Source organism: Xanthobacter sp. (genome assembly GCF_041911315.1).
GTDB classification, from domain to species: Bacteria; Pseudomonadota; Alphaproteobacteria; order Rhizobiales; family Xanthobacteraceae; genus Xanthobacter; species Xanthobacter aminoxidans.
The window spans coordinates 56,831-111,989 of record NZ_JAYRPE010000012.1; the positions used below are offsets into that span (position 1 = coordinate 56,831).

Here is a 55,159-nt window from a genome sequence, read left to right on the forward strand (position 1 = left end):
GAGAGCCGGCGCATCGCCCGCCTCTCCCCCATCCCGCTCGCCGGCGGAGATGCCGCGAGCCGCGAGCCGTGGCGGGCGCTGCTCGCCCATCTGGATCGCGCGCTCGGCCGCGCCGCCGTGGATGGCGACGCCCGCCTCGCCGCGCTGTTCGCCGGCAAGCCGGTGCCCACCCTGCGGGCGATGATGGACAAAGGCCTCAACGCCCCCCTCGCCTCTTCCGCCGGCCGCCTGTTCGATGCCGTGGCCGCCCTCCTCGGCCTCGCGCCCGACCGGCTCTCCCACGAGGGCGAGGCGGCCATGGCGCTGGAGGCCGTCGCGGCGGGGGAGGCCGCGCCCTACCCGTTCGCCATCTCCCCGCAGGGCAACCTCATCGGGATCGATCCCGCCCCGCTCTGGCGTGCCCTCCGCGCCGACCTTGCCGCCGCCCGGCCGCTCCCGGAGATGGCCGCCGCCTTCCATGCCGGGCTTGCCGAGGCCTTCGTCTCCGTCGCGGCACAGGCGGCAGACGAGGCCGGTACCCATGCCGTCGCCCTCTCCGGCGGCGTGTTCCAGAATGCCCGGCTGCTGGAGGCGACCGCCGCGCGGCTCCGCGCGCGCGGCCTCACCCCTCTCATCCCCGCCGAAGTGCCGGCCAATGACGGCGGCCTCGCCTTTGGGCAGGCGGTGGTCGCTGCGGCGCGACATATGGCGTGATGCCATGCGGGCGGAGCCGTTCCCGTCCGGCGCGGGCGGGACTATGGTGGGGTCATGACCACGCCCCATCGTCCGCACCCGCACAGCCGCCCCGAAGGCCGCGCAGCAGGTGTCGTGAAAACCTTCCTCCTCGCCGGCTCCACCCTGCCCGCCCCCGGCCTTGCGCCGGGCCTGCACGTGGTCGCGACGCCCATCGGCAACCTCGCCGACGTGACGGTGCGCGCGCTGGAAACCCTGGCGGCGGCTGACGTGATCGCCTGCGAGGACACCCGCATCTCCCGCCGGCTGCTGGACCGCTACGGCATCCAGACCCACCTCATGGCCTATCACGACCACAACGGCGCCAGCGCCCGGCCGAAGCTGCTGGCCCGCCTCGCCGCCGGCGAGCGTGTGGCGCTGATCTCGGACGCGGGAACGCCGCTGGTGTCGGACCCCGGCTTCAAGCTGGTCGTGGAAGCGGCGGAGCTGGGCTTCCCCGTGCATCCCGTGCCCGGCGCCTCGGCGCTGCTGGCCGCGCTGGTGGCGGCGGGCCTGCCCACCGACTGCTTCCTGTTCGACGGCTTCCTGCCGCCCAAGGCCGGCCAGCGCCGCAATCGCATCTCCGCCCTCGCCGCCGTGCCGGGCACCCTCGTTTTCTATGAGACCGGCCCCCGCCTCGCCGAGAGCCTCGCCGACCTTGCCGACGTGCTCGGCCCGCGCCGTGCCGCCGTCTGCCGCGAGCTGACCAAGGCGTTCGAGGAGGTGCGGCGCGCCGATCTGCCCGCCCTCGCCGCCCACTATGCGGACGCCGACGACCCCAAGGGCGAGATCGTCCTCGTCATCGGCCCGCCCCTGGAAGAGGTGGCCGGCGATGCGGACGTGGACGCGGCGCTCCTGCGCGCCCTCAAGGATACGTCGCTGAAGGATGCCGTCGCGGTCGTCGCCGGCGCCACCGGCCGGCCGAAGCGCGAGGTCTACGCCCGCGCCCTCGCGCTCGCGCAGGCGCGTGGGGACGAAAAGCCCGGGGACGCCGACGCGGATGCCTGAGACGCCGGCCAGCCCTCCGCCCGACGCGGGCAAGCTGCGCCGCCGCGCCGCCCACGCTCGCGGGCTCGCGGGGGAGGAACGCGCCGCGACCCTGCTCGGCGCCCACGGTTTCCACGTGCTCGCCCGGCGGGTGCGCACCAAGGCGGGCGAGATCGACCTCATCGCCCGGCAGGGCGACCTCCTCGTCTTCTGCGAGGTGAAGCTGCGGGCGCGGCTCGATGATGCCGCCTTCTCCCTCCAGCCGCGCCAGCGCCGACGCATTGCGGCGGCGGCCGAGGCCTACCTCGCCGAGCACCCGGAGCTTTCAATGCTGAACATGCGCTTCGACGCGGTGCTCCTCGCCCGCACGGGCGAGGCCGAGCACCTGCCCGGTGCTTTTGAAATGGAGTTCTGAGCCGAGTGGCGGCGCGCGCCGCCCGCCTATAGATAAAGCCGAGACAGCGAGGCCCAATCGGGCCAGCGGGAGATTGCCATGGCCCTGAAGGTCGCGGTCCAGATGGACCACATTGCGAGCATCAATGTTCAAGGGGATTCCACTTTCGCCCTCCTTCTGGAGGCGCAGCGGCGGGGCCATGCGCTGTTCCACTACACGCCCGACCGCATGGCCATGCGTGACGGCCAAGTGTTCGCGGCCGTGGAGCCGCTGACCGTGAAGGATGAGGCCGGCGCCCACTTCACCCTCGGCGCGCGCGAGCGCATTCCCCTCACCGAGATGGACGTGGTGCTGATGCGCCAGGACCCGCCCTTCGACATGGCCTATGTGACGGCGACCCATCTGCTGGAGCGCATCCACCCGAAGACTTTGGTGGTGAACGACCCCAGCCATGTGCGCAACGCGCCGGAAAAGATCTTCGTCACCGAATTTCCGGACCTGATGCCGCCGACCCTGATCTCCCGCGACCTCGCCGAGATCAAGGCCTTCCGCGCCGAGTTCGGCGACGTGGTGATGAAGCCGCTCTACGGCAACGGCGGCGCCGCCGTGTTCCGCCTGACGGCAGACGACCTCAATTTCGGCTCGCTCTATGACCTCTTCTCCGCCACCTTCCGCGAGCCATGGGTGATCCAGCGCTTCCTGCCGGCGGTGAAGCACGGCGACAAGCGCATCATCCTGGTGGATGGCGAGGCGGCGGGCGCGGTGAACCGGGTGCCGAGCGAGGGCGACTTGCGCTCCAACATGGTGCGTGGCGGCGCGGCGCGGCCCACCGACCTCACCGACCGCGAGTTGGAAATCTGCGCCCGCATCGGCCCCTCGCTGCGCGAGAAGGGGCTCATCTTCGTCGGCATCGACGTGATCGACGGCAACCTCACCGAGATCAACGTGACCTCCCCCACCGGCCTGCGCGCCATCAAGCGTCTGGGCGGGCCGGACATCGCGGCGCAGATCTGGGACCGCATCGAGGCCCGCCGCGCCGCCTGAGGCCACCGTCTAATCGAGATCAACGCGGCGGCGCCCTCGGCCCGCCGCGCGAACTGCCGTGCGGCTACGGGCGTTATCCGTCAGGACGCACCGCCGGACATCACAGGACCGACCATGGGACAGCCCTTCACCGCCTCCATCCCCCACCGCCTCGGCAAGGCCGAAGCGACGCGGCGCCTCCAGGCGGGGCTGACCGGCGTGCGCGACCGCTTCTCGCGCCACATCTCCATCCTGGAGGAAACCTGGACCGGAGAGCAGCTGGACTTCCGCATCGCCGCGCTGGGGCAGACGGCGAGCGGCAAGCTTCAGGTGGCGGACGACGCGGTGCACCTCTCCATGGAGCTGCCCTTCATGCTGGATCTCGTCGCCCGCAAGGCGAAGGATCTTATCCAGAAGCAGGGCCGCCTGATGCTGGAGAAAAAGTAGGCCCGTTCAGGCCGTCTCCAGCTCCAGCGTCAGCGTGTCGATGGAGAAGGAGCCGTCCGCCTCGAACTCAAAGTGGGTCGCCACGTCCGCGCTGGCGCCCGCCATCAGCGAGCGGATGGCGGCGACATGCAGCTCCGGCGTGCGGATGCGCGCCACCCAGGAGGCGAACTCCAGCCTGAGGCGCCGGTGCGCCGTGCGCACCACCCTGAACCCCGCCTCCTCGGCGAGGCGGGTCCATTCAGAGGCACTGTAGTCCCGTCCGTGAGAGGGATCTCGCAGCAATTCCACCGTCTGCAGGAAGGTGTCGGCCACCGGCCATTCGGGCGCGATCACGTCCATCATGACCACCTGCCCGCCCGCCTTCACCACTCGCCGCACCTCGGCAAGGGCCTGCGGCACATTCCGCCAGTGGTGCGCGCTGTAACGCGAGGCGACCATGTCGAAGGTGCCATCGGCGAAGGGCAGGCGCTCGGCGACGCCCTGTTTCGTGACGATGTTGGCGAGGCCCCGGGCCTTCGCCTCCGCCGCGACGGCGCCCAGCATGTCCTCGGACAGATCGTAGGCCACCACCTCGCCCGCGAACGGCGCGGCGGTGAAGCTCACATGCCCGCCGCCGCAGCCGAGATCGAGCAACCGGGCGGGCCGCGCCTCTTCCACGAGGGCCTTGAGCGCATCGAGATCAGCGCCCCGCGCATGCACGGCGCTCGCCACATAGGCGGCGGCCTGCGGGCCGAACATCTCGACCACATGGGCCTCGTGACTGCGCACGCCTGCACCTTCGGCGGCCATGGCTGATCTCCCCGATCCTCTTGCTACCTCCAGCATAGCCGGGGCGGCGTTTGACGCAAGCACGATTGTTCCTCTTTCGTTCTTGCGAGCGGGCCCGCCCTCCGCTACCTTGAGATGCAGACGGGCAGCAGGCAGGGGGCGGCTGTGATCCAGCGGGTGGCGACAGTCGCGTTCGAGGGCGTCGAGGCGCGCCCGGTGGATGTTCAGGTGCATGTGGCGGCCGGCCTGCCGGCCTTCACCATCGTCGGCCTGCCCGACAAGGCGGTGACCGAGGCCAAGGAGCGGGTGCGCGCAGCGCTCATCGCGTCAGGGCTTGCCCTTCCGGCGCGGCGCATCACGGTAAACCTCGCCCCTGCCGACCTGCCCAAGGAAGGCTCCCATTACGATCTGCCCATCGCGCTGGGGCTGATGGCCGCCATCGGTGCCATCCCCGGCGATGCCCTCGCCGGCTTCACGGTCGTGGGCGAATTGGCCCTGGACGGCGCCATCGCGGCCGTGGCCGGCGTGCTTCCGGCAGCCATCGGCGCCAATGCGCGCGGGCACGGCCTCATCTGCCCCGCCCCGTGCGGTGCCGAGGCCGCCTGGGCCAGCCCCGACATGGACATCCTCGCCCCGCAGTCCCTCATCCAGCTCGCCAACCACATGACCGGACGCCAGGTGATGGGCCGGCCCGAGCCACGGATGAAACCGCCGGGAGACACCATGCTCGACCTCCGCGACGTGAAGGGCCAGGAGACCGCCAAGCGGGCGCTGGAGGTGGCCGCGGCCGGCGGCCACAATCTCCTGTTCGTCGGACCGCCGGGTGCCGGCAAATCCATGCTGGCGCAGCGCCTGCCGTCCATCCTGCCGCCGCTGTCGCCGGCCGAGATGCTGGATGTCTCCATGATCGCCTCGGTGGCCGGCACCATCGAGGACGGCGCGCTGATGGACCGCCGCCCGTTCCGCGCCCCGCACCATTCGGCCAGCATGGCGGCCATGGTCGGCGGCGGCGCCAAGGCGAAGCCGGGCGAGGTCTCGCTCGCCCACAATGGCGTTCTGTTCCTCGACGAACTGCCGGAATTCACGCCGCAGGTGCTCGATTCCCTGCGCCAGCCGCTGGAATCGGGCGAGGTCCTGATCGCCCGCGCCAACCATCGCGTCACCTATCCCGCGCGCTTCCAGCTCATCGCCGCCATGAACCCCTGCCGCTGCGGCCGCGCCGGGGAGCCCGGCTTCACCTGCAAGCGCGGGCCACGCTGTGCCGACGAATATCAGGCGCGGCTCTCCGGACCCTTCCTCGACCGCATCGATCTCCATCTCGAGGTGCCGTCGGTCTCGGCCTCGGACCTCGTGCTGCCGGCCCCGGCCGAAGGCTCGCGGGAGATTGCGGCCCGCGTCGCCATGGCGCGGGAGATCCAGCTGGAGCGCTATGCCGCCCTCGGCCGACCCGATGTGCGCACCAATGCCGAGGCTTCCGGACCCTTGCTGGAGGCGGTTGCGACGCCCGATTCGGCCGGAGCGATCCTGCTTCGCGATGCCGCCGACGCCATGCGGCTCAGCGCCCGCGGCTATCACCGGGTTCTGAAGGTGGCGCGCACCCTCGCCGATCTCGATGGCGCGGACGGGGTCGGCCGCCGCCATCTGGCGGAAGCCCTCGCCTATCGCGCCGCAGCGGAACGGCCAAGGGCGGCGGCCTAGAGTGGCGGCGGCGTAGACCGGCTGCCGCGCAGAAATTGTCCGGCACCACAGCGGTGCCGGACGGGAGCGGAACGACCGCCGCCTCAGCGCATGGCGTTGACGGCGAGGCCCTCGATATAGGTGATCTGGGCGAGGTCGCCCGGCTGCACCTTCTGCACGTCGGCGAGCACCTTGTCGTTGGCGGCGCGCACCACGCGGACGTTGCCGTCCGGCCCCTCGAAGGTCACGGTGCCGGCGGCCGGGTCGAGGCCCACGAAGATGGAGGTCAGCGTAACCTCGCGGATGCCGAAGCCCTCCGGCCAGCCCGGCAGGCCGTCCGTGATGACGACCTCCGCCATCACTTCGCCCGGCTTGCCCTGGTGCGCCTTGCCGAGCGCGGTGACGACGCCCGGCGCCACGCGGATGAGCAGGTTCTCGCCCACCCGGTAGAGCGAGAGGTCGCCCAGCAGCGGGGGCGCGATCACCGCCCAGCGGCGGCCGGCGGGATCTTCCAGCACCACACGACGGGTAGCGGGATCAGCCGACACGAACTTGGCCTTGTAGGCGAGCACGTTCACCTGCCCGATGCCCTGCACGAACACCTGGGTCACCTCGACCGGCATCGGACGCTGCTGCGCCTGAGCGCCCACCGGCGCCACAAGAGCGAGGCCGGCAAGGAGCGCGGCCGAAAGGTGCATGCGCGTGGAAATCATGTCGTCCCCCCAACGAATCACAGGCGCGGACGCGCCGGGAGCCTGCCGCTATCACCTGAGGCGCCGTAGCGGCAAGGCGGGATCGCGAGGCGCTGGCGCGGCGGGTCCACCCATTGTCACAATCGCGTCGGAAAACTATGGTGATGCTGGCGTTCAAGTCCTGGGCACCCGCCTGAAGCGGGGCAACTTCCAGGTCGCTCCTCGCAGCCAGTGCGGCGCGTCGGCCGGGCAGTTACGCTCTGGACGGCGCACGGGCGGAGGAGCGATACCAAGCGTTGGGTGAGGCACGCCCGCCGTCGGCGGCGGCCCGGAGTGGGGCTCGTTGCGATGAAAAGAATGGGACAGCCGGATCCCGGCTTCAACCTGCCAGCCCTGTTCGGCCGCGGCTTCGACGTCGCCCGCGACGCGGCGCGGGATTTCGCCCGCGATTTCGCCAAGGACCTGAAGAAGGATTTCGGTCGCGAGGGCGCCGCGCCCATGTTCGGGACCGAGCCCGGTGCCTTCCCTTTCCTGCGGCCGCAGCACGCCGCACCCGGTGCGCGCCCTGCCATGCCGGCGCCGCAGAAGCTGGTGACGGATTTCCGCGCCTATTCCGGCCTGCGCCACCGCGACGCCGTGCCGACCGCGCCGGAAAGCATCGTCCTCGGCCGGCTCGGCGCGCTGGAAGTGCGGCTCGCCCGCACCGCGCGCGACGTGCGCCGCGCCCAGCGCCTGCGCTACAAGGTGTTCTACGAGGAGATGTCGGCCACCCCCGACGCCACCACGCGCCTCGCCCGGCGCGACATGGACAGCTTCGACACCATCTGCGACCACATCCTCGTGCTGGACCACGACGCCGGGAAGATCGTGCTCGGCCGGCGCAAGCCCAAGGTGGTGGGCACCTATCGCCTGCTGCGGCAGGAGGTGGCGAACCGCCACGGCGGTTTCTACACCCAGGGCGAGTTCGATGTGGGCGGGGTCATCGCCGCCCATCCGACCCTGCGCTTCCTGGAACTCGGCCGCTCCTGCGTGCTCAAGCCCTACCGCAACAAGCGGACCGTCGAGCTGCTGTGGCACGGGGTGTGGACCTACATCCTGCGCAACAAGATCGACGCCATGTTCGGCTGCGCCAGCCTCGAGGGCACCGACCCGGCCGAACTCGACCTGCCGCTGTCCTTCCTGCACCACAACGCCATGGCCCCGGAAGAGTGGCGCGCGCGGGCCGTCGAGGGACGGCACGTCTCCATGAACCGGATCGCCAAGGCCGACATCGACATGAAGAAGGCGCTGCAGGCGCTGCCGCCCCTCATCAAGGGCTATCTGCGGCTCGGCGGCTTCGTCGGCGACGGCGCCGTGGTGGACCACCAGTTCGGCACCACGGATGTGCTCATCATCCTGCCGGTCTCGGTCATCAGCCCACGCTATGTGGAGCATTTCGGGCCCACCGCGAATCGCCACGCCATCTGAGCGTTGGCAGGCCGCGCCGGGCCGTGCATAAGCTGCGCCCTCAGGAGAGGGCGCCATGATCGAGATCACGCCCCGCATCGCCATCGCCGAGGACGAGATCGAGCTCGCCTTCGTGCGCGCGTCCGGGCCGGGCGGGCAGAACGTCAACAAGGTATCGAGCGCGGTTCAGCTGCGCTTCGATGCGGCGCGCTCGCCCAACCTGCCGGAGGGCGTGAAGATGCGCCTCGCCCGCCTCGCCGGCCGGCGCATGACGCAGGATGGCGTCATCGTCATCCAGGCCCAGCGCTTCCGCACCCAGGAACGCAACCGGGAAGATGCCATCGAGCGGCTGGTGGAGCTGATCCGCGCCGCCACCGTGGTCATGCCGGTGCGACGGCCCACGCGCCCCACCCTCGCCTCGAAGGAGCGGCGCCTTGCCGCCAAGGACCGGCGGGGTCAGGTGAAATCCATGCGGCAATCGAAGCCGGATTCGGACTGAGAGGCGGTCAAGGAAGAGATTAGCGCGCCGCCTTCAGCAGGCGATCGGCGGCGGCCCGGGCCTCCTGCGTCACGGTCGCGCCGGCGAGCATGCGGGCGATCTCCTCGCGCCGCGTGCTGGCGGTGAGGGCGTTGACGCGGGTGGTCACCGGCGCATCCGGGTCTACCACGTCCAGGGCGCTCGCCTTGGCGATGAGGAGGTGGTTGCGCGCCCGGGCGGCCACCTGCGGCGCGTGGGTCACGCACAGCACCTGAACCCGCTCGGCGAGACGGCCGAGGCGCTGGCCGATGGCGTCCGCCACCGCGCCGCCCACGCCGGTGTCGATCTCGTCGAAGATCAGCGTCGGGGCCGAGCCGCGATCCGCGAGCACCACCTTCAGCGCCAGGAGAAAGCGCGCCAGTTCGCCGCCGGAGGCCACCTTCATTAGCGCGCCGGGTCGCGTGCCGGGATTGGTGCGCACCCAGAACTCCACCTGGTCCTGTCCGCCCGGTCCCGCCGCGGCGGGGTCGGTGGTGACGCGGGTGATGAAGCTCGCCCGCTCCAGCTTGAGCGGCGGCAGCTCCGCCGCAACCGCCTTGTCGAGCACGGCGGCGGCGCTGTGGCGCGCGCGGGAAAGGTCCTCGGCGGCGGTCCGATAGGCGGCCTCAGCCTCGGTCACGCTCGCTTCCAGCCGCGCCAGCGTCGCGGCGCTGCGGTCGAGGCGCTCCAGATCGGACTGATAGCGGGCGGCGAGGGCCGGCAGATCGTCGGCGCTGACATGATACTTGCGGGCGGCCGCCCGGAGCGCGAACAGCCGCTCCTCGATGCGCTCCAGCTCGCGCGGATCGAAGTCGGCATCGGCGCGGGCGGCTTCCAGATGCTGGCGCGCCGTCTCCAGTGCATCAAGCGCCTGGTCGATGGCCTCGACGGCCGGACGCACCAGCGCCTGGGCGTCGCCCGCCCGGCGCTCCAGCCGGCGCACGGCGGCGGCCAGCGAAGGCACGGGCGAACTGCCGCCCGAGACCGCATCCAGCGCCTCGTCAAGATCACCGGCGATCTTCTCCGAGCGCATCATGGCGGTGCGCCGCTCGGAAAGGGCGAGTTCCTCGCCCGGCTCCGGGCCCAGCGCGGAGAGTTCTTCCACCGCGTGGCGAATGAAGTCGGCCTCGCGGGCGGCGATTTCCAGCCGCTCCCGTTCGTCCTTCGCTTCGGCGAGCGCAGCGCGCCATGCGCGCCACAGGTCGCCCACGGCTGTGACCTTGCCGGTGAGGGCGCCGAAGGCATCGAGCAGGAGCCGGTGGCTCGCGGCGTCCACCATGGCGCGGTCGTCATGCTGGCCGTGCAGCTCGATGAGGCTCGCGCCGATGAGGCGCAGCGTCTGCACGCTCACCGCCTCCTCGTTGACGCTGGCGCGGGTGCGCCCGTCGGCCATCTGGATGCGGCGAATCACCAGCGGCCCCTCGTCGGGCAGCTCGGCTGCGGCGAGGATGGCGTGGGCTGGATGGTCGGCGGAGAGATCGAAGGTGAGCGTCACCTGCCCCTTGGGCTGGCCGTGCCGCACCAAGGCGCCGTCGCCCCGCCCGCCAAGGGCGAGGGACACGGCATCGAGCAGTATCGATTTGCCGGCACCCGTCTCACCGGTCAGGACCGTGAGGCCCTCCGACAGGGTGAGATCGAGCTTCTCGATAAGGACGATGTCCCGGATCGAGAGCGTCGCCAGCATGGAATATCAGCCAAGCCCCATCTTCTTGAACGCCTGGCTGATCCAGGACGCCTTGTTCTCCTGCGGCTCGGCCCCTCCGGACTGAACCAGCTTGTAGGCGTCCTTATACCACGAGCTGTCGGGGAAGTTATAGCCAAGCACGGCCGCGGCCGTCTGCGCCTCGCCGACGATGCCCATGGCCATGTAGCACTCGGTGAGGCGATAGAGGGCTTCCTCCACCTGCCGGGTCGTCTGGTACTGGGTCACGACCACCTTGAAGCGGTTGATGGCGCCCGTGTAGTTGCGCTGCTCCAGATAGTAGCGGCCGATGGCCATCTCCTTGCCGGCGAGCTGGTCGCGGGCGACCTCGATCTTCCGCTTGGCGGTGGCGGCGTACTCGGTGTTGGGATACTTGCGCACCACGTTCTCGAGCGCGTCGAGGGCCTGGCGCGTCTTGCGCTGGTCGCGGGTGATGTCGGGAATGTTCTCGTAGAGCGCCGAAGCGACGAGATACTGGGCGTAGGCGGCGTCGGCCGAGCCCGGGTAGAGCGCAATGTAGCGCTTTCCGACGCCGATCGCCTCGTCGTACTTGCCCGCCTCGAAATAGGAATAGGTGGTCATGAGCAGCGCCTTGCGCGCCCATTCCGAATAGGGGTGGGTTCTGTCCACATCCTCGAAGCGCTTGGCCGCCTTTTCCGGCTCCTGCCGGCGCAGCAGGGTCAGGCCTTCATTGTAGATCTTCTCGGCCGGCTCGTCGGGGGGAATGGTGTCGTCCTTGTCGCTGGCGCAGCCGGAGACGAGGAGACCCATGGCCACGGCAAGCACCAGCATCCCGCCGCGCACGAGCGCAGCCGTCAGCGCGGCACCACGCAGGAGGGCGCGCATGGGCAGGACATCGTTCAAGAATCGCATCACGGTTCAGCTTCCGTCCCGCGCCTCAAGGCGCCGCTTGTAACCGAAGGATCGCGCCGGGGAAAACCGCACGGCCGGCACACCGCCAGCCGGGCACATCCGCCCCACTCCTCGACACGCTCCCTGCTCGTTTCCCCCCATTTCGGGCCACGGCAGGCACTGCCTGCGCGCGTCCGGAATACCTCGACCCCCGCGCCCATGGCCACGGCAGGAAAACAGCCCCTCCGCGCTATCGGTGCTTTCAGTCGGCAATGTGGCGGCGAGCGCTCGCGCGTGCCTTCGGCGGCGAGAGTGTGGCCGCCCCGCCACGCCGGCTCACGCTGCGCGAGGGCGAGCGGCATCTAAATCGGAACGGGGTTAAGACTTCGCAAGCGCGCGGCCGGCCTCGCCCTCCGGGCCGAGGCGACCGGCCCAGGCCAAAACAGAAGCGGCGCCCGAGGGGGCGCCGCAGCTTCAGGATGAAGAAGACCCGACTGGAAGATCAGATTTCCGGGGCGAACACCGGAACCGGGCTGGAGACGCCCATCTCGGCGCCCACGGTGTCGCGGACGGGCCGGACCGGAGCCTCGACGAGGGCATAGTTGGCGCGGTCGGCAAGCAGGGCGTCCACCACCTGGAAGTTCAGCTTGTGGCCGCCGCGGAAGGAGCGGTAGCGGGCCAGCAGGGGCATGCCGGCGAGGGCAAGGTCGCCCACCGCGTCGAGCGCCTTGTGGCGGACGAACTCGTCGGAGAAGCGCAGACCCTCGGGGTTCAGCACGCCGCTCTCGTCGAGGCAGACAGTGTTCTCAAGGGCGGCGCCGCGGGCGTAGCCGGCAGAGCGCAGGCGCTCCACATCCCTGAGGAAGCCGAAGGTACGGGCGGGCGCCAGTTCGCGGCGGAACACGGCCGGAGACATGGTGGCGGCGAAGCGCTGGCGGCCGATCAGATCGTGGCCGAACTCGATCTCCACCTCGAGGCGGAAACCGGCTTCGTAGGGCAGAAGCTCACCGAAGGACGCGCCGTTCTCGACGCGGACGGGCTTGAGCACCTTGAGGAACTTGCGGCGGCCGCGCACTTCGGTGACGCCGGCGGCGTCGATGGCGGCCACAAAATCGCCCGCGCTGCCGTCGAGGATCGGAACTTCGGGGCCGTCGATCTCGACCGTGGCATTGTCCACGCCGAGGCCGCTCAGGGCCGCGAGGACGTGTTCGACGGTGGAGACAAGGGCGCCGGAGCGATCGCCGAGAACGGTGGCGAGGTCGGTGGCCTGAACGGAACGGCGGCTGACGGTGGCCTTGCGGGGCGCCTGATCGGCGAAGGAGCGGATGAAGACGACACCAGTGTTCGCGGACGCGGGCTTCAGGGTGATGGTCGCTTCGACCCCGGCGTGAACGCCGACACCCTTGAGTGCGATTTCGCGAGCCAGAGTGGTCTGCATCTTTGGTGCGTCCCGTTTCGGGGAAGTTTCCGGCTAACGGGTGTGTCCCGCCTGCCGCACTCCTTCCCTCAAACCTTCACCTTGGGTCCCAACTTTCGCCCCGGTTGTACAAAGAAATTGTCAACACGGTCGGCGAGTCGGTCCCTCAGGATGGGTGCACCCTAGTCGTCACGGGGGGTGACGCCAAATCACGCTTGCTTACCCTCTGTTACGAACGCCCTTTCTCAATTTCTGATTAACTATCAAATAGTTAGTGGCAAGTTTCAGGGCACCGGACAGGCCTCTGTTACAGCCGTTCGGAGGGTCCCGGGCAATCGAATCGGGAGAGATGTGGCGCGAAAGCCACAGGGTCCGGGCGTCTCGAAGCCGCCCGTGGGCGAGCAGATCGGTTGCCGCGGATTGGCCGCGAAAAGGGCGGCAGGGGGCCGGCAGCCGGCACCGGGGAGACCAGTGCCGGCCGAACTTTCATCGAACGTCCGTTCGCCGGACCTCAGTTCGCCTGGCGGCGCAGGAAGGCCGGGATTTCCAGCTGGTCGTCGTCATGGTGCGGGCCGGGACGCGAGGGCACCTCGGCGGCCGGACGCATGGGCGGACGCTTGGCGAACTCGGACACCGGCGGCTCACCGCCGCGCGGGGGCATGGTCGGGCGGGCATCGCGCGGCTCGCCACGGCCTTCGGCGCGGGGATCGGGACGCTGCTGCTCGGGACGGCGCTCGGGAGCGCGCATGCTGGGCTGCTCGCGGCGCGCGGGCTCGGGTTCCGGCTCCTCGCGGCGACCGACGTGGGCGAGGCGCTGCAGCAGCGTCATGCGCTTCTTGTCCGGCTGGGCCTGCTCCACCGGCGGCTCGCCCCGCTGGGCGCGGATCTGGTTCTGCGCGGGCAGCGGCAGCTCGTCGACGCGGGGCATGCGCGGCGAACGCGGACGCTGGCCGGCCGGCGGGATGTAGGGGGCGAACTCGTCCTCCACCATCGGCGCGGGCTGGGGCGCGGGCTCCGGCTCGGCGAAATAGGTGGGCTTGGGCGGCGCGGTGCGGATGGTGACGTCGTCGATGGCGACGGCGCGGTCGGCCGGGGCCTGCTGGGACTGAGCCGGCGGGGCATAGGCCTGGGGCGCATAGGCCTGCGGCGCCTGGCCCTTCTGGGCGGCGTCTTCCATGGCGATCAGGTCTTCGGCCTGGATCGCGGCCACGGCGCTGCGGATCTGCGCCTCGCGGGTGGCCTCGACGGCAGCCCGGCCGGCGTTGGAGATCTTGCGACCACCCAGATCAGGGAAGCGGTCGGCGACCGGCTGCAGCTGCTCGGGGATCACCGCCGGGTCGATGCCGGTGGCCACCACGGAGACGCGGATGATGCCGTCGAGCATCTCGTCGAAGGTCGCGCCGAGGATGATGTTGGCGTCGGGGTCCACTTCCTCGCGGATGCGGGTCGCCGCCTCGTCCACCTCGAACAGGGTCATGTCCTTGCCGCCGGTGATGGAGATCAGCAGCCCGCCGGCGCCGCGCATGGAGGTCTCGTCCAGCAGCGGGTTGGCGATGGCGGCCTCGGCGGCCTGGATGGCGCGCTTGTCGCCGGAGGCTTCGCCCGTGCCCATCATGGCCTTGCCCATGTCGCGCATCACGGCGCGCACGTCGGCGAAGTCGAGGTTGATGAGACCTTCCTTCACCATCAGGTCGGTGATGCAGGCGACGCCCGAGTAGAGCACCTGGTCGGCCATGGCGAAGGCGTCGGCGAAGGTGGTCTTCTCGTTCGCCACCCGGAACAGGTTCTGGTTCGGGATGACGATGAGGGTGTCGACGCTCTTCTGCAGCTCGCTGATGCCGTGCTCGGCGACGCGCATGCGGCGCTGGCCCTCGAAGTGGAAGGGCTTGGTCACCACGCCGACGGTCAGGATGCCGAGCTCGCGGGCCGCGCGGGCCACCACGGGGGCGGCGCCGGTGCCGGTGCCACCGCCCATGCCGGCGGTGATGAACACCATGTGCGAGCCGGACAGGTGATCGCGGATCTCGTCGATGACTTCCTCGGCGGCGGCGCGGCCGACTTCCGGCTGGGAGCCGGCGCCGAGACCCTCGGTCACCGCCACGCCCATCTGCACCACGCGCTCGGCCTTGGTGAGGGCGAGGGCCTGGGCATCGGTGTTCGCCACCACGAACTCCACGCCGTGGAGCCCGGAGGTGATCATGTTGTTAACGGCGTTGCCGCCGGCGCCGCCCACACCGAACACCGTGATCCGGGGACGAAGCTCACGAATGTCGGGCATCTGAAGGTTGATCGTCATGCTATTGCTCCGTCCCGATCGGCCCTGTCCGCCGCTCGCGAATCCTTGATGACCTCTTTGTTACGGCAGCTTTCGTTAACCATGTCTAAAAGCTGTCCTTCAGCCAGCGGCCAACGCGACCGAAATAGCCCGGTCCCTCGCCCACTGCCGCCTGCCGCCGGCGCGGCTCGAAGTGTTCGAGCCCTGCCACCTGCGGATAGACGAGAAGACCTGCCGTCACCGCGAAGGCCGCACCGCGCGCCGCCTCGGGAAGACGGGAAACGCCAAGCGGGCGGCCGATTCTGACCTGCGGGCCGATGACCCGCGCCACGAGATCGGCAAGCCCCTGAAGCTGCGCCGCGCCGCCCGTGAGCACGATGCGCCGGCCGGCATCCCCGGCATGGCCGGAGGCCCTGAGGCGATCGCGCAACAGTTCGACGATTTCCTCCGCCCGCGGCTTCACGATGGTGACGAGCCGGGACTTCGGGACCATGTGCGGCTGGTCGCGCGAATCACCCGACAAGGGCGGCACGGTCAGCATGTCGTGGTCGTCGGAGGAGACCGCCACCACGGCCCCGTGCAGCGCCTTCAGGCGCTCGGCATCGGCGAGGCGCGCGGGCATCCCGCGGGCGACATCGTTGGTGATGTGCTGGCCGCCCAGCGCCACGCCGTCCACATAGAGACAATGGCCGCCGGCGACGATGGAGAAGGTGGTGGTGCCGGCCCCCATGTCGATGAGGGTGACGCCCAGCTCCATCTCGTCGTCGGTGAGCGAGGAGAGCGCCGCCGCATAGGGCGCCGCCACCATGGCCTCGATGGAGAGATGGCAGCGCTCGACGCACAGCACGAGATTCTTCAGCGCGGTGAGGTCGGCGGTGATGACATGCATGTCGGCGCCAAGCTCGCGGCCGAGCATGCCGCACGGCTCGCCGATGCCGCGCCGGCCATCCAGCGAATAGCCCACCGGCAGCGCGTGCATCACGGCCCGGCCGTCGCCCACCGCGTAGGTGGAGGCGGCTTCCAGCACGCGGCGGATGTCGAATTCCTCCACCGCCGGGGCGGAGAGGCGCACCGCGGCCTCGTAATGCTGGGAGGCAAGCCGGCCGCCGGAAACGCCGACCACCACCGAGGCGATCTGCACGCCCGAGGCGCGCTCGGCCATGTCCACCGCCTGGCGGATGGCGAGTTCCGCCTTGGCCATGTCCACCACCGCGCCACCCTTGATGCCGTGGGCACGGGTGTGGCCGATGCCGAGCACGTCGATGGCGTGGGTACGGCGCGTCAGCACGTCCGATGCGCCGCGCGGCTTCAGGCGGGCAATGGCGCAGACCACCTTGCTGGTGCCGATGTCCAGCACCCCGACGATGCCGCCCTTCTTCGGCGGCAGCGGGCGCATCTTGGGTGCGAAGCCCTGGGCGAGCCGTCCCCTCATGCGGGGCCTCCCTTCTTTGACTTGGCGCGGGCCTTGAGCATTTCGGCACGGGCGGCGGCGGCAGCGTCGGACTGGCGCACCACCACGCGATCCGGCAGGCGCAGGTCGACGATGGTGATGTCGCGGCTGAGCAGTTTCTTCTCGCGGTCGAGGTCCATGAGGGCGACGAGGGCCCCCTCCAGATTCTCTTCCGGCAGGCGCACGTCGATGCCGTTGCGCGTCTTCAGCGTCCAGCGTCGCTCCGCGACGAAGATGGCGGCGCGCACCTGCTCCTTGAGGGCGGGCAGGCGGGCGAGGACATCGACGATCTCGCCCACATGATTCTGCGCGCCTTCGCCCACCACGATGGGCAGCTGCACGTAGCGCGGATCGTCCGAATAGGGTGCGATGGGCGTGCCGTCGCGGGCGATCACCTTGAGCTCGCCGTTGATCTGCCAGAGCGCATAGGCCTGGCGCTCGGAGACCGCGATCTCGATCCGGTCGGGATAGAATTTGCGCACGCTGGCGCTGGCGATCCACGGCAGCGATTCGAGCCGGGCGCGCATCTCGTCCGCGTTCAGGAACAGGATGGAGGTGGAGGACTTGATGCCCGCCGTCTCCAGAATCTGCGCGGGCGTGACGTGATTGTGCCCGGAGATGTTGACTTCCTTCACCTTGAAGCCGGCGAGGTTGCCGGCGGCGTCCGCCACGTCGATGGCGATGCCCTTCGCCTCCTCCACATGGCCGCCGAGCACCGTGCCGTAGGCGGAGAAGCCGCCGATCACCGCGATGGCGAGGAGGCTGGCGCTGCGCCGGCCCAAGCGCGAGGTGGACATGCGCACCGACAGACGGCGCAGGAAAAGCGCGAGGCGGCTGGCGGGCCGGGGATCGATGGCGAGGCGCTTGTGCCGCCCAGGGGGCGGCGCCGGGGCGCGGGGCGCGGCATCGGGCCTTGCCCCATAGCCTGCACCGGGGCGCTGCGGGGGTCGCCTGCCCGCGCCGGGGCGGGGTCCTAGCGATCCAGCGACGCGTCCTCCACCATCCATGTCACAAGCTCGCCGAATGAGATGCCCGCGTGAGCGGCCAGTTCTGGCACCAGAGACGTCCGCGTCATGCCGGGCTGGGTGTTGACCTCGAGACAGACGAGGCCAGAGGCATCGCCCTTCGACGGGTCGAAGCGAAAATCGCTCCGCGACACCCCCCGGCACCCGAGAGCTCGATGCGCCGTGAGGCTTAACATCTGCACCCGTTGGTAAATTTCGGGTAAAATGCGCGCGGGAAGGATGTGACGAGAGCCGCCCGGTGCATACTTGCTTTCGTAATCGTAAAACGCCTGGGTCGATTCGATTTCAATGACATCGAAGACTTTGTCGCCCATCACGGCGCAGGTCAGCTCGAGCCCGGCAATAAATTCCTCCACAAGAAGATTTTCACCGAGGGTCCAGTCCTCGCGCGTCAATTCCTGCGGCGGGTGCTCCTGGTCCTCGCGCACGATGAAGACGCCGACGCTGGAGCCGCCGGTATTGGGCTTCAGCACGTAGGGCCGTTCCATGGCATGGGCCTTGGCGGCCGCGGCCCGGCTGACCAGCCCGCCCTTCGCCACCGGCACGCCGGCCGCGGCCAGCATGATGCGCGCCTGAGCCTTGTCCATGGCCAGCGCCGAGGCCAGCACGCCGGAATGGCTGTAGGGGATGCGCAGGATTTCGAGGATGCCCTGGATGGTGCCGTCCTCGCCCGGCGCGCCGTGCAGCACGTTGAACACCACGTCCGGCTTGAGACGCGCCAGCACCTCGGCGACATCGCGGCCCACGTCGACCTGCGTCACGCGGTAGCCGGCGCCTTCCAGGGCGGCGGCGCAGGCGGCGCCCGAATTGAGCGAGACCTCCCGCTCGGAGGACCATCCGCCCATCAGCACCGCCACGTGTTTGGCCATCGACGTCATTCCCGTTCCGTTACCGGCGCGCGCCGGCGCCTGCTCTGAAGAGAGCAGCTTTGCGCCAGCACCATGGCGCGGTCCGGTTTTAGGTTTTGCTAATGGCTCAGGCGGGGGAGAGCGGAAGCCCGATGCGCTTGATCTCCCATTCCAGCGTCACGCCGGAATTGTCCTTCACCCGCCGGCGCACCTCCTCGCCCAGCCCCTCGATCTCCGCCGCCGTGGCGCCGCCGAGATTGATGAGGAAGTTGGTGTGCAGCTCCGACACCTGCGCACGGCCGATGGTGAGCCCCCGGCAGCCGGCGGCGTCCACCAGCTTCCAGGCGCTGGTCCCCGGCGGGTTCTTGAAGGTGGAGCCGCCGGTGCGGCTCTTGATGGGCTGGGTCGCCTCCCGGCTCTCGGTGATCTTGGCCATCTCGGCCGCGATCTCCGCGGGATCCCCGGGGCGGCCCTCGAAGGTGGCGCGGGTGAAAATCACGTCATCAGGCACGCCGCAATGTCGGTAGGTGAATCCCATCTGCGCATTGGTGAACCGCACCTTCTGCCCGGCGCGGGTGACGCCCTCGGCCTCCACCAGCACGTCCTTGGTTTCGCCGCCGTAGGCGCCGCCGTTCATGCGCAACGCGCCGCCGATGGCGCCGGGGATGCCGCGCAGGAAGGAGAAGCCGGCAAGCCCCGCATCCGCCGCCGCGCGCGCCACCTTCACATCCGGCACGCCGGTGCCGGCAACGATGCGCGTGCCCTCGACGCTCACGTCGGTGAAGCCGCGGCCGAGGCGGATCACGATGCCGGGCACACCGCCATCGCGCACGATGAGGTTGGAGCCGAGGCCGATCACCGTGACCGGAAGGTCCGCCGGGATGTGGGACAGAAAATAGGCGAGGTCGTCGGCATCGGCCGGCAGGAACAGGAGCTGGGCCGGGCCGCCGACACGGAACCAGGTGAAATCGGCGAGCGGCGCATTGGCGTTCAGCGTGCCGCGCAGCTGCGGCAGGAGCGGCCGCAAGGCGGGCAGAAGATCAGGGAATGCGGCGGGGGCCGCCCCGCTGGTCTCGGCCATGCTCATGGTGTCACCGGTCCTTCGGGCGTGCCTCTCCCACACATGCGGCGGCAGGGCAAGCCGGGCGATTTCCCGATGGCCGGCGACGTGGCATCATGCGGCTCCGTTCGCCTGGAGCTGCCCACCATGAGCGAAGACGCGCTTCCCCCCGACACCAAGCTCACCACCACCAAGCAACGCTGGGCCGAGGAAGGCCGCTTCCTCACCGGCCGCATCGCCCGCCCGGATGCCGAGCGCCTGCCGCCCGGCCAGCATCTGGTGCGCGACTGGCCGGTGCTCGACCTCGGGCTCCAGCCTGTGGTGACGCGGGAATCCTTCCGCCTCGACATGACCGGCGCGGTGGAGACCGCCCTCTCGCTGGACTGGGCCGCCTTCTCGTCCCTGCCCCAGAGCCGCAGCCTCAGCGACATCCACTGCGTGACCACATGGTCGCGCTACGACAATAATTGGGAAGGGGTGCTGACCCGCGACCTGCTGGAAGCCGTGCGCCCCGCCCCGCACGCCACGGCGGTGATGCTGCACAGCTATGACGGCTACACCACCAATCTGCTGCTGGCCGATTTCGCCTCCGAGGACGCCCTCATCGCCCACAGCTGGGAAGGCCGCCCGCTGACGCAGGAACACGGCGCCCCGGCGCGCCTCGTGGTGCCGCATCTCTATTTCTGGAAGAGCGCCAAGTGGATCAAGGCCATCGAGTTCATCGCCCGCGACAAGGCCGGCTTCTGGGAAGAGCGCGGCTACCACATGCGCGGCGACCCGTGGGCCGAGCAGCGCTATTCGGACGATTGAGGAATTACCGTCCCGAACGATCCCCGCAGGACTGTCATCGCCCGGCTCGTCCGGGCCATCCACCCCGCCAGTCGTCCGGTGATGGGCGTCCAGCACCCGCCTCGCCCCACCGTGGATCGCCCGCACAAGGCGGGCGATGACGGCGAGAAAGGGAGCTGGAAAGAAGACACCGACCGCGCCACCCTCACGCCGCCCGACGGCGGGTGACCTCGGAGCGGGCGAAGAGTTCGGCCACCCAGTCCACGAACACGCGCAGCCGGCTGGTGAGGTGGCGGCTCGGCGGATAGACCACGTGGATGGGCATCTCTCCGGCCGCCCAGTCGGTGAGGATGGGCACCAGCGCCCCCGAGGCGAGGTGCTCCTCCACCTGGAACACCGGTGACATGACCGCGCCGAGCCCGGCCAGCGCGGCGGCGATATAGGCGTTGCCGTCATTGGTGGCGACGCTGTAGCGCCCGGTCAGCTCCACCACCTCGTCGCCGCGCGTGAAGTCGAAGGGGTGGTAGCGCCCGCTCTGCTGGCTGAAGTAGCGGATGAGCTTGTGCGTCTCCTCGAAATCGAGGGGATGCCGGGGCGTGCCGTAGCGCGCGAGATAGCCGGGCGACGCCGCCGTGACGAAGCGCAGGACGCCGATGCGCCGCGCCACGAGGTTCGGGTCCTGAATCTCGCCGACACGGATCACGCAGTCCACGTTTTCGCCCAGGAGGTCCACCGGCCGGTCGGTGCAACCCACGTCCAGCGCGATGTCGGGATAGCGCTCCAGGAAATCCGGCAAGGCGGGCATCAGCAGTCGCGTCGCCAGCGAAGGCGAGATGTCGATGCGCAGCTTGCCGCGCGGCACCGCCTGCGCGGAGGAGAGAGAGCCGTCCAGTTCGTCGATGTCGTGGAGAATGGCGAGCGCCCGCTCGTAATAGGCCGCCCCGTCCGGCGTTACCGTCACCCGGCGCGTGGTGCGGTTGAGGAGGCGGGTCTGCAGGTGCCCCTCAAGCGTCTGGATATGCTTGGTGAGCGTCGCCTTCGGCATCCTCAGGAGATCGGCGGAACGGGTGAAGCTGCCCGTTTCCACAACCCGGGTGAATGCGCGCATTGCAGCAAGCTGGTCCATGCGAGGCCCTTGAATGCGTCATTGTTCCCAGTCATGAACAATGAACTCACGAACTGGCGATTTATCCCCTTCTAGATCGCCAATATGGTTTCCGCATCGCACAAGGGCGTGAGAGCCGGGGAATGGCTTACCGCCCAAGAGGACGAGACAGATGACCCCGACCAGCCAGACCATCACCCTCGAGACCGGGACCGGCGCGCTGCCGGCGCGGCTCTATGGGTCGCGGCCGGAGAAAGGGTCGGCACCGCTCGTCTTCCACCTGCACGGCGGCGCCTTCACTGGCGGCACGCTGGAGTGCGGGGCCTATATCTCCGGCATCCTCGCGGCGGCCGGGGCGGTGGTGGTCTCGGCGGATTATCCGCTGGCCTGCGAGCACCCCTTCCCCTTCGCCCTGACCGCGCTGTTTGCCGCCGTCACCGATGTCTACCGCCGCCGGGCCGCCCTCGCGGGGCGCGGCGCGCCGCTCTATCTCGCCGGGGAGGAATCGGGTGGCAACCTCGCCGCCGGCCTCGCCATGATGGCGCGTGACCAGCGCTCCCCTCCCATCGCCGGGCAGATCCTCGTCTCGCCCATGCTCGACCCCAGCCTCGCCACCGCCTCCATCCGCCGCGCCGATGCCGGCAGCTGCGGCTGCAAGTGGGCGGACGGCTGGCAGACCTATCTCGGCTCGCCCGAGAAGGCGGCCCATCCCTATGCCGCGCCCCTCGCCTCCTCCCGGCTCGGCGCCCTGCCGCCGGCTCTGGTCGTGAGCGCGGAGGACTGTCCCATGTGCGACGAGAGCCGGCGCTACGCCGACGCGCTCGCCTCCGCCGGTGTGCCGACCTGCGTGCACATCCTGAAGGGGCCGACCGAATGGCCAGACAGCATTTCGTGTCCGGCGCCGAAACCGGCCGCCTGGACGGGCGCCATGCGCGACCTGTTCCGCGATTTCTTCGTTTCAACGCGTCCCGCTTCACGGTCCGGTCGGCTCAAGGCCGATCCGGCCGTCCTTTGACAGACCGACCGCCAAGGACTGCCCCCATGACCGCCCAGACTTCCGCCCAGACTTCCGCCCCGAACGACACGCCCCCCACCCCTGAGTCCGCCGCCACCAAGCCCGCCGCGAAGAAGTCCCGCCTCCGGGAAGCCCTGCTGCTCGGCACCGCCGCGCTCTTCGCGGTGTTCGGCGTGCTTTATGGCCTGCCCAAGGAGGGCGGCGCCCACGCCGACAAGCCCGCCGCTGCGGCGGCGGCGGCTCCGCCGGCCGTGCCGGTCTCGGTGGCCACCGTCGAGCAGCGCGACACCCGCCTGTTCGACACCTTCTCCGGCCGTCTGGAGGCGGTGGAGCGGGTTGAAGTGCGCTCCCGCGTCGCCGGTGCCATCAAGGCGGTGCATTTCCGCGAGGGTGCGTTGGTGCGGGAGGGCGAACTGCTCGTCTCCATCGATTCCGAACCCTATGAGGCCGACGTGGCCGAGGCCGAGGCGCAAGTCGCCTCCGTCCAGTCGCGGCTCGAACTCGCCCGCAACGAACTGGAACGCGGCGAGAAGCTGTTCACCACCAAGACGCTCTCCCAGAGCACCCTGGACGAGCGCCTCAACGGCCAGCGCGCCGCCGAGGCCGGGCTCAGGGCCGCGCAGGCGAAGCTCGCCGCGGCGAAGCTCAATCTCTCCTACACCAAGGTCCGCGCGCCGGTGGCGGGCCGCGTCGGCAAGTCGGAGATCACGGTGGGCAACCTCGTGGCCGCCGGCCCCGGTGCGCCGGTCCTCACAACCCTCGTCTCGGTGGATCCCATCTACGCCAGCTTCAGCGCCGACGAGGCAACCGTCGCCCGTGCCCTTGCCGGCCTCGGCGGCGGCGGTGACGTGGCCGACCGGCTCGACCAGATCCCGGTGCTGATGACCGTCGCCGCCGGCACGCCGCCGGTGGAAGGCGTCATGCAGCTGGTGGACAACCAGGTCGATCCGCGCACCGGCACGGTCCGCGTCCGCGCCCGCTTCGCCAATCCGGACGGGCGGCTCCTGCCCGGCCAGTTCGTGCGGCTGGAAATGGGCCAGCCCAAGGCCGCGCCCGCCGTGCTCGTGAGCGAGCGCGCCGTGGGCACCGACCAGGACAAGAAGTTCGTCTTCGTGGTGGATGCCTCCAACAAGGCGGTGTGGCGCGAGGTGACGCTCGGCGCCCCGGTGGACGGCCTGCGCGTCGTCACCAACGGCCTGTCGGCTGGCGAGCGCGTGGTCGTCAACGGCCTGCACCGGGTGCGCCCCGGCGCCGCGGTGACGCCCGAGCCCGTTCCCATGCGGGTGAGCGAGGCAGCGACGACCCGCACGAACTGACACGAGCCGCCTTCCCGGCGTCAACCGGGAAGGCCTCCAGCGAATTCGCCTCGCCCCCTCCCCGCACGGAGGGGGTCGGGAGAGGGCTGCGCCGGGCGTAAACGCCCCCTCGTCCGGTGCAGCCCCTCTCACCCCCATTGCCGGACCGATCCCGCGCGCAGACCGCTGCGGGGACGGCCGGTTGCGTCCCGCGTTCCGCCCCTTTCATCCAGCCGCCCCGAGGCGGGAGGGTTCCATGAACCTGTCCAGATTCTTCATCGACCGCCCGATCTTCGCCGGCGTGCTCTCCGTCCTAATCTTTCTCGCCGGCCTCATCGCCATGCGGGCCATGCCCATCTCGGAATATCCCGAGGTGGTGCCGCCGCAGGTGGTGGTGCGCGCCACCTATCCCGGCGCCAATCCCAAGGTGATCGCCGAGACCGTCTCGACCCCGCTGGAGGAATCCATCAACGGCGTCGAAGGCATGCTCTACATGTCGAGCCAGGCCACCACCGACGGCATCATGACGCTGACCGTCACCTTCAAGCTCGGCACCGACCCGGACAAGGCGCAGCAGCTGGTGCAGAACCGCATCTCCCAGGCCGAGCCGCGCCTGCCGGAAGAGGTGCGGCGTCTCGGCGTCACCACGGTGAAGTCCTCGCCCGACCTCACCATGGTGGTTCACCTCATCTCCCCCAACAACCGCTACGACACCACCTACCTGCGCAACTACGCGGTGCTGAACGTGAAGGACCGCCTCGCCCGCATTGACGGCGTGGGGCAGGTGCAATTGTTCGGTGCCGGCGACTATTCCATGCGCATCTGGCTCGACCCGCAGAAGGTGGCCGAGCATGGCCTTAGCGCCGCCGACGTGGTGCGCGAGATCCGCGCCCAGAACGTGCAGGCGGCGGCCGGCGTGGTCGGCGCCTCGCCCGGCGCGCCGGGGCTCGATCTTCAGCTCTCCATCAACGCCCAGGGCCGCCTCGCCAACGAGGAGGAGTTCGCCAACATCGTGGTGAAGAGCGGCACCAACGGCGAGATCGTGCTTCTGAAGGACGTGGCGCGCATCGAGCTTGGCGCGTCCGAATATGCCCTGCGCTCGCTCCTCAACAACACCCAGGCGGTGGCGGTGCCGATCTTCCAGGCGCCCGGCTCCAACGCCATCCGCATCGCCGACGACACGCGGCGGGTGATGGAGGAGATCAAGCAGAACATGCCCGAGGGCGTGGACTATTCCATCGTCTACGACACCACCCAGTTCGTGCGCGCCTCCATCGAGGCGGTGATCCACACGCTGCTGGAGGCCATCGCTCTGGTGGTGCTGGTGGTGATCGTGTTCCTCCAGACCTGGCGCGCCTCCATCATCCCGCTGCTGGCGGTGCCGGTCTCCATCGTCGGCACGTTCGCGGTGATGTACGTGTTCGGCTTCTCCATCAATGCGTTGACGCTGTTCGGCCTGGTGCTCGCCATCGGCATCGTGGTGGATGACGCCATCGTCGTGGTGGAGAATGTGGAGCGCAACATCGAGGGCGGGCTCTCCCCGCGCGAGGCCACCTACAAGGCCATGCGGGAGGTGTCCGGCCCCATCATCGCCATCGCCCTCGTGCTGATCGCGGTGTTCGTGCCGCTCGCCTTCATCACCGGGCTCACGGGCCAGTTCTACAAGCAGTTCGCCCTCACCATCGCCATCTCGACAGTGATCTCGGCCGTCAACTCGCTGACCCTCTCGCCGGCCCTCTCGGCGCTGCTGCTGAAGGGTCACGATGCGCCGAAGGACTGGCTCACCCGCGTCATGGACCGGCTGTTCGGCTGGTTCTTCCGCGGCTTCAACAAGGCCTTCGTGCGCGGCTCCGGCGCCTATGGCGGCGTGGTGCGCCGGGTGATCGGGCAGAAGGTGCTGATGCTCGGCCTCTACATCGTGCTGGTGGCGCTCACCGGCGTGCTGTTCAAGGCGGTGCCTCCGGGCTTCGTGCCGGGGCAGGACAAGCAGTATCTGGTGGGCTTCGCCCAGCTGCCCGACGGCGCCACCCTCGACCGCACCGAGGAGGTGATCCGCAAGATGAGCGACATCGCCCTGAAGGAGCCAGGCGTGAAGTCGGCCATCGCCTTCCCGGGCCTTTCCATCAACGGCTTCACCAACTCGTCCAACTCCGGCATCGTCTTCGTCGGCCTCGACGAATTCGAGGCGCGTCGCGACCCGTCGCTGAACGGCAATGCCATCGCCATGAAGCTGAACGGCAAGTTCGCCGGCATCCCGGATGCGATGATCGCCATGTTCCCGCCGCCGCCGGTGCAGGGGCTCGGCACCATCGGCGGCTTCAAGTTCCAGATCGAGGATCGCGCCGGCCTCGGCTATGCCGCCCTCGACGAGGCCACCAAGGCCTTCCTCGGTGCCGCCCGTCAGGCGCCGGAGCTGGCCGGCCTGTTCTCCTCCTTTCAGGTGAACGTGCCGCAGCTCTTCGCCGACATCGACCGGGTGAAGGCGCGCCAGCTGAACGTCGCCGTCACCGACGTGTTCGAGACCATGCAGATCTATCTCGGCTCGTCCTACGTGAACGACTTCAACAAGTTCGGCCGCACCTACACGGTGCGCGTCCAGGCCGACGCCCCCTTCCGCGCCCGTGCCGAGGACGTGGGCACGTTGAAGGTGCGCTCGCAGACCGGCGAGATGATCCCGCTCTCCGCGCTGCTCAAGGTGCGCTCATCGGCGGGGCCGGAGCGGGCCATGCGCTACAACGGCTTCCTCTCCGCCGACGTGAACGGCGGCGCCGCGCCCGGCTTCTCCTCGGGCGAGGCGCAGCAGGCGGTGGAGCGCATCGCGAAGGATACGCTGCCCAAGGGCTTCTCCTTCGAATGGACCGAGCTGACCTATCAGGACATCCTGGCCGGCAATTCGGCGGTGTTCGTGTTCCCGCTCGCCATCTTCCTCGTCTTCCTGGTGCTGGCGGCGCAGTACGAAAGCCTCGTCCTGCCGCTCGCCATCATCATGATCGTGCCGACCGGGCTCTTTGCCGCCATGACCGGCGTGTGGCTCGCGGGTGGGGACAACAACGTCTTCACCCAGATCGGCCTCGTGGTGCTGGTGGGGCTCTCGGCGAAGAACGCGATCCTGATCGTGGAATTCGCCCGCGAGCTGGAATTCGAGGGCCGCACGCCGGTCCAGGCCGCCATCGAGGCGAGCCGGCTCCGGCTCCGCCCCATCCTGATGACCTCCCTCGCCTTCATCATGGGCGTGGTGCCGCTCGTCACCTCCATCGGCGCGGGTGCGGAGATGCGGCAGGCCATGGGCACGGCGGTGTTCGCCGGCATGATCGGCGTGACGGTGTTCGGCATCTTCCTGACGCCGGTCTTCTACGTGATGCTGCGCGGGCTGGCCGGCAACCGGCCGCTGACCCAGCACGGCCACGGCGCCGTGGGGAGCACGCCGGCCGCTCCCGCGCCCCACGCGCTTCAGCCGGGGGAGTAGTCACCCCCCTCGCGCCCTGGACGCATGCAGCGTCAGCGGAATGCGAGCCGGGGCCCAGCGCAAGGGGGCGCCGAAGGCGGCTTTATCCAAGCCGCCCCACACGTTTGGTCGGCTACGCCGCACTCTCCCCTGGGCCCCGGATTGGCGCTCCAGCTCTGCTGTCGCTTGTCCGGGGCTCAGTGACCCACGCCCATCATGCCCAGCGCCTTCGCGAAGAAGTCGGGCCCGCCGAAATTCCCGGATTTCAGCGCCAGCACCATGGGTTCGCCCGGCTGGCCTTCGGTGCGCAGCAGCGGCACGCCGGGGGCGATTTCGGGGCCGACAAGGAAGGCGGGGATCTTCAGCCGGTCCACGCTCGCCCCCGATGTCTCCCCGCCGGCCAGCACGAGGCGGCGCACGCCGGCCGCCACCAGTCCTTCGGAAATGGCCGCCGTGCCGTGCTCGACGGCAACGCCCGCCGCATGGCGGCCGAAGCGGGCCTGCACCTCGGCCACCTGCTCGGGCGCTCCGCTCGCGGCGATGAGCACCGGCCCGGATGCGAGGCGCGCCTTCGCCCACTCCAGCGCGGCGGCGACCTCCGCCTCGGGATGGGTGACAAGCCGTTCGGCGGAGAGCCGCAGCACCGGCATCTGGCCTTCGGCGACGGCAATCTGCTCCAGCGTCGCCTTGGAGCAGCTGCCGGCAACGACCGCCGCATATCCGCCGATGCCGGCCGCCAGCGCCGCCCCATCGCTCTCCTGCCGGAGCACCCGCCCGTCCGCGATCAGCGCCCGCGCCAGGCCGAGGCCGAGGCCCGAGGCGCCGGTGGACAGCGGCAGGGCCGCCGCCGCGATGCCAACCGCTTCCAGATCCCGGTCGAACACGGCGTCGACAATAGCCGCCGTGCGCCCCTCCAGCGCCAGTTGCTCCAACCGGGCGGAGATCGCATCAGCCCCCGCCGCCACATCCTTCAGCGGCACCAGCCCGACCCGGCCGGCGCTCTGGCGGGCGAGCACGCGCTTCAGGTCCGAATCCGTCATGGGATTGAGGGGATGGTCCTTGAGCGGGCTCTCGTTCAGCGGCACGTCGCCCACGAAGAGGTGGCCCATGTAGACGGTGCGCCCGGTCTCCGGAAACGCCGGCGTCACCGGCACGATGGCGGCGCCGGTGGCGAGGCGCAGGGCATCGGTGACGGGGCCGATATTGCCCTCGTCGGTGGAATCGAAGGTGGAGCAGACCTTGAACAGGATGTGGGACGCACCCCGCCCCTTCAGCCACGCATAGGCCGCCAGCGACTGCGCCACCGCCTCGTCCGCCGGGATGGAGCGGCTTTTCAGCGAGACCACCACCGCGTCGGCATCGGGCAGCGCCAGCGCAGCGTCTGGCACGCCGATGGTCTGGACAGTGCGCACGCCCTCCTTTGACAGCGTGTTCGCGAGGTCGGAGGCGCCGGTATAGTCGTCGGCGATGACGCCGAGGGTGAGGGGCATACGAAATCCCTTGGGCTGCTTCTGTTGGGGCGTGGGCCTTTTCGTCGGGCCTGCCTTAATCGTTTCGATTAGAGCGCCAAGCGACGCCACAGGGAAGAGCCCGCCCGAGGGAAGTGCCATCGGTGAGAGAACGAACCCGGAAAATCCGTCCGCGGCCGATTCGGTCACGCCCCGTTCCCGCTGCGTCCCCGCCGCCCGCTCCGGCCTGTGCCGGAACGGAACAGGTCGCGGCCGTCCTCAGCCCGAGTTGCGCAGGCCGGCCGAGATGCCGTTGATGGAGAGCTGGATGCCGTGCAGCACCTTGTCGTCGCCGGGGCTGGCGCGGTGCTGGCGCAGAAGCTCGACCTGCAGGTGGTTCAGCGGATCGAGATAGGGGAAGCGGTTGCGGATGGAGCGGTCCAGCAGCGGATTGCCTTCCAGCAGCTTCTGCTGGTCCATGATGGCGAGGAGATGCTTCAGCGTCAGCTCGTATTCCGCGCGGATGCGGCCGAAGATGGCGGTGCGCAGCTCCACGTCCGGCACCAGCTCGGCATAGCGCGAGGCAATGGCAAGGGAACTCTTCGCCAGCACCATGTCCATGTTGGACAGCAGCGTGCGGAAGAAGGGCCATTCGTGCTGCATGGCCTTGAGGAAGGAGAGGCCATAGTCCGGCCGGCGCGCCACGAACGCTTCCACCGCGGTGCCGAAGCCATACCAGGCCGGCAGCATCAGCCGGCACTGCGCCCAGGAGAACACCCACGGAATGGCGCGCAGCTTCTCGATGGAGCGCGTTCTGGCCCGCGAGGCCGGACGCGAGCCGATGTTCAGCGTCGCGATCTCGTTGATGACGGTGGAAGACCAGAAATAGTCCTCGAAGCCCTCGGTCTCGTAGACGAGGTTGCGATAGGCGGCGAACGCCGTGTCCGAGATGTCCTCCATGGCGGTGAGGAATTCGGTGCGCGGCGCCTTGTATTGCGGCTGGAGCAGGGAGGCTTCCAGCGTCGCCGAGACGAGGATCTCGAGGTTGCGCCGCCCCACATCCGGGTTGGAATATTTGGAGGCGATGATCTCGCCCTGCTCGGTGATGCGGATCTGCCCGTTCACCGCGCCGCCCGGCTGGGCGAGGATGGCGTCGTAGCTCGGCCCGCCGCCGCGTCCCACCGAGCCGCCGCGACCGTGAAACAGGCGCAGGCGCACATTGTGCGCGCCGAACACCTCGATCAGCCCGATCTCCGCCTTGTACAATTCCCAGCCGGAGGTGACGAAGCCGCCGTCCTTGTTGGAATCCGAATAGCCGAGCATCACCTCCTGCTCGGCGCCACGGCTTGCCACCAGCTTGCGATAGGCGGGAAGCGAGAAGGCGCGGTCCATCACCTTGGCGCAGGCCTTCAGGTCCGAGATGGTCTCGAACAGCGGGATGATGTTCACCGCGCTGGCGAGGCCGCCCGTTCCGTCGCTGGAGACGAGGCCGACTTCCTTCAGCAGCAGCGCCACCTCCAGAAGATCGGAGACGCCTTCGGCCTTGGAGATGATGGCGTTGGGGATCACCTCCCGGCCCAGCGCCCGGTGCGCGGCGGCCGCCTCGCGCAGGATGTCGAGTTCGGAACAGGTCTCGTCCGAATAGGCGATGAAGGGCGAGGCGAGCGGCCGGGGCGTCGCCAGCTCCTTCAGCAGCAACGCGATGCGCGCCTCCTCGTCGAGGCCCGCATAATTGGTGCCGGGCGCCGCCTTCTCCAGCAGCTCGGCCACGACACGTTCGTGCACGTCCGAGTTCTGCCTGAGGTCGATGCAGGCGAGATGGAAGCCGAAGCAGTCCGCCGCCCGCCGCAACAGCCGCAGCCGCCCGCGGGCCAGCACCTTCGATCCGTTGGCCACGAGCGAGTCGTGGATCACGTCGAGGTCGGCGCGGAACGCCTGCGCCGTGGCATAGGGCGCGAGGCCCTCGGCCGTCGCCAGCGGCTCCCCGCGCAGCTTGCGGGCAGTCTGGCGCAGGCGCTCCAGAACGTAGGCGAGGGCGAGGCGATAGGGCTCCTCGCGGTGCTCCTGCGAGCGATCCGGAGAACGGGAGGCGAGCTCCGTCAGGGCATCGGATACGGTCACGAGGCGCTGGGCGAGGGACAGTTCCGCCCCGAGCGCCACCAGCTCCTGCTCGTAATGGGCGAGGATGCGGTCGCGGTGCAGACGCACGGTCTCCTTCAGCACCTCGGCGGTGACGAAGGGGTTGCCGTCGCGGTCGCCGCCGATCCAGCTGCCGATGCGCAGGAAGGAGGGCAACTGCACCTCGTCGCCTGCCTCGGCGAGACGGTCCTCGATGGCGCAATAGAGGCGCGGCACCTCGGTGAGGAAGGTGTAGTCGTAATAGGAGAGGCCGTTCGCCACCTCGTCCAGCACGGTCAGCTTGATGCGGCGGAGCAGGGCCGTCTGCCACAGGGTCAGCACCGCGCGGCGCAGGATTTCCTCGCCCTCGTCCCGCTCCCGCGGGGTGGGCACGACGCGCTCGCGGCGATCCAGCTCGGCGGCGATTTCCATCTCGCGGTTGAGCGTGCTCTTGCGCCGCACTTCGGTGGGGTGGGCGGTGAGCACCGGGCTCATGCGCGCGCCCGAGAAGAAATCCGCCAGCGCCTCGCGGCCGATCCCCATCTGCTCCGCACGGGAGAAGGCATAGGCGAGGCTACCCGCGCGCGGCGCCGAGCCGGCGATGGCGTGGGCGCGGTTGCGGCGGATGTGGTGCTGGTCCTCGGCGATGTTGGCGAGGTGGGAAAAGTAGCTGAAGGCGCGGATGGTATCGAGGGAGCGGTCGGCCGGCAGTGCCCCCAGAAGGGTACCCAGTTCATCGCGGGCCGCCTGGTCGTCGTCGCGGTGGAAGCGGATGGAAAGCTGGCGGATGCGCTCCACGAGGTCGAACACCTCGTCGCCTTCCTGGTCGCGGACGGTGTCACCGAGAATGCGACCGAGCAGCCGGATGTCGTCGCGCAGCGGCTGGTCCTTCACGTCCTCTGCGCGCGGCGCGATGCCGCTCGAAAGTGCCAAATTCGTCATCCGACTTCCCCCGGACTCGTCCGCTGCTGCGGCGCACGTCTCTTTCGACCTTAGTCTTAAGGAAATTGTGCAGGAGCGAAAGACCGTTCCGGGCGAAGGTGATTTCACGCGCCGTGAAGACGGGCCTCGGCGGCGCGGGCGGCACCGGACATCACGGCGAAGATGGAGGAGAAGAAGCGCTCGATCGCATCCCGCCCCAGCGGGGAAAGGCAGCCGGTGCCACGCATGCCGCGCTCCACCAGCCCGCGCTCCTCGCTGAGCCGCAGCAGATCGAGCACATGGGCCCGCGACAGGTGGAAGCGGCGCGAGAGATTGGCGATGGACGGCGGCTCCTCGCCGTTGGATTCGGCGGTGAAGAGGGCGAGGAGCACCATCAGGCCGCCGTCGCGGTCCACCAGATCGGTCAGTTCCGGGGCGGCGGAAACGGGCCGGAAGCCGGAGAGGAAGGCCTCGCCCAGCAACACAGCGAGAACCCGCGTGAAGGCTGCGTCCGCGAGGCGGGGGGCGAGCCGGGCGAGTTCCGGATCCAGTGCCTTGCCGGCCTCGAACACGAGGCGCCACCGCCGGTGCTGGAGCGCGACGAGCTTCTCCTGCGGCATCAGCGGCTTCACCCGGCGATCCTCGGCCGGCGCCGCAGACGCCAGATAGCCGCCCCAGCGCATGAGTGCGAGCATCGCCTTCGCGCGGCCCCGGCTGCACAGGCCGGTGGAGGTACACAGGGCGACGATCCGCGCCGCCGTGAGCCCTCCCCCCTCTTCCGGCGGCAGGGCATCCAGATAAAGCACCATCAGGCCGAACATGTTGCGGCCGCGATCACTGAGCACGCGGTTGAGCAGCCGGTTGCCGCTGTAGAGCGCGCTGATTTCGCCGACAAGTTGCGCCACCGCCCGCGGGAAGGCGGGATGGGCGATGATGGCGCCTCGCGCTTTGGCAATGCCTGCCGTGTCGAGCCAGTCCACGGCCGCTCCTGCCCGCACCGCCACCAGCCCCAGCACCCGCGCCTCCGACATATCGTCCCGCAACGTCTCGCCGCCAGTCGGGCCAAGAATCGCCATTGCGGTATTACAGGATGACGCCTAGCTGACCCGAAGTCACCTCGGCGCGATGTCAACCCGGGCGTCACGCACAGGTGTCTGTTAAGGATGCCGAGGCCGCCATGCGACTGCGCCTGCTGACACGTTCCGCTTTTCTCGCCGCCACCCTCGCCGCACTGCCGCCGGCCGCCGTCGTCACCCTCGCGACGACCGCCCCCGCCGGTGCCGTGGTCTATTGCAGGGCGGTCGGCGTTCCGAAGGGCTGCGTCGCCCGTCCCACCGCTCCTGCAGCGCGCGCTGCGGTTCATTGCACCCGACCCGGCTATCCCGCAGGCTGCGTGCCGGGTGCCGGAGCCCCCGGCGTGGGCGTCACCCCCGGCGTCGGCGTCGGTGCGCCCGGTGTCGGTGTCGCGCCCGGAGTCGGCGTGAATGCCGGCGGCCCGGTCAACCGCGTCGGCGTGCGCTGATCGCGTGCGTCCTGAAATTCACTGGAGGCAACATCCCATGAAGTCCCTGCTCTGCGCCGCTGCCCTGACCCTCGCCTGCGCCGCCCCCGCGCTCGCCGACAAGGCCGCGGCCGACCAGTGCGCCGCCGGCCTCGGCCCCGACGCCAAGGCCGTCTATGCCGCCGCCGCGCCCGGCTTTGCCGGCGCTGCCGATCCGCGTGCGCTCGTCACCGAGAAGACCAAGGCTCTGGTGCAGTCCGGTGCGCTCTCCATGAGCAACGCCCGTCCCGCCGCCGAGGCGGCCGGCGCCTGCCTCACCCAGCTGCGCTGAACCAGACCGGCCGTCGGCTCCAGGCGAGCCGGCGGCCTTTTTTTGCCTTCCAGGCCGGCGGCGTGTTGTTCCCGGAGCGCTTGCCCGAAGCGGCCGCGCGGGTCTAAGGCTGGCGTCTCCCCGCCAAGACCGACCGGCCCATGCCCCACACGCCCGACACCCTTCTCGCCTTTCTCGCGCAGAACGACATTTCCGGCACCACCTACGAGCATCCGCCCGTCCACACGGTGGCCGAATCCCAGGCGCTGCGCGGCGACATTCCCGGCGCCCACACCAAGAACCTGTTCCTGCGCGACGGGAAGAAGACCTATTTCCTGCTGACGCTCGCCGAGGATACCCCGGTGAACCTCAAGGCGCTGCGCGGCCCGCTGGGGGCCAAGGGCTCGCTCTCCTTCGCCTCGCCCGAGGCGCTCATGGAGCATCTCGGCATCCTTCCCGGCTCGGTGAGCCTGCTCGCCCTCGCCAACGATACCGAAGGCCGGGTCCGCTTCGCCATCGACGCCGCGCTCATGCGCGCCGACCTCGTGGGCTGCCACCCGCTCACCAACGCCCGCACCACCGTGCTCACGCCGGACGCCCTGCGCGCCTTCTTCCGCCTGACCGGCCACGAGGCGATGGAGGTGGAGATTCCGCCGGCCGGCGAGGCCTAAAGCCCCGCTCAACTGGCGCAGGACTTCAATTCGCGCAGGACTTCAATTGGCGCAGGGTTTCATGGCGCTCTCGTCGGAGCCGGCCTGCGCCAGCAGCGTTCGCAGATCGATGTCCTGGATCAACGTCACGAAATTGCCGCCCGGCTTCAGCCTGAGATAGGTGCTGAGCAGCAGCGGCCCGGCCGGCAGCGCGCTGCGCACGCATCCCTCCGCCGACACCGCGAGTGATCCGCTGGCGCGCCGTCCCTTCGCCAGCTCGTCCGATTTCAGCGCCAGCGCCTCGCTGCGCGCCGCCTCCAGCTTGCGCCGACCCTCTTCGGTGAGGCGGAACAGGGTGATGCGCATGCCCGCGCGCTCCTCCTCCTTGAGCGCCGCGAGGGCCTTCGGGTCCGTCTCCACCTCCAGCAGCGCCTGGACGGTCGTCTTGCGAGCCTCATCACCCTGGCGCCAGTAGGACATGACCACGAACGCCCCGCCGGGCACCGCCACGATCTCCTTGGGCGCGCGTACGGCCGCGCGCAGGACGGTCAGGTCCGCCGTTTCGAGATCGAGGGTGGCCAGCTGCGGCAGTGAGCTGATGGGCACATGGGAGCAGGCGCCAACCGACAGAACGAGCACCAGCAAGGCGAGCGCCCGCAAGGGCCAGGCATGGGCGAGAAAGAAACGCATCCGATCTCTCATTTTGGGTTGAATAATTACTGTTTTACGATAAAAAATGAATGCGTCAAGGAAAGGCTACTGATGTCCCCTCCGCCCCTCGACCCCAAACTCCATCGCGTGGTGCGCCTCGGGCGCGCCCTGTCGGTCGCAACCCTCGTGATCCTCCTGCTGCTGGTGGCATCCGGCCTCGGCATCTGGCTGTCGCCGGGGCTGGTGGAACGGGTGATCGTCCCGCGCATCGGCCTCGCCGGGCATCCCATCGCCCTCGATGGCGCGAGCCTCGCCGCCGGCCTCGCGATTTCCGCGATCCCGCTCGGCATCCTCGCCTACGGCCTGCTTCAGGTGCGCCAGATCTTCCGCGATTTCGGCCGCGGCGAACTCATCTCCGCCTTGCTCGCAGTGCGACTGGAACGCTTCGGCGCGGCGGTGGCGCTCCAGGGCCTGATCGCCCCCTTCGTCGGGGTCGCACTAAGCATCGCCCTCACCCTCAACAACCCGCCGGGCGCGCGCGCCATCGCCGTCTCGATTTCCAGCCATGACGTGGTGGCGGTGATCGTCGGCCTGCTCGTCATCGGGGTGGGGGCGGTCATGCGCGAGGCCGCGCGCATCGCCGAAGAAAACGCGAGCTTCGTCTGAGCGGGGAGGCTATGGGAGCACCATGCCCATCATCGTCAATCTCGACGTGATGCTGGCGCGCCGCAAGATGCGTTCGCGCGAGCTTGCCGAGCGCATCGGCATCACCGAGCAGAACGTCTCATTGCTCAAGTCCGGCAAGGTGCGCGGCGTGCGCTTCGACACGCTCGCCCGCATCTGCGAAACCCTCGGCTGCCAACCCGGCGACATTCTGGAATATGTGCCGGGGAAAGAGGACGCGGACGAGGCGGCGGACTAGCGCCCCGCCTCACCGGTCAGCCTGGGTCTCCTCCCGCCCGGGCGTCATAGGCGGCCTGCGCCGCCAGCACCGCCTCCATGTTGCGCTCGGCCCAGTGGGCGATAGCCGCCACCGCGTCGGTCAGCGTCCGGCCGAGGGGGGTGAGCGCATATTCCACAGTGACCGGCACCGTGGGGAAGACCGCCCGCGAGAGGAGCCCGTCGCGCTCCAGCTTCTTCAGCGTCTGCGACAGCACCTTCTGCGAGATGCCCTTGATGTCCCGTCTGAGGTGATTGAACCGCACGGGGCCGTCGCGCAGCCGGTCGAGGATCAGCACGGCCCATTTGTCGGCGATGCGGTCCAGCACCATGCGCGTCGGGCATTGCGCCTCATAGACATCGAAGGGCCAGGGGAGACGGCAGCTCTCGCCGGCCGGCTCAGGCGCGTTCTGCGGTTTCCCGGAAGTGACCATGTGAGTTCAAGGTGCTCTCTTTTGGGCTCGCTCGACCAGGAGTATGTATCCGATCGGAAGCTGGTTTCCAATGGAAACCTATCCTTGGATGCCCGCGCCACCGTGCGCCGGCGAGCAGGAGAGCGATCATGTCGGGTCAGATTCTGGTTTTCGCGGCCAACGGCAACGTGGGCCAGCCCCTGGTGCAGGCCCTTCTCGCGAAGGGCCTGCAGGTGAAGGCGGCATCCCGCACGGGCAAGGCCGTGGGCGGTGCGCAGGGCGTGGCGCTCGACATGGACGATCCATCTACCTTCGCCACAGCCTTCGCCGGCGTGGACCGGCTCTTCCTGCTGGCGCCCACCGGCTCCCTCGACATCACCGCCCGCCTCCTGCCCGTGATCGAGGCCGCGGCCGCCCGCAAGGTGAAGGTGGTGCTGATGACGGCCCTCGGCGTCGATGCGGACGACGCCATCCCCTACCGGCAGGTGGAACTGGCGCTGGAGCGCTCGGGCACGCCGTTCGTGATCCTGCGGCCGAACTGGTTCGCGGACAATTTCCACACCTTCTGGAAGGCCGGCATCGACCACGGCGTGATCGCCCTTCCCGCGGCCGAGGGCAAGACGAGCTTCATCGACGCCCGCGACATCGCCGAAAGCGCGGCGGCCGCCCTGACCACGGATCGCTTCGATGGGAAGGCCTTCAACCTCACCGGCCCCGAGGCGCTGACCTATGGCGAGGCGGCGGCCATCCTCGCGCGGGTGACGGGCAAGTCCATCGCCTACACGCCGGTGAGCGATGATGCCTTCGTCGGCATCCTCACCGGCGCGGGCGTGCCGGAGCCCTATGCGCGCTTCCTCGCCACGCTCTTCCACCCCGTCCGCGAGGGCTGGACGGCGCGCATCACCGCCGATGTGGAGACCCTGACGGGCCATGCGCCGCGTTCGCTCGCCACCTATGCGCAGATCAATGCGGCGCGGCTCGCCTGAGCCGCGTCACAGGTCCATGCGGTAGCGGACGAAATCGTCCGCCGCGACGAAGCTGTCGTAGAGCCGGCGGGCGGGGTTGTCCTGCCGTGTGTGCCAGTAGAGGCTGGACCAGCCCCTCTCCTTGCCCATGCGGACGAGGTCCGCGATCAGCGCCCGGCCGATCCCGCCGCCGCGGCAGGCGGGATCCACGAACAGGTCTTCCAGATAGCAGACGGGGTTGGCGACCCAGGTGCCCTCGTGCAGGACGCTGTTGGAGAAGCCGACCGGCTCCTCCCCGCGCCGTGCGATGCGGCCGATGATCGGCACCGAAGGATCGAGGATGCGTGCCCAGGTGCGGGCGGTGATGTCCGCCCCCACCTCGGTCTCGTAAAAGGTGTTGTAGCCCGCCCACAGGCGACGCCATGCGGCCTCGTCCTGCGGCTGGGCGTCGGCGATCAGCAGGGCCACATCCGTGCCCGGCTGCTCAGTTGCCGCCGTCCAGCAGGCGGCGGGCGATGACCTGCGCCTGGATCTCCGCCGCGCCCTCGAAGATGTTGAGGATACGCGCGTCGCACAGGATGCGCGACACCGGATATTCCAGCGCGAAGCCGTTGCCGCCGTGGATCTGCAGAGCGTTGTCCGCCGCCGCCCAGGCGACGCGCGCGCCGAGCAGCTTGGACATGCCGGCCTCGAGGTCCGTGCGGCGGCCTTCATCCTTGGCGCGGGCGGCGAAGTAGGTGATCTGGCGGGCGATCATGGTCTCCACCGCCATCATCACGATCTTGTCGGCGACGCGGGGGAAGTTGATGAGCGACTTGCCAAACTGGATGCGCTCCTCGGCATATTTCAGGCCCACCTCCAGGGCCGCCTGGGCCACGCCCACGGCGCGGGCGGCGGTCTGGATGCGGGCGCTCTCGAAAGTGGTCATGAGCTGCTTGAAGCCCTGCCCCTCCTCGCCGCCGAGCAGGTTCTTCGCCGGCACGGTGAAGCCGTCGAAGCCGATCTCGTATTCCTTCATGCCGCGATAGCCGAGCACCTCGATCTCGCCGCCGGTCATGCCCTCGGCGGGGAAGGGGTTCTCGTCGGAGCCGCGCGGCTTCTCGGCGAGCAGGATGGAGAGGCCCTTGTAGCCGGGCTCGGCCGGATTGGTGCGCACCAGCAAGGTCATGATGTCGGCGCGGACCGGATGGGTGATCCAGGTCTTGTTGCCGTTGACCTTGTAGACGTCTCCCTCCTTCACCGCGCGGGTGCGCAGCGAGGCGAGGTCCGAGCCGGTGTTGGGCTCGGTGAACACCGCCGTGGGCAGGATCTCGCCCGAGGCGATCTTGGGCAGGAAGTGGCCCTTCTGCTCATCCGTGCCGCCGGCGAGGATCAGCTCCGCCGCGATCTCCGAGCGGGTGCCCAGCGAGCCGACGCCGATATAGCCGCGCGACAGCTCCTCGGTGACGACGCACATGGCCTCCTTCGGCAGGCCGAGGCCGCCGAACTCCTCGGGGATGGTGAGGCCGAACACGCCCATTTCCGAGAGCTGGGAGATGATCTCCAGCGGGATGTACTCGTTCTTCAGGTGCCACTCGTGGGCGTGGGGGGCGACCTCCGCCTCCACGAAGCGATGCATCTCGGTGCGCATCGCCTCCGTGGTCTCGTCGAGGCCCGCCTCGCCGATGGTGCCGGCGAGGTGCGCGTCGCGGATGATGTCGGCGAGCGCGGCGCGGCTGGCCGCCGTGTTGCCGTTCTCCACCAGAGCCGCGATGGCCGGCTCTGCGGCCAGCGCCGCAATGGTCGCGCCGGAGACATAGAGATCGGGGAGCCGGACGATCTCGCCCTGGCTCATGGGAATGCCGCCGAGGATCTGCGCGACGTACTCGCCGAGGCCGATCTGCACGATCAGCTTCTCGGTGTCGCCGAACTTGCCCATCTCGGTCAGGCGGTCGGCATAGTGCACCAGCTCGCGCACGGAGAAGACATAAGTCGCGAGCCACGCGAGGCCGTGGGTGGCACGCTGCTCCTTCTCCAGCAGAGCGGAAGAGATGCGCCCGCCGTCCGTCACCTTGGCCTTCACCAGCGAGGTCGCCTCGGCCAGCAGCTTCTCCAGGCTGTCGGTCGCGACACGCCCGAGCGCCACGGCGTCGAATTCCCCGGTGGGCACGGACTGAACGGCGGCGCTGGCGGACATGAACTCTCCCCTTTGATTGTGCATTGCGCAATTGACCTATCCTTGCCCCGGAACCGGGCCAAGGCAACGCCTGATTACGAAAGCCGGGATCGGCCCGGATCAGACACCGCACCGCAAATGGTGCGGCGCATGCGCCTTGATACGGCATCCGCCGCCACGGTCGATCCGACTTTCGCCGTGAGGGGACCGAGCGGAAGCCGGCCGTCAGGGCGTCTCGCTTTGCACCTCGGCGAGGCGGGCGGCGAGCTCCTCGAGGTTCTCCCGCATGTGGACGCAGGCCGAGACCGCCGAGAACAGGGCCGTCAGCGTCTCCGAGCCCACCGCACCGAAGGCGCCCTGGGTATTCAGCTCCTCCACCCGCGCCTCCAGCGCCGCCACGGCCGCGCTGGCCGCATCGGCACGGGTGGCAAGGTCGGCAACGGGCAGGCCGTCCAGCCGGTCGGCGATGGCTGACATCTGGGCGGAGAGCGTCGTCGTCGCAGCCGTGAGGGCCGCAGAGACGAGGCCGGCGACGGGCTCGTCCAAGGGCCGGTCGGCGTTGCGCAGCAGGATGATGGCGGAATGCCACAGTCGCCGGGCGCCGCGCACGACAGGCGCGGGATCGGTCTGGGTGGTCAGGCGACCGGCCTGCTCCGCCCGCACCTCCACGAGGCGCAGGTCGGCCGCGCGCAAGGCGAGACGCGCCCCGGCGTTGAGCTGGTCGATGACCGATGGATCGATCCCCTGCCCCAGCAGGCCGCCGCGCCCGAGGTCCAGCAGCCGCGCGGTCAGTCGCAGCGCCTTGGCGCAGTGGGGAAACAGCTTCCCCAGCGCCCGCTCGGGCAGGATGAGGATGGCGCACAGGAGGCCCACCGCCCCGCCCAGCGTGATCTCCGCCACCCGCGTCAGCCCCGCCAGCCATGGCGCGACATCGCCCGGATGGGCCAGCATGACGATGATGACCGTCACCGGCGCCAGCTTGAAGCTCGGCGATCGGGCGGCCATGGCCGCAGCGATGAACAGCGCCAGCGACAGCACCACCAGCGTTTGGATCTGGGAGGGTCCGGCCACCATCGCCCCCGCGACGCCGACGACGCCGCCCGCCAGCGTTCCCAGCGCCCGGTCGATGGCCACCGACAGGCTGGCGCCCAATGTCGCCTGCACCACGAGCACGGCCGTGAGCACCGCCCAATAGCCGTTGGGCAGGGAGAACTGCTCCGCCAGAAGATAGGTGACGATGCCGGCGATGGTGGCCCGAAGCGCGAGCTTGAGGTGGGCGAGGGCAATGACCTTGCCCAGCCGATCCCGCAGCGTGGGAACGCCCGATGCGGCTTCCGGCGTTGCATCCTCGGGCGCGACCTCTGAACGCCCGGCGGCCGGGGATTCAGCCGGTGGCGGTTCAGCCGGGGAATTGGGCTGGCGCGGCATGGGAGATCTCGGCGGGTCCGGACGCCGGATCAGATGGCGCCGTGTCCTCGCTGTCTAGCCGAAGGGGCCGGCCGCCACCAGCCGGACGGTGGACGGGCACGGCCGGCGCTTGCCATTCCGGCCGGAAAGCCCGATTTGACTTGAAACGGGAGACCACATGCTGCGGCGCATCTACCATATCGTTCTGGATGCGTTCTGGACGTTCTCCGCCGACGACGGCTGGGCGATCGCCAGCCATATCGCCTTGTCCGCGCTCATGTCCCTGTTCCCGTTCCTCATCTTCGTCACCGCGCTCGCCGGCTTCCTCGACCTTCGGCCGCTGGCGCAGGAGACCATCCAGCTCATCCTGGAGACCTGGCCGGAGCAGGTGGCAGGGCCCATCTCCCGCGAAATCTACAACGTGGTGAACCAGGTGCGCACCGACGTGCTCACCTATGGCGTCGTCCTCGCCCTCTATTTCTCCTCCAATGGCATCGAGAGCCTGCGCATCGGCCTCAACCGCGCCTATGGTATGAAGGAGATGCGCGCCTGGTACTGGCTCCGGCTGGAATCCATCGGCTACGTGCTGATCGCCTCCGCCGCCATGCTGGCCCTCTCCTTCCTCGTGGTGCTGGGGCCGCTGCTGTGGCAGACGGCGGTGGCGCAGGTGCCTGCGCTGGCGCCCTTTTCCCGCGTCATCACCCTGCTGCGCTTCGGGGCCACCTCCATCATTCTGGTGGTGTCCCTGCTGGTGGCGCACCTGTGGCTGCCGGCGGGACGGCGCAAGCTCGCCGAGGTCGCCCCCGGCATTCTGGTGACGCTCGTCATGTGGCTGGTCGCCGCCACCGCCTTCGGCTTCTATCTGGCGGAATTCCCGGCCAACTATGTCACCACCTATGCCGGCCTCGCCTCGGTGATGATCGCGCTGGTCTTCCTCTACCTCACCGCTTCCATCTTCGTGTTCGGCGGCGAACTCAACGCCGCCATCAAGCGCGCCTTCTCGCCCCCCTCCTCCATCGAGGAGCCAGAGGCGATGAAGGCGCTGTCCTGAGGCGGCCATGCGCGCGCTCCTGCCCGAGCCGCGGCCGGACGGCCGCCAGTCGGAGACCGCAAGGGCGGTCCAGCGCGGGGTGCTGCGCCATCTGGCGCTGGCCGGCATGGCCGGGCTGCCGGAATTCTCGCTGGTGAGCGGACGGCGGGCCGACATCCTCGCCATGGGGCCGAAGGGCGAGATCACCATCATCGAGATCAAGTCGTCGGTGATCGACTTCCGCACCGATGCCAAATGGCACGAATACCGGGATTTCTGCGACCGGCTGATGTTCGCGGTGCCGATGGACTTTCCCGTCGAGATTCTGCCCGAGGAAACCGGCCTGTTCGTCGCCGACGCCTTCGGCGCCGAATGCCTCAGGCCTGCACCGCTCCATCCTTTGCCGGCCGCGACCCGCAAGGCGCTGACCCTGCGTTTCGCCCGCGCCGCCGCGACGCGGCTCGCTGTGCTCTACGACCCGGACCTGCTGCGCGCGGACGTGTAGGGATTGCAGTCACGCCGCCGGTGGGTCGCGCCAGCCGGGCGGGAGGCCGAAGGCGCTGGAGAAGCCGCGTTCCCCAGCCGGCGACAGGCGCAGCGCGCGGCTGTCCGTCGCGCGGTGCACCCATCCAAGATCCAGCGCCCGATCCAGCAGCGCCGCGCCCAGACGGCCGGCGAGGTGGGGCCGGCGCTCGCTCCAGTCGAGGCAGGTGCGGCAGAGCGGCCGCCGGCCCTTGGCCCCATCGTCGAGCGCGACGCCGAAATCGCAAAGGAGGCGGCGACCCGTGTCCGTCACCAGTCCGGCACCGTCGGTGAGGACCACGTGGCCGTTGGTGCAGAGGCTGTCGGCGAGGGCCACGGCAAGGCGGCCGGCCATGTGGTCGTAACAGGTGCGGGCGAGCCGCAGCGCGGCATCTCTGGGACCGATGGGACGATGGCGCTTCGGCCCACCCGCCGCGACGGTCATCAAAGCGTGAAGCGCCTGTGCCACATCCGCCGAGGCGAGGCGATAGTAGCGGTGGCGCCCCTGCTTCTCCACCTTGACCAGTTCCGCTTCGGCGAGCCGCGCCAGATGGCCGCTCGTGGTCTGCGGCGTCACGCCGGCGCGGTGCGCCAGTTCGCCCGCCGTCAGCGCCTGCCCGCCCATCAATGCCGAGAGGATGTTGGCGCGCGCCACGTCGCCGATCAGGCGGGCGACCTCGGCAACGGTATTTCCCGAAACCATGTTCGACATGCCGGAACGCTAGCCGCCCGCGCCGCCCGCGTCACCGCCGGATGCTTCGGCCCCGGCCGAAGCATGCCCGCGCTTTCCCCCGCTAGAGAGGCCGTGGAATGTTGAGTGAGGGACGCGATCACCATGGCCGGCAGGACACGATTCGGTATCGAGTTGCTTTTGCTTCTGGTGCTCTCGACGCTCTGGGGTGCGTCCTACACCTTCATCAAGGTCGGGGTGGAAACCATCCCGCCGCTGACCTTCATCGCCGCCCGGACCCTGATCGCCGGAGCCCTCCTCGCGGTCATCCTTCGGGCGCGCGGCATGCAGCTGCCGCAGGATCGGGCCACCTGGGCGCGCTTCCTGTTCCAGGCCGGGCTGAACAGCGTCGTGCCGTTCACCCTGATCGCCTGGGCCGAGCAGACCGTGGACGCGGGCGTCGCCACCATCCTCAACGCCACCTCCCCCATCTTCGCCTTCCTGCTGACGGCCCTCGTGACCCGGCATGAAGCCGTGACCGCCCGCAAGCTCGTCGGCGTTGCGGCAGGTCTTGCGGGGACGGGCTTCATCGTCGGCTTCGGGGCTCTGGGGGGATTTGGCCAGCAAGTGTGGGCCCAGCTCGCCATCGTCGCGGCGACGGTCTGCTATGCCGGCGCGGCCATCTTCGGCAGGTCGTTCAAGGGGCTCGACCCGATGATGCCGGCGGCGGGCTCCCTGCTCTGCGGCGCGGCGGTGCTCCTGCCGGTCAGCATCGCGGTGGACCGGCCCTGGACACTGGCGCCGAGCGCCGGCTCCCTCGTCGCGCTGGGGCTGCTGTCGGTCTTCTCGACCGCGCTCGCGTTCGTCATCTATTTCCGGCTGGTGCGGACGCTCGGCTCCATCGGCACCACGGCGCAGGCCTATCTCAGGGTGCCCATCGGCGTGGCGATCGGCGTCCTGTGCCTTGGCGAGACGCTGGCACCGGACGCCTGGATCGGCCTCGCCTGCGTCGTTGCGGGTGTCGTCGCCATGACGTGGCCGACGCGCAAGACTGCGTGACGGCAAAGACCGGCTCTTGCCGAGCGGGCTCCGCTAGCGCGGCGCCCTTTTGGCCAGAATCCGCTGCAGGGTGCGGCGGTGCATGGAGAGGCGGCGGGCGGTCTCTGAGACGTTGCGGCCGCACAATTCATACACCCGCTGGATGTGTTCCCAGCGCACCCGGTCCGCCGACATGGGGTTCTCGGGCGGAGTGGGCTTGTGATCGGCATTGGCGAGCAGCGCCGCCACCACGTCATCCGCATCGGCGGGCTTGGCGAGATAGTCCACGGCACCGAGCTTCACGGCCGTGACGGCGGTGGCGATGTTGCCGTAGCCGGTGAGGACGATGGCGCGGGCGCCGGGACGGTGCTTCTTGAGCGCGGAGATGACGTCGAGACCGGTGCCGTCGCCGAGCCGCATGTCCACCACCGCATAAGCGGGGGCCGAGGTTTCGACGCGGGCGAGGCCGTCCGCCACCGTCTCGGCGGTGGCCACCTCGAAGCCGCGGGCCTCCATGGCCCGTGCGAGGCGCTGGAGGAAGGACCGATCATCATCGACGATCAGAACCGACCGGTCGTCCCCCACCTCAGGCATCTCGTTCATCGCGTCTTCCTCAATCCCTCATCGGCAATGCCGGCAAACAAGCACGAGCTCCGGGGCTTTTACGCCGATACGCCCGTAGATTAATCCAATGCGCGTCCCTTTGTCGCGTCCCCATCCACCTCGATCGCCAGCGCCTTGCGCGGCCAGTGGATGCCGATGACCGCGCCGGTGGCCGGCGGGATGCGGTTTTCAAACGTCAGGTTGGCCCCGGTGCGCTCCAGCAGCGTCTTGGCGATGAAGAAGCCGAGACCGAGGCCACTCTCCGCCTCGAGGTCCGCATCCTGCCGCTCGCGGGCGCGGGAGGTGACGTAGGGCTGGCCGATGCGCCCGGAAATCTCCGGCGAGAACCCCGGCCCGTCGTCGGCGACGACGATGTCGAGGCCCGACGGGGTCCACTGGGCGCTGATGTCCACGCGTGTCGCGGCGAAATCGACCGCATTCTCCACGAGGTTGCCGAGGCCGTAGAGGAGGCCCGGATTGCGGGCGATGACCGGGGCGTCGGGATCATCCTTCACCGAGACCGCGATGGTGATGCCAAAATTGCGGTGCGGCTCCACCACCTCCTCCAGCAGCAAAGCCAGCGGCATGCGGTCGAACGGCGCGTCGCCGGACCTGAGCGAGGTCAGCGTCTGCAGGATGTCGCGACAGCGCGCCACCTGGTCGCGCAGCAGCGCCACGTCCTCGCTGTAGGGGCTGTTGTCGCCGATGGAGCGGTGCATCTCCTTCACCACCAGGGCGATGGTGGAGAGCGGCGTGCCCAATTCGTGGGCAGCAGCTGCGGCAAGGCCATCGATGGCCGTGAGGTGCTGCTCGCGGGCCAAGACCAGCTCTGTGGCGGCCAAAGCATCGGCCAGCTCCCGCGCCTCCTCCGCCACCCGCCACGCATGCATGCCGATGAACCCCACTGCCACCGACAGGGACACCCAAATACCAGCGAGATAGAGATCCGGCAGCACCGGCACATCGGGACCGGCCCACGGCAGCGGCCGGGTCCACAGGCCCACAGAGCCGGCGCAGGCCACCGCCAGGATGCCGAGCATCACCGTCGTGCTCCAGGCGAGCGCGGTGGCCGAGATCATCACCGGAGCGAGATAAAGCAACACGAACGGGTTCTTGAGCCCGCCGGTGAGGTACAGCAACGCCGTAAGCTGAAGCACGTCATAGGCGAGCAGAGGGCCTGCCGCTGCGTCGCCGAGCCGGCGGGCGACGGGATACTTGACCCGCAGGAGCACGTTCACCAGCGCCGAGAGGCCGACCACCGCGAGGCAGGACGTCAGCGGCAGCGGGAAGCCGAGGCCGAGATTGACCACGACCAGCGCCGCAATTTGGCCGGAAATCGCCAGCCAGCGCAGGCGAATCAGGGTGTCGAGGCGCAGGCCGAACGATCTGCCATGGGGCGGCGTTACAAAGGCGGTGGTCATGGAGTAACGATTCCGGTGTCCCGATGTGTGGAAGCGAGCCTCACGAAAGGGAATAGTGACCCTACTGCCATAGCAGCGGAACAATAGCGGCCTATGTCTTTTGTCGGCATTGACCAACCTTGGAAGTCGGCTCACGCTTGCGTCAACGTGCCGCCTTTCTAGGCAGCCAGTAACGGTGAGGACCACTCATGGCAATCGGCGAGTTCGCAAGTGCTACCCGGCTGCCGCGTCAAGGCGACGTTGGGCTCTCGACTCCGCTCTATTGGATGTACGAGATGGGCTATGCTGCGCTCAACCCATCCCGCGCCATGGCGGACGCCAGCCGGCTGTTCCTGAAAAATCCGATCAACCCGGTCTCGCATACCACCATCGGCAAGTCCATGGCGGCCGCATGCGAGTTGTTCGAGCGCACCACCCGCCGCTACGGCAAGCCGGACTGGGGCATCACCCACACCTCCGCGGCCGGCCAGACGGTGCCGGTGCACGTGAACACGGTGTGGGAGCGGCCGTTCTGCCGGCTGCTGCATTTCGAGCGCGCGTTCGAATATCCGCCGCGCCGTCCGCAGCCGCGCCTGCTCATCGTAGCCCCGGTGTCCGGCCATCACGCCACGCTGCTGCGCGGCACGGTCGAGGCCATGCTGCCCACCCACGACGTCTATGTTACCGACTGGATCGACGCGAAGCTGGTGCCCATGTCGGAAGGCCGCTTCAGCCTGTCCGACTATGTGGACTATCTGATCTCCATCTTCCACCGCATGGGCGGCAACTGCCACGTCATGGCGGTGTGCCAGCCGGCGGTGCCGGTGATGATGGCCATCGCCCGCATGGAAGCGGAGGAAGATCCCTTCGTGCCCAAGTCGATGGTGCTCATGGGCGGCCCCATCGACACCCGCGAGGCCCCCACCGCGGTGAACACGCTGGCCCAGGACCGCGGCATCGAATGGTTCCGCCGCAACGTCATCACCACCGTGCCGTGGCCGCATCCCGGCGCGCTGCGCGAGGTCTATCCGGGCTTCCTGCAGCTCAACGGCTTCATGTCCATGAACCTCGACCGGCACCTGCAGGCCCATTGGGACCTGTTCCGGCACCTGGTGCAGGGCGACGGCGACTCGGCCGAGAAGCACCGCGATTTCTACGACGAGTATCTCGCCGTCATGGACCTGACCGCGGATTTCTACCTGGAAACCGTGGAGAATGTCTTCATCACCCACGCCCTGCCCAAGGGCGAAATCATGCATCATTCGCAGGTGGTGAAGCCGGACCTCATCCGCCGCGTCGCGCTGATGACGGTGGAAGGCGAGAAGGACGACATCTCCGGCATCGGCCAGACCAAGGCCGCGCACAAGCTGTGCCCGCTGATCCCCGAGGACATGCGCGCCCATTGGGAGCAGCCGGGCGTCGGCCATTACGGCGTTTTCAACGGCTCGCGCTTCCGCTCGGAGATCGCGCCGCGCATTTCCGACTTCATCCTCTCTCAGGAATTCCGCAAAGATGGACGGGCCCGGCCCATGCCGGACCGCCCGGCGCCGGAGGCCGCGGGGGAGGAAGAGCCGGACGTGTTCGCCCTCAACAAGAATGTGACCGCGCTTTATCCCCGGATTGCGCCGACTTAGTACTGGCGGCGCGGCGAAATTCTTGGGAAGATACCGGAGGTAACTTCGCCCCGGCTGCCCAATGCTGTTTCGCCGCCAGACTCGCAATGAGGACCGCAAATCGTCGTTGACGCCCGGCGTCGAGACGATCGAGCTGTTGCTTGACGACGAGACGCTGCGGGTCGCGGTTCGCCGCCATCCGCAGGCGCGCCGGCTCACGCTCAGGGTGCGGGCGACCTCCCGGGACGTGACCCTTACCGCCCCGCCCCATGTGGCACTTTCCTTCGCCCGCGCCTTCGTGGAACGGCATCGCGAATGGGTGCGCGTGCGCCTCGTGCGCCTGCCGGAGGCGGTGCCGTTCGAGGATGGTGCCGTCATTCCCCTGCGCGGCGAGCCGCACCGCATCGTCCACCGCCCCGATGCGCGCGGAACGGTGTGGATCGAGCCGGCCGTCCGCGGCATGCCCACCCTCTGCGTCGCCGGCGAGGCGCCGCACATGGGGCGCCGCGTGCTGGACTTCCTGAAGAAGGAGGCCCGTCGCGACCTTGCCGCCGCGGTGAAGCATTATACGCAGGCGCTCGGCGTCGAGGTCGGCCGGCTCACGCTGCGCGACACGGCGAGCCGCTGGGGCTCCTGCTCGGCGCGGGGCGACCTCTCCTTCTCTTGGCGGCTGATCTTCGCGCCGGCCTTCGTGCTGGATTATCTCGCGGCCCACGAGGTGGCGCACCGCCTGGAGATGAACCACGGGGTGCGCTTCTGGCGGCTGGTGGAGCAGGTCTGCCCCAACCGCAAGGACGCGGAGGCGTGGCTGAGGCGCCACGGCTCCGAACTCCACCGCTATGGCGAAGGCTGAGCTTCGCGGCGTCCTCAGGCGACCTTCTTCCGGCCGAGGCTGATCGCGCCGGGGCCGGCGGCGAAATAGATCAGCAATCCGCCGATGATGCCCACGTTCTTGAGGAACTGGGTCTGCTGCGCCGCCTGGGCTGCCGCATCGGGGAAGGTCCAGAACATGTGCGAAATCATCGTCGCGACGACCGTGAAGCCCGCCATCCAGATGGCGGTCGCCCGCGGAAACAGACCGACGATGAGCAGCAGCGGCCCGACGACCTCGGTCGCGGCCGCGATCGGCGCCAGCACCTGCGGCAGGAGAACTCCCTTGCCGGCCAGAAAACCGGTGAAGCCGGAGAGATTGCTGAGCTTGCTGATGCCCGAGGGCAGGAACAGGGCCGCAAGGAAGATCCGTCCCACAAGCAGGGCGAGGTCATCAAGGGTACGCAAGGCGTCATCTCCAACACACACTTCCCCATGCGGAAGCCCGGCGAGTGTGTGATACCGCCGACGCTGCACTGCAACATCGGACAGGGAGGTTTCAGGACACTATTGCGTGTGGTCCCGCCCCGCCTCCTCGGCGGCGGCGAACATCAGCCGGGCCGCCACGGGAAGCGCAACCGAGAGCCCGGCAAAGCGGAAAAGATGGTGCGCGCTCATGAAGGCCGGGTCGTAGCCCATGGCGAAGCCAAGGGCCGTCATGGCCTCGAGCGCCCCCGGCGCGAAGGCCGTGACCAGCTTGCCGAGATCGTCGCCCGTCAGCCATGCGGCCAGCAAGGCGAACAGGGTGGAGATCGCCACCGCCACCAGAAAGGCCCCAAGCGAGGCGAGCACATAGGCCCGGATGGTGGCGAGCGACGTGCCGATGAAGCGCACGCCCACGCTGCCCCCCAGCACCACGAAGGCCGGGATGAGCAGTTCCGCCGGCAGCACGGCGGTGGACAGGCGGGTGGCATGAAGCACGGCGCTGCCGGCGAGCGCACCGAGGATCAAGCCGCCCGGTAGCTTCAACCGCGCCGCGAGCAGGGCCGCGCCGGTGCAGACGACGAAGAGGACGACAATCTCGCCGAGGGTCGAGACATGGGGCGGTGGCGGCACGCCGCCCGCCGTCATGCCCAGCGCGGCCAGCACGTTGGGCAGGGCCGCCACCAGCAGGAACAGCCGCAGCGTCTGGGCGAAGGCGACCTGCCGCAGGTCCGCGCTGGTGTCCGCGGCCATGGCGACCACGGTGCCGAAGGCGCCGGGCGCGGAGGCCCAGAAGGCGCTTTCCCGGCTCCAGCCAGCCACGCGGGTGAGGAAGAGGGTGCCGCCCGCCATGGTGCCGAGCACGCTGGCGCCGAGGCAGGCCATGCTCACCGGCCAGGTGGCGGCGCGGGCGAAGGTCTCCGGCGTCAGCATGGTGCCCATGGAGGTGCCGAGCACCACGAAGGCGAGGAAGCGCAGCCATTCCGGGACGTCGATGCGCACGCCCGCCAGCGCGAGGCCGATGCAGGCGACCAGCGAGCCCGAGATCCACGCCGCCGGCAGGCCCAGAAGCGCGAAGATCCCGCCGCCGAGAGCGCCGGCCCCCAGCGTTACAGCCGCCGAGGCGGCCGAGCGCATCCTGAAAGGCAATCCCCTCACGCGGCGTCCGATCCCGCAGGCCGGGTCCGTTCCAGCCGAGTCCCCTCCAGCCACGCCACAAGGCGCCGGCTCGCCTCGGCGAGCTGCGCGTCGCCCCGCGCGAAGCACAGGCGCATGAAGCCGTCGCCGCCAAGGCCGAAGGCGGTGCCGGGGGCGAGGCCCACATTGGCCTCGTCCACCAAAGTGAGGCCCAAGCTGCGCACGTCGCGCCGCCCCTCGATGCCGAAGAACAGATAGAAGGCGCCGGGGGGCTTCACGAGGTCCACGCGACCGGTGGCGAGCAGCGCATCGCCCACGAGGTCACGGCCGCGGCGGGCGCGGGCGATCTGCTCGGCGACGAACGGCTCGCCCTGTTCCAGCGCCGCGATGGCGCCGCGCTGCATGAAGGCGGCAACGCCGGAGGTGGAATACTGGATGAGGTTCTCGATGATCTGGCCAAGGCGCGGGTGCGCCTCCAGCCAGCCGATGCGCCAGCCGGTCATGGCCCAGTTCTTCGAGAAGGTCTGGACGAAGAGGATGTGGTCCTCCTCATCCATGATGTCGTGGAAGGACGGCGCCCGCCCCTCCTCGCCATAATAGAAGCGGCCGTAGATCTCGTCGGCGATGATCCACAGGCCGTGGCGGCGGGCCAGCGAAAGCACCGCCTTCAGGTCGTCCAGCGTCGCCACGAAGCCGGTGGGATTGGCCGGCGTGTTGAGGAAGATGGCGCGAGTCGCGGGCGTCACCGCCGCGGCGAGCCGGTCGTGATCGAGGGTGAAGCCCTCCGGCCCATAATTGAAGGGCACGTAGACGGGGCGCGCGCCCGCCTTCTGCGCCGCAGCCGCGGCGTTGGGCCAAGTGGGGGAGGGAATGAGCACCTCGTCCCCCGCCCCGGCCACCAGGGCCACGGCCACATGAATCGCCTGCATCCCCGAGCCGGTGACGAAATAGCGCTCCGGCGTTTCCGGCACGCCATAGAGGGCGCTCATGTAGCGGGCGATGGAGGCCCGCAGTTCCGGCAGGCCGCGCTGCCAGGTGTAGAAGGTCTCGCCGGCGTGGAGGGCGGCGGCCGCCGCCTCACAGATGAAAGGCGGGGTGGGCACATCGCCCTCGCCGGCCCACAGCGGGATCATGCCGGGCCGGTCGCGGCCGTAGTTCATCACCTCGACGATCCCGCTTTCGGGCAGCGCGCGGACATGCTCGCGCACGCGCTCCAGATAGGGATCTTCCACGGGCAAGGCGGAAACGGGCGCAGCAGGGGACATCATGGCTTGCTCGCGGGCACGAAGCGGGGTGGCGGCGCGGAGGGAAATCGGCGGGTGCGCCGGCGCGACTTATAGAGCCTCGGCGCGCCCGTGCGCCATCAAATGAAGTGGCGATCCGATCAGTCCCGGTGATGAATCGCGCCTTCCGTTACGGCATTGCACGGATGCAATGGCCTCTTGCGGAGCGGGGCCGTTGCCGGCGCGGGGGTGCGGTCCTACGTCCTGAGCACCACCCGCGCACCTCCGCGCCCTCGCCGGTTCAAACAGGATGCCCCCCATGTCGCAGACCGTCACCCCGGCCATCGATGCCGCCGCCATCGACCGCCTGTTCCTTTCCGCCCGCACTCAGAATGGCTGGACCGATGCCCCGGTCAGCGAGGCGGAAGTGCGCGCCCTCTATGATCTGGTGAAGTACGGCCCGACCTCCGCCAACACCCAGCCGGCCCGCTACGTGTTCCTCACCACCCCGGAAGCCAAGGAGCGCCTGCGCCCTGCCCTGCCGGAGAGCAACCACAAGATCCTGGCCGCGCCGGTGGTAGCCATCATCGGCTACGCCCTCGACTTCCACGACAAGATCCCCGAGCTGTTTCCGCACTACCCGCAGTTCCGCGACCTGTTCATCAACAATCCCGGGATGATCGAGCCCCACGCCTTCCGCAATTCCTCGCTGCAGGGCGCCTATCTCATCCTCGCCGCCCGCGCGCTCGGCCTCGATGTCGGCCCCGTCTCCGGCTTCGACGCGGCGAAGGTCGATGCGGAATTCTTCCCCGGTGGCACCACCAAGACCAATTTCATCGCGGCCATCGGCCATGGCGATGCCTCCAAGGTGATGCCCCGCCTGCCGCGCCTCGCCTTCGACGACGCCGCGCAGATCCTCTGATCTCCGCTCCAGAACGAAAAAAGGGCGCCCCACGGGGCGCCCTTTGCGTTTGGGCCCAAGGCCTCAGCTGAGAAGGCCTCAGTTGAGGCCGATGGTGGTGAGGTCCTGGAACCAGTGCTGGGCCTGCACGAAGCTCTTCACCTTGGGGGAGAGGGCGTGCGGGTTCACGTCGTGCACCACCCAGACCAGAACGGCGTCGTCCACCACCTGCTGGTGCACCTGGGCGAGCAGCTCGTCCTGCTTCTTGGTGTCGAAGGTGCGCTTCGCCTCGTCGATGAGGGCGTCTACCTTGGGGTTCGAGTAATAGCCCCAGTTCACGCCCACCGGCGCCACCTGCCGCGAATCGAAGAAGCGGATGAGGGCGTACAGCGGGTCGGAGGTGACATAGGCGATGTTGTTCGAGGTGATGCCCTCGTTCATCGGGTCCTTCGCCCCCTTGCGCCAGGCGGTGTAGAGCGCCTCCAGCTCCACCACCTTGAACTCCACATCGATGCCGATCTCCTTGAAGCTCGCCTGCAGGAACTCGTTCATGGGCAGGGACAGCATCTGTCCGGTGCCACCGGCGGCGATGATGAAGGTGGTCTTGAGCGGCTTTTCCTTGGAATAGCCCGCCTCCTGCACCAGCTTCTTGGCGGCCTCGGGATCATATTTGAGGTCGAAGGTGGGCTTGCCGAACCACGGGCTGGTCTTGTCCACCTGCCCCTTGGCGGGCTGGGCGAGACCGTTCATCAGCTCCACCACGCCCTCCCGGTCCACCGCGAGGTTCAGCGCCTTGCGCAGGCGGATGTCGGTCCAGGGCGAGCCGGGCAGCATGGAGAGGTGGTAGTTCCACACATGGGGCGTGACGTTGGTCACGATCTTCATGCCGGCAGCCTTGAGCTGCGGCACGGCGTCGGGCGCGGGGGTCTCGATGAGGTCCACCTGCCCGGCGAGCAGCGCGTTGGTGCGGGTCAGCGCCTCCGGCATGGGGATGAGGATCATCCGGTCGGTCTTGGGCAGGCGGGACTTGTCCCAGTAGTCGGGGTTCTTGACCAGCTCCAGCCGCTCGCGCGGCACCAGCTTGTCCTGTTTGAAGGGGCCCGTGCCCGAGGGGTTCTGGGCGAACTTGTCCCAGTCCTTGCCGAGCTTCTCGTACTGGGCCGGGCTCGACACCAGGAACCAGAGCATCTGGTAGGGGAAGAACGAATCCACGTCCTTGGTGGTGATCTCCACCGTCATGTCGTCCACCTTGCGCCAGGAGGCGATGGACGGCAGGCGGGTCTTCACCTGGGCGGACTGGCGCTTGTCGAACTGGGGTGCCTTCTCGTCCAGCACCTTGTCGAGGTTCCACACCACGGCATCGGCATTGAAGTCCGAGCCGTCGTGGAACTTCACGCCCTTGCGCAGGGTGAACAGCCACTTCTTGGGGTCGGCCGGGTCCACCTTCCACTCGGTGGCAAGGCCGGGCACCAGCTTGCCGGGCCGGTCGGCCACGTTCATCTCCCAGGCGACCAGCGGGTCGTACAGGGTGTAGCCGGTGAATTGATAGGCACCTGCCCCACGATCAGGCTGACCGGTGGTCTGCGGAATGTCCGCCATGGAGATGCCATAGCGGACCACGCTCTCCGCGCCCGCCGGCGCCGCCCCGGCAAGACCGAGGAAAAGCGCGGCGGCAAGAGAGGTTCGAAGCGTCCGGAAACGCAGCATCTATCGTCCTTCCGTGAGTAAGCCCCACGGAAGGAAGGCAAGAGATATGCCGTATGCTTCGCTTTGCGAAACGGGCGTCAGCGGTTGCGGCGGGGCGGCCGGTTCGAGGACTTGCCCGAGGACTTGCCCCAGTTGAACACGCGGTGCGGAAACACCTCGCCGTTCTCGCCGTCGCCGATGGCGATGAGCGCGCCCTGGCAGGACACCGCCACATGGCCCTCGACGATGGGGGCGTCGCGGCCCCGCAGGATGATGCTCTGGCCGCAGCGCAGGCGATGGGCCTCCTGCGGCGTGACGTTGAGCTGGGGGATCTCCTCCAGCGCCACGGCCACCGGATCGAGCGCATCCATCAGCGCCTCTTCGCTGGCCTCGGCGCGGTCGCGCAGCTCGTCGAGGGGCACGAGGCGCTCCTCCAGGAACGGCCCGACGCAAGCGCGACGCAGCTGGCAGATGTGGCCGCGCGAACCCAGCATGCGGCCGAGGTCGCGGGCGATGGCGCGCACATAGGTGCCCTTGCCGCACTCGGCCTCCAGCACCGCATGGTCGGCGTCCGGACGGTCCATCAGCTCGATGCGGAAGATGGTGACGGGGCGCGCCTCCAGCTTCACCTCCTCGCCCTCGCGGGCGAGGTCATAGGCGCGCTCGCCGCCGATCTTGAGCGCCGAATAGGCCGGCGGCACCTGCATGATCTCGCCGCGGAAAGTGGGCAGCGCCGCGATGATCTCGTCGTCCGAGGGGCGCAGATCGGAGGTCTCCACCGCCTTGCCCTCGGAATCGTCCGTGTCCGTCTCGGTGCCGAAGCGCACGGTGAAACGGTAGGTCTTGCGGCCGTCCATCACATAGGGAACGGTCTTGGTGGCCTCGCCGAAGGCGATGGGCAGGCAGCCGGAGGCCAGCGGGTCGAGGGTGCCGGCATGTCCGGCCTTCTTGGCCCCGAAGATGCGCTTCACCACCGCTACCGCCTGGGTGGAGGTCATGCCGGTGGGCTTGTCGAGCAGCACCCAGCCATCGAGGTCGCGCTTGGGCGCGCGGGGGCGGTTGTCCTGCTCGCGGCTGGCGCGGGGGGCGTCGCCGGCGGGAGGCGCTTCGGCCGCGTCAGGAGCGAGGGCGGTCTCGACAACGGATTCAACGATGGGCTCGGCGGCGGCTTCAGCCGCGGCTTCGGCAGTGGCTCGGACGGTCATTCGGCGTCGGTCTCTTTGTCGGTCGGAGTCTGGTCGGGCGCGTCCTCGGAATGGCTCTCAAGGGCATCGAGGTCGCGCTGCACCTGGGGGGAGCGCAGGAGGGCGTCCATGCGCGCGCCCTCGTCGAAGGACGTATCCTTGCGAAAGCGCAGCTCGGGCACGCTCTTCAGCTCCACGCGCCGCGCCACCTCGGTGCGCAGGCGGCGGGCATTGTCGGCCAGCGCCTTGATGACGGGCGTGATGTCCTTGCCGCCGAGGGGCATGACGTAGCAGGTGGCGATCTTGAGGTCCGGCGACATGCGCACCTCGGGCACCGTGATGATGTGCCCGGCGAGCACCGGATCGATATGGTCGCCGCGGGACAGCACGTCGGCCAGGGCGTGGCGGACAAGCTCGCCCACGCGCAGCATGCGCTGGGAG

Annotated in this window: 52 protein-coding genes (2 of these 52 cut by a window edge); 24 read left to right on the forward strand and 28 right to left on the reverse strand. The window is 69.2% G+C overall.

The genetic code is table 11. From position 1 onward, the window contains the following. From hypF to ACE3QW_RS05130, 5 genes are all read left to right on the forward strand, one after another. A protein-coding gene (gene hypF / locus ACE3QW_RS05110) for a carbamoyltransferase HypF (protein WP_374250705.1) crosses the window boundary here: on the forward strand, window positions 1-693 show its 3' portion. Its footprint begins 1,608 nt before the window's first position; 693 of the gene's 2,301 nt are visible here — the last part of the coding sequence; its start codon lies off the left edge, out of view; its stop codon occupies window positions 691-693. A 54-nt stretch (window positions 694-747) separates the two neighbouring features. Continuing rightward, window positions 748-1,719: a 16S rRNA (cytidine(1402)-2'-O)-methyltransferase gene (rsmI, locus tag ACE3QW_RS05115; protein WP_038192859.1), complete on the forward strand. Its 972-nt coding sequence runs from the start codon at window positions 748-750 to the stop codon at window positions 1,717-1,719. Next, the gene (locus ACE3QW_RS05120) at window positions 1,712-2,113 is read left to right on the forward strand and encodes a YraN family protein (RefSeq protein WP_029556471.1); all 402 of its coding nucleotides are present in this window, start codon (window positions 1,712-1,714) and stop codon (window positions 2,111-2,113) included. The genes rsmI and ACE3QW_RS05120 overlap by 8 nt, the downstream gene beginning before the upstream one ends. 78 nt (window positions 2,114-2,191) lie before the next feature. Then, complete coding sequence (gene gshB, locus ACE3QW_RS05125) at window positions 2,192-3,136, forward strand: glutathione synthase (protein ID WP_374250706.1); 945 nt, start codon at window positions 2,192-2,194, stop codon at window positions 3,134-3,136. 114 nt (window positions 3,137-3,250) lie between these two features. Then, on the forward strand, window positions 3,251-3,562 hold the full coding sequence (locus ACE3QW_RS05130; protein ID WP_374250708.1) for a polyhydroxyalkanoic acid system family protein: 312 nt from the start codon (window positions 3,251-3,253) through the stop codon (window positions 3,560-3,562). A gap of 6 nt (window positions 3,563-3,568) precedes the next feature. On the opposite strand, the gene ACE3QW_RS05135 is transcribed toward ACE3QW_RS05130, so the two are convergent. Continuing rightward, complete coding sequence (locus tag ACE3QW_RS05135) at window positions 3,569-4,351, reverse strand: class I SAM-dependent methyltransferase (RefSeq protein ID WP_374250710.1); 783 nt, start codon at window positions 4,349-4,351, stop codon at window positions 3,569-3,571. Window positions 4,352-4,495: 144 nt separating this feature from the next. Between ACE3QW_RS05135 and ACE3QW_RS05140 the strand changes: the two genes are divergently transcribed. Further along, complete coding sequence (locus ACE3QW_RS05140; RefSeq protein WP_024281268.1) at window positions 4,496-6,028, forward strand: YifB family Mg chelatase-like AAA ATPase; 1,533 nt, start codon at window positions 4,496-4,498, stop codon at window positions 6,026-6,028. Between the two features lie 83 nt (window positions 6,029-6,111). Here ACE3QW_RS05140 and ACE3QW_RS05145 read toward each other — a convergent pair whose 3' ends face one another. Next, entirely contained in the window at window positions 6,112-6,720 is a 609-nt protein-coding gene (locus ACE3QW_RS05145; protein WP_374250711.1) for a hypothetical protein, read from the reverse strand. A 327-nt stretch (window positions 6,721-7,047) separates the two neighbouring features. Here ACE3QW_RS05145 and ACE3QW_RS05150 point away from each other — a divergent pair, with 327 nt between their 5' ends. After that, complete coding sequence (locus ACE3QW_RS05150; RefSeq protein ID WP_250167764.1) at window positions 7,048-8,166, forward strand: GNAT family N-acetyltransferase; 1,119 nt, start codon at window positions 7,048-7,050, stop codon at window positions 8,164-8,166. A gap of 55 nt (window positions 8,167-8,221) precedes the next feature. Beyond that, a complete protein-coding gene (gene arfB, locus ACE3QW_RS05155; protein ID WP_024281271.1) occupies window positions 8,222-8,644 on the forward strand; it encodes an alternative ribosome rescue aminoacyl-tRNA hydrolase ArfB in 423 nt (140 codons plus the stop codon). A gap of 19 nt (window positions 8,645-8,663) precedes the next feature. On the opposite strand, the gene recN is transcribed toward arfB, so the two are convergent. The 8 genes from recN to murB form a co-directional block, all read right to left on the reverse strand. Then, a complete protein-coding gene (gene recN / locus ACE3QW_RS05160) occupies window positions 8,664-10,346 on the reverse strand; it encodes a DNA repair protein RecN (protein ID WP_374250712.1) in 1,683 nt (560 codons plus the stop codon). Between the two features lie 6 nt (window positions 10,347-10,352). Then, window positions 10,353-11,237, reverse strand: coding sequence for an outer membrane protein assembly factor BamD (locus ACE3QW_RS05165; protein ID WP_029556465.1), 885 nt, complete (start codon window positions 11,235-11,237; stop codon window positions 10,353-10,355). A gap of 481 nt (window positions 11,238-11,718) precedes the next feature. Beyond that, window positions 11,719-12,654 carry a UDP-3-O-acyl-N-acetylglucosamine deacetylase gene (gene lpxC / locus ACE3QW_RS05170; RefSeq protein WP_024281274.1) on the reverse strand — a complete coding sequence of 312 codons (936 nt, stop codon included), beginning with the start codon at window positions 12,652-12,654 and terminating at the stop codon, window positions 11,719-11,721. 490 nt (window positions 12,655-13,144) lie between these two features. Next, entirely contained in the window at window positions 13,145-14,929 is a 1,785-nt protein-coding gene (gene ftsZ, locus ACE3QW_RS05175) for a cell division protein FtsZ (protein WP_250167763.1), read from the reverse strand. 85 nt (window positions 14,930-15,014) lie between these two features. Further along, the gene (ftsA, locus tag ACE3QW_RS05180; protein ID WP_024281276.1) at window positions 15,015-16,340 is read right to left on the reverse strand and encodes a cell division protein FtsA; all 1,326 of its coding nucleotides are present in this window, start codon (window positions 16,338-16,340) and stop codon (window positions 15,015-15,017) included. Then, a complete protein-coding gene (locus ACE3QW_RS05185) occupies window positions 16,337-17,155 on the reverse strand; it encodes a cell division protein FtsQ/DivIB (RefSeq protein WP_156026279.1) in 819 nt (272 codons plus the stop codon). Before ACE3QW_RS05185 ends, ftsA begins: the two co-directional genes overlap by 4 nt. A gap of 176 nt (window positions 17,156-17,331) precedes the next feature. Next, complete coding sequence (locus tag ACE3QW_RS05190) at window positions 17,332-18,252, reverse strand: D-alanine--D-alanine ligase (protein WP_374250735.1); 921 nt, start codon at window positions 18,250-18,252, stop codon at window positions 17,332-17,334. Between the two features lie 106 nt (window positions 18,253-18,358). Further along, complete coding sequence (gene murB, locus ACE3QW_RS05195) at window positions 18,359-19,318, reverse strand: UDP-N-acetylmuramate dehydrogenase (protein ID WP_374250713.1); 960 nt, start codon at window positions 19,316-19,318, stop codon at window positions 18,359-18,361. A gap of 120 nt (window positions 19,319-19,438) precedes the next feature. Between murB and ACE3QW_RS05200 the strand changes: the two genes are divergently transcribed. Then, entirely contained in the window at window positions 19,439-20,101 is a 663-nt protein-coding gene (locus tag ACE3QW_RS05200) for a sulfite oxidase-like oxidoreductase (protein ID WP_374250715.1), read from the forward strand. A gap of 184 nt (window positions 20,102-20,285) precedes the next feature. Here ACE3QW_RS05200 and ACE3QW_RS05205 read toward each other — a convergent pair whose 3' ends face one another. Beyond that, window positions 20,286-21,206, reverse strand: a complete 921-nt coding sequence (locus ACE3QW_RS05205) for a LysR substrate-binding domain-containing protein (RefSeq protein WP_374250716.1) — start codon at window positions 21,204-21,206, stop codon at window positions 20,286-20,288. A 151-nt stretch (window positions 21,207-21,357) separates the two neighbouring features. Between ACE3QW_RS05205 and ACE3QW_RS05210 the strand changes: the two genes are divergently transcribed. From ACE3QW_RS05210 to ACE3QW_RS05220, 3 genes are all read left to right on the forward strand, one after another. Continuing rightward, window positions 21,358-22,200 (forward strand): alpha/beta hydrolase fold domain-containing protein, encoded by an 843-nt coding sequence (locus ACE3QW_RS05210; protein ID WP_374250717.1) that lies wholly within the window; start codon window positions 21,358-21,360, stop codon window positions 22,198-22,200. A gap of 26 nt (window positions 22,201-22,226) precedes the next feature. Further along, window positions 22,227-23,516, forward strand: a complete 1,290-nt coding sequence (locus tag ACE3QW_RS05215; RefSeq protein WP_374250719.1) for an efflux RND transporter periplasmic adaptor subunit — start codon at window positions 22,227-22,229, stop codon at window positions 23,514-23,516. A gap of 235 nt (window positions 23,517-23,751) precedes the next feature. Beyond that, the gene (locus ACE3QW_RS05220) at window positions 23,752-26,961 is read left to right on the forward strand and encodes an efflux RND transporter permease subunit (protein ID WP_374250720.1); all 3,210 of its coding nucleotides are present in this window, start codon (window positions 23,752-23,754) and stop codon (window positions 26,959-26,961) included. A 176-nt stretch (window positions 26,962-27,137) separates the two neighbouring features. Here ACE3QW_RS05220 and otnK read toward each other — a convergent pair whose 3' ends face one another. The 3 genes from otnK to ACE3QW_RS05235 form a co-directional block, all read right to left on the reverse strand. Then, a complete protein-coding gene (gene otnK, locus ACE3QW_RS05225; RefSeq protein WP_374250721.1) occupies window positions 27,138-28,430 on the reverse strand; it encodes a 3-oxo-tetronate kinase in 1,293 nt (430 codons plus the stop codon). A gap of 237 nt (window positions 28,431-28,667) precedes the next feature. Then, window positions 28,668-31,448, reverse strand: a complete 2,781-nt coding sequence (gene ppc, locus ACE3QW_RS05230; RefSeq protein ID WP_374250722.1) for a phosphoenolpyruvate carboxylase — start codon at window positions 31,446-31,448, stop codon at window positions 28,668-28,670. A gap of 104 nt (window positions 31,449-31,552) precedes the next feature. Further along, entirely contained in the window at window positions 31,553-32,503 is a 951-nt protein-coding gene (locus ACE3QW_RS05235; protein WP_374250723.1) for a hypothetical protein, read from the reverse strand. Between the two features lie 101 nt (window positions 32,504-32,604). On the opposite strand from ACE3QW_RS05235, the gene ACE3QW_RS05240 reads away from it, so the two are divergent. The 3 genes from ACE3QW_RS05240 to ACE3QW_RS05250 all read left to right on the forward strand — a co-directional run bounded on the left by ACE3QW_RS05240 (window position 32,605) and on the right by ACE3QW_RS05250 (window position 33,909). Further along, on the forward strand, window positions 32,605-32,949 hold the full coding sequence (locus ACE3QW_RS05240; protein ID WP_029556451.1) for a hypothetical protein: 345 nt from the start codon (window positions 32,605-32,607) through the stop codon (window positions 32,947-32,949). A gap of 37 nt (window positions 32,950-32,986) precedes the next feature. Continuing rightward, entirely contained in the window at window positions 32,987-33,259 is a 273-nt protein-coding gene (locus ACE3QW_RS05245) for a hypothetical protein (RefSeq protein ID WP_024281289.1), read from the forward strand. Window positions 33,260-33,399: 140 nt separating this feature from the next. Next, window positions 33,400-33,909, forward strand: coding sequence for a prolyl-tRNA synthetase associated domain-containing protein (locus tag ACE3QW_RS05250; protein ID WP_374250724.1), 510 nt, complete (start codon window positions 33,400-33,402; stop codon window positions 33,907-33,909). A gap of 42 nt (window positions 33,910-33,951) precedes the next feature. Here ACE3QW_RS05250 and ACE3QW_RS05255 read toward each other — a convergent pair whose 3' ends face one another. After that, a complete protein-coding gene (locus ACE3QW_RS05255) occupies window positions 33,952-34,578 on the reverse strand; it encodes a hypothetical protein (protein ID WP_250167751.1) in 627 nt (208 codons plus the stop codon). 72 nt (window positions 34,579-34,650) lie between these two features. Between ACE3QW_RS05255 and ACE3QW_RS05260 the strand changes: the two genes are divergently transcribed. Next, the gene (locus ACE3QW_RS05260) at window positions 34,651-35,205 is read left to right on the forward strand and encodes a DUF2975 domain-containing protein (RefSeq protein ID WP_250167750.1); all 555 of its coding nucleotides are present in this window, start codon (window positions 34,651-34,653) and stop codon (window positions 35,203-35,205) included. A 22-nt stretch (window positions 35,206-35,227) separates the two neighbouring features. Further along, window positions 35,228-35,461, forward strand: coding sequence for a helix-turn-helix transcriptional regulator (locus tag ACE3QW_RS05265; RefSeq protein WP_250167749.1), 234 nt, complete (start codon window positions 35,228-35,230; stop codon window positions 35,459-35,461). Window positions 35,462-35,477: 16 nt separating this feature from the next. Here the strand turns inward: ACE3QW_RS05265 and ACE3QW_RS05270 are convergent, their stop codons facing one another. Next, the gene (locus ACE3QW_RS05270; RefSeq protein ID WP_374250736.1) at window positions 35,478-35,810 is read right to left on the reverse strand and encodes a winged helix-turn-helix transcriptional regulator; all 333 of its coding nucleotides are present in this window, start codon (window positions 35,808-35,810) and stop codon (window positions 35,478-35,480) included. Window positions 35,811-36,040: 230 nt separating this feature from the next. On the opposite strand from ACE3QW_RS05270, the gene ACE3QW_RS05275 reads away from it, so the two are divergent. Further along, window positions 36,041-36,877 (forward strand): SDR family oxidoreductase, encoded by an 837-nt coding sequence (locus ACE3QW_RS05275; protein WP_374250725.1) that lies wholly within the window; start codon window positions 36,041-36,043, stop codon window positions 36,875-36,877. 6 nt (window positions 36,878-36,883) lie between these two features. Here ACE3QW_RS05275 and ACE3QW_RS05280 read toward each other — a convergent pair whose 3' ends face one another. The 3 genes from ACE3QW_RS05280 to ACE3QW_RS05290 form a co-directional block, all read right to left on the reverse strand. Next, complete coding sequence (locus ACE3QW_RS05280; RefSeq protein WP_374250737.1) at window positions 36,884-37,318, reverse strand: N-acetyltransferase family protein; 435 nt, start codon at window positions 37,316-37,318, stop codon at window positions 36,884-36,886. Between the two features lie 22 nt (window positions 37,319-37,340). Further along, window positions 37,341-39,032 carry an acyl-CoA dehydrogenase family protein gene (locus ACE3QW_RS05285; RefSeq protein WP_374250726.1) on the reverse strand — a complete coding sequence of 564 codons (1,692 nt, stop codon included), beginning with the start codon at window positions 39,030-39,032 and terminating at the stop codon, window positions 37,341-37,343. A gap of 204 nt (window positions 39,033-39,236) precedes the next feature. After that, complete coding sequence (locus ACE3QW_RS05290; protein ID WP_374250727.1) at window positions 39,237-40,439, reverse strand: FUSC family protein; 1,203 nt, start codon at window positions 40,437-40,439, stop codon at window positions 39,237-39,239. A 157-nt stretch (window positions 40,440-40,596) separates the two neighbouring features. Here ACE3QW_RS05290 and ACE3QW_RS05295 point away from each other — a divergent pair, with 157 nt between their 5' ends. Both ACE3QW_RS05295 and ACE3QW_RS05300 read left to right on the forward strand, forming a co-directional pair. Next, window positions 40,597-41,469 (forward strand): YihY/virulence factor BrkB family protein, encoded by an 873-nt coding sequence (locus ACE3QW_RS05295; RefSeq protein ID WP_029556440.1) that lies wholly within the window; start codon window positions 40,597-40,599, stop codon window positions 41,467-41,469. 7 nt (window positions 41,470-41,476) lie between these two features. Further along, the gene (locus ACE3QW_RS05300; RefSeq protein ID WP_024281300.1) at window positions 41,477-41,953 is read left to right on the forward strand and encodes an MmcB family DNA repair protein; all 477 of its coding nucleotides are present in this window, start codon (window positions 41,477-41,479) and stop codon (window positions 41,951-41,953) included. A 9-nt stretch (window positions 41,954-41,962) separates the two neighbouring features. Here the strand turns inward: ACE3QW_RS05300 and ACE3QW_RS05305 are convergent, their stop codons facing one another. Continuing rightward, complete coding sequence (locus tag ACE3QW_RS05305; RefSeq protein ID WP_374250739.1) at window positions 41,963-42,673, reverse strand: ArsR/SmtB family transcription factor; 711 nt, start codon at window positions 42,671-42,673, stop codon at window positions 41,963-41,965. Between the two features lie 132 nt (window positions 42,674-42,805). Here ACE3QW_RS05305 and ACE3QW_RS05310 point away from each other — a divergent pair, with 132 nt between their 5' ends. Beyond that, the gene (locus ACE3QW_RS05310) at window positions 42,806-43,699 is read left to right on the forward strand and encodes a DMT family transporter (protein WP_374250740.1); all 894 of its coding nucleotides are present in this window, start codon (window positions 42,806-42,808) and stop codon (window positions 43,697-43,699) included. Between the two features lie 33 nt (window positions 43,700-43,732). Here ACE3QW_RS05310 and ACE3QW_RS05315 read toward each other — a convergent pair whose 3' ends face one another. Together ACE3QW_RS05315 and ACE3QW_RS05320 are read right to left on the reverse strand one after the other, a co-directional pair. Then, window positions 43,733-44,281, reverse strand: a complete 549-nt coding sequence (locus tag ACE3QW_RS05315) for an ActR/PrrA/RegA family redox response regulator transcription factor (protein WP_024281303.1) — start codon at window positions 44,279-44,281, stop codon at window positions 43,733-43,735. Between the two features lie 80 nt (window positions 44,282-44,361). Continuing rightward, window positions 44,362-45,702, reverse strand: a complete 1,341-nt coding sequence (locus ACE3QW_RS05320; RefSeq protein ID WP_029556437.1) for an ActS/PrrB/RegB family redox-sensitive histidine kinase — start codon at window positions 45,700-45,702, stop codon at window positions 44,362-44,364. Window positions 45,703-45,890: 188 nt separating this feature from the next. Between ACE3QW_RS05320 and ACE3QW_RS05325 the strand changes: the two genes are divergently transcribed. After that, on the forward strand, window positions 45,891-47,315 hold the full coding sequence (locus tag ACE3QW_RS05325) for a polyhydroxyalkanoate depolymerase (protein WP_029556436.1): 1,425 nt from the start codon (window positions 45,891-45,893) through the stop codon (window positions 47,313-47,315). A 106-nt stretch (window positions 47,316-47,421) separates the two neighbouring features. Then, complete coding sequence (locus ACE3QW_RS05330) at window positions 47,422-48,147, forward strand: M48 family metallopeptidase (RefSeq protein WP_374250728.1); 726 nt, start codon at window positions 47,422-47,424, stop codon at window positions 48,145-48,147. Window positions 48,148-48,161: 14 nt separating this feature from the next. Here the strand turns inward: ACE3QW_RS05330 and ACE3QW_RS05335 are convergent, their stop codons facing one another. The 3 genes from ACE3QW_RS05335 to ACE3QW_RS05345 form a co-directional block, all read right to left on the reverse strand. After that, window positions 48,162-48,572, reverse strand: a complete 411-nt coding sequence (locus ACE3QW_RS05335; protein WP_024281307.1) for a DoxX family protein — start codon at window positions 48,570-48,572, stop codon at window positions 48,162-48,164. Between the two features lie 99 nt (window positions 48,573-48,671). Beyond that, entirely contained in the window at window positions 48,672-49,724 is a 1,053-nt protein-coding gene (locus ACE3QW_RS05340) for an AbrB family transcriptional regulator (protein WP_024281308.1), read from the reverse strand. Window positions 49,725-49,741: 17 nt separating this feature from the next. Then, a complete protein-coding gene (locus ACE3QW_RS05345; protein WP_374250729.1) occupies window positions 49,742-50,992 on the reverse strand; it encodes a pyridoxal phosphate-dependent aminotransferase in 1,251 nt (416 codons plus the stop codon). Window positions 50,993-51,266: 274 nt separating this feature from the next. Here ACE3QW_RS05345 and ACE3QW_RS05350 point away from each other — a divergent pair, with 274 nt between their 5' ends. Next, complete coding sequence (locus ACE3QW_RS05350) at window positions 51,267-51,869, forward strand: malonic semialdehyde reductase (protein ID WP_374250730.1); 603 nt, start codon at window positions 51,267-51,269, stop codon at window positions 51,867-51,869. Window positions 51,870-51,947: 78 nt separating this feature from the next. Here the strand turns inward: ACE3QW_RS05350 and ACE3QW_RS05355 are convergent, their stop codons facing one another. From ACE3QW_RS05355 to rbfA, 3 genes are all read right to left on the reverse strand, one after another. After that, window positions 51,948-53,555, reverse strand: a complete 1,608-nt coding sequence (locus tag ACE3QW_RS05355) for an ABC transporter substrate-binding protein (RefSeq protein WP_374250731.1) — start codon at window positions 53,553-53,555, stop codon at window positions 51,948-51,950. A 77-nt stretch (window positions 53,556-53,632) separates the two neighbouring features. Continuing rightward, window positions 53,633-54,739, reverse strand: coding sequence for a tRNA pseudouridine(55) synthase TruB (gene truB / locus ACE3QW_RS05360; RefSeq protein ID WP_374250733.1), 1,107 nt, complete (start codon window positions 54,737-54,739; stop codon window positions 53,633-53,635). Next, on the reverse strand, window positions 54,736-55,159 hold the 3' portion of the coding sequence (rbfA, locus tag ACE3QW_RS05365; protein WP_024281313.1) for a 30S ribosome-binding factor RbfA. 32 nt of this gene lie beyond the right edge of the window; 424 of the gene's 456 nt are visible here — the last part of the coding sequence; its start codon lies off the right edge, out of view; it ends in the stop codon at window positions 54,736-54,738. The genes truB and rbfA overlap by 4 nt, the downstream gene beginning before the upstream one ends.

Bases quoted from the DNA above. Each gene is read 5' to 3' on its own strand.
- arfB (WP_024281271.1), top strand. From the start codon at position 8,222: ATGATCGAGATCACGCCCCGCATCGCCATCGCCGAGGACGAGATCGAG.
- ACE3QW_RS05350 (WP_374250730.1), top strand. From the start codon at position 51,267: ATGTCGCAGACCGTCACCCCGGCCATCGATGCCGCCGCCATCGACCGC.
- ACE3QW_RS05345 (WP_374250729.1), bottom strand. From the start codon at position 50,992: ATGATGTCCCCTGCTGCGCCCGTTTCCGCCTTGCCCGTGGAAGATCCC.
- ACE3QW_RS05185 (WP_156026279.1), bottom strand. From the start codon at position 17,155: ATGTCCACCTCGCGCTTGGGCCGGCGCAGCGCCAGCCTCCTCGCCATC.
- ACE3QW_RS05120 (WP_029556471.1), top strand. From the start codon at position 1,712: ATGCCTGAGACGCCGGCCAGCCCTCCGCCCGACGCGGGCAAGCTGCGC.
- ACE3QW_RS05285 (WP_374250726.1), bottom strand. From the start codon at position 39,032: ATGTCCGCCAGCGCCGCCGTTCAGTCCGTGCCCACCGGGGAATTCGAC.
- ACE3QW_RS05265 (WP_250167749.1), top strand. From the start codon at position 35,228: ATGCCCATCATCGTCAATCTCGACGTGATGCTGGCGCGCCGCAAGATG.
- otnK (WP_374250721.1), bottom strand. From the start codon at position 28,430: ATGCCCCTCACCCTCGGCGTCATCGCCGACGACTATACCGGCGCCTCC.
- ACE3QW_RS05295 (WP_029556440.1), top strand. From the start codon at position 40,597: ATGCTGCGGCGCATCTACCATATCGTTCTGGATGCGTTCTGGACGTTC.
- ACE3QW_RS05130 (WP_374250708.1), top strand. From the start codon at position 3,251: ATGGGACAGCCCTTCACCGCCTCCATCCCCCACCGCCTCGGCAAGGCC.
- ACE3QW_RS05205 (WP_374250716.1), bottom strand. From the start codon at position 21,206: ATGGACCAGCTTGCTGCAATGCGCGCATTCACCCGGGTTGTGGAAACG.
- ACE3QW_RS05320 (WP_029556437.1), bottom strand. From the start codon at position 45,702: ATGACCACCGCCTTTGTAACGCCGCCCCATGGCAGATCGTTCGGCCTG.
- ACE3QW_RS05355 (WP_374250731.1), bottom strand. From the start codon at position 53,555: ATGCTGCGTTTCCGGACGCTTCGAACCTCTCTTGCCGCCGCGCTTTTC.
- ACE3QW_RS05145 (WP_374250711.1), bottom strand. From the start codon at position 6,720: ATGATTTCCACGCGCATGCACCTTTCGGCCGCGCTCCTTGCCGGCCTC.
- ACE3QW_RS05340 (WP_024281308.1), bottom strand. From the start codon at position 49,724: ATGCGCTCGGCCGCCTCGGCGGCTGTAACGCTGGGGGCCGGCGCTCTC.
- ACE3QW_RS05215 (WP_374250719.1), top strand. From the start codon at position 22,227: ATGACCGCCCAGACTTCCGCCCAGACTTCCGCCCCGAACGACACGCCC.
- truB (WP_374250733.1), bottom strand. From the start codon at position 54,739: ATGACCGTCCGAGCCACTGCCGAAGCCGCGGCTGAAGCCGCCGCCGAG.
- recN (WP_374250712.1), bottom strand. From the start codon at position 10,346: ATGCTGGCGACGCTCTCGATCCGGGACATCGTCCTTATCGAGAAGCTC.
- ACE3QW_RS05250 (WP_374250724.1), top strand. From the start codon at position 33,400: ATGCCCCACACGCCCGACACCCTTCTCGCCTTTCTCGCGCAGAACGAC.
- ppc (WP_374250722.1), bottom strand. From the start codon at position 31,448: ATGACGAATTTGGCACTTTCGAGCGGCATCGCGCCGCGCGCAGAGGAC.
- ACE3QW_RS05165 (WP_029556465.1), bottom strand. From the start codon at position 11,237: ATGCGATTCTTGAACGATGTCCTGCCCATGCGCGCCCTCCTGCGTGGT.
- murB (WP_374250713.1), bottom strand. From the start codon at position 19,318: ATGAGCATGGCCGAGACCAGCGGGGCGGCCCCCGCCGCATTCCCTGAT.
- ACE3QW_RS05325 (WP_029556436.1), top strand. From the start codon at position 45,891: ATGGCAATCGGCGAGTTCGCAAGTGCTACCCGGCTGCCGCGTCAAGGC.
- ACE3QW_RS05290 (WP_374250727.1), bottom strand. From the start codon at position 40,439: ATGCCGCGCCAGCCCAATTCCCCGGCTGAACCGCCACCGGCTGAATCC.
- gshB (WP_374250706.1), top strand. From the start codon at position 2,192: ATGGCCCTGAAGGTCGCGGTCCAGATGGACCACATTGCGAGCATCAAT.
- ACE3QW_RS05315 (WP_024281303.1), bottom strand. From the start codon at position 44,281: ATGAACGAGATGCCTGAGGTGGGGGACGACCGGTCGGTTCTGATCGTC.
- ACE3QW_RS05200 (WP_374250715.1), top strand. From the start codon at position 19,439: ATGAGCGAAGACGCGCTTCCCCCCGACACCAAGCTCACCACCACCAAG.
- ACE3QW_RS05275 (WP_374250725.1), top strand. From the start codon at position 36,041: ATGTCGGGTCAGATTCTGGTTTTCGCGGCCAACGGCAACGTGGGCCAG.
- ACE3QW_RS05150 (WP_250167764.1), top strand. From the start codon at position 7,048: ATGAAAAGAATGGGACAGCCGGATCCCGGCTTCAACCTGCCAGCCCTG.
- ACE3QW_RS05135 (WP_374250710.1), bottom strand. From the start codon at position 4,351: ATGGCCGCCGAAGGTGCAGGCGTGCGCAGTCACGAGGCCCATGTGGTC.
- ftsA (WP_024281276.1), bottom strand. From the start codon at position 16,340: ATGAGGGGACGGCTCGCCCAGGGCTTCGCACCCAAGATGCGCCCGCTG.
- ACE3QW_RS05270 (WP_374250736.1), bottom strand. From the start codon at position 35,810: ATGGTGCTGGACCGCATCGCCGACAAATGGGCCGTGCTGATCCTCGAC.
- ACE3QW_RS05210 (WP_374250717.1), top strand. From the start codon at position 21,358: ATGACCCCGACCAGCCAGACCATCACCCTCGAGACCGGGACCGGCGCG.
- ftsZ (WP_250167763.1), bottom strand. From the start codon at position 14,929: ATGACGATCAACCTTCAGATGCCCGACATTCGTGAGCTTCGTCCCCGG.
- ACE3QW_RS05190 (WP_374250735.1), bottom strand. From the start codon at position 18,252: ATGGCCAAACACGTGGCGGTGCTGATGGGCGGATGGTCCTCCGAGCGG.
- ACE3QW_RS05255 (WP_250167751.1), bottom strand. From the start codon at position 34,578: ATGCGTTTCTTTCTCGCCCATGCCTGGCCCTTGCGGGCGCTCGCCTTG.
- ACE3QW_RS05310 (WP_374250740.1), top strand. From the start codon at position 42,806: ATGGCCGGCAGGACACGATTCGGTATCGAGTTGCTTTTGCTTCTGGTG.
- ACE3QW_RS05305 (WP_374250739.1), bottom strand. From the start codon at position 42,673: ATGGTTTCGGGAAATACCGTTGCCGAGGTCGCCCGCCTGATCGGCGAC.
- ACE3QW_RS05220 (WP_374250720.1), top strand. From the start codon at position 23,752: ATGAACCTGTCCAGATTCTTCATCGACCGCCCGATCTTCGCCGGCGTG.
- rsmI (WP_038192859.1), top strand. From the start codon at position 748: ATGACCACGCCCCATCGTCCGCACCCGCACAGCCGCCCCGAAGGCCGC.
- lpxC (WP_024281274.1), bottom strand. From the start codon at position 12,654: ATGCAGACCACTCTGGCTCGCGAAATCGCACTCAAGGGTGTCGGCGTT.
- ACE3QW_RS05300 (WP_024281300.1), top strand. From the start codon at position 41,477: ATGCGCGCGCTCCTGCCCGAGCCGCGGCCGGACGGCCGCCAGTCGGAG.
- ACE3QW_RS05240 (WP_029556451.1), top strand. From the start codon at position 32,605: ATGCGACTGCGCCTGCTGACACGTTCCGCTTTTCTCGCCGCCACCCTC.
- ACE3QW_RS05235 (WP_374250723.1), bottom strand. From the start codon at position 32,503: ATGGCGATTCTTGGCCCGACTGGCGGCGAGACGTTGCGGGACGATATG.
- ACE3QW_RS05260 (WP_250167750.1), top strand. From the start codon at position 34,651: ATGTCCCCTCCGCCCCTCGACCCCAAACTCCATCGCGTGGTGCGCCTC.
- ACE3QW_RS05245 (WP_024281289.1), top strand. From the start codon at position 32,987: ATGAAGTCCCTGCTCTGCGCCGCTGCCCTGACCCTCGCCTGCGCCGCC.